Raw genomic sequence first — 53,931 nt, forward strand, 5'->3', positions numbered from 1 at the left:
CAGGCATGTTCCCGACGTCCATCCGCCACAACGGTTCCACGCTGACGATCGAGTTCCCCAAGCGCTAGTCGGCACGGACCGCGCAAAGCCAGAAGAGGCCTTCACCGGCAGGGGGTGAGGGCCTCTTCGCCTGTCCGCGGCGGGAAGCCCGGTCAAAAGACGCCGGGGAGCAGCCGGACGGAGCCGACCCGGCGACCGCCGCCCAGGATGGGCTCCTCGGCCAGCGCGTTCAGCGCCTCGGACTCCACCCCCAGCGAGCGCAGCGCGCCGACGATCACCGGCAGCCGCGCCCGCTGCGCGCCGTCGGCGATCTTCAGCGCCACCGCCCGCCCGTCCGGCAGCGCGGCGGCGTGCACGCCCTCCGCGCCCGCCTTGCACAGCAGGCCGGGCACCGCGTCCATCAACAGCGTGTCCTCGCGCCCCGTGCCCGCGACGAGGTACGGGTGGGCGCGCATGGCGTCGGCGACCCGGCGCATGTCCGTGCCGGGCTTCGCCTGCGCGAGCTTGCCGAACGCCCTGGCCAGCCCGTAGAGCGAGACCGAGAACAGCGGCGCTCCGCAGCCGTCGACCGCGGTGTGCGCGATCGGCTCCTCTGCCAGCTCGGCGAGGGTGTCCCTGACCGTCACCTGGAGCGGGTGTGACGGATCCGTGTACGAGGTCGTCGGCCAGCCCCGCTGCACGCACGTCGCCAACATGCCCGAGTGCTTGCCGGAGCAGTTCATGCTGGTCCGGTTCGCCGTCCCGCCCGCGGCGACCAGAGCGTTCCTGCTGGCCTCGTGCACCGGGTAGTCCGGCGGGCACAGCAGGGCGTCCGGGGTGAGGCCGTGCTTGTCCAGGATCGCCGTGACCCGCTCGATGTGCTCCGGCTCGCCGTTGTGCGAGGCGCAGATCAACGCCAGGTCGGCGTCGTCGGGCACCTCCAGGCCGCAGCGGAGCATGCCCAGCGCCTGCATCGGCTTGTTCGACGAGCGCGGCATGATCGGCCTGCGGGTGTCACCGTGCACGGTGACCACCTCACCGGCCGGGCCGAGCACGATCACGGAGCCGTGGTGCACGCACTCCCGCACACCGGAGCGGACCACCTCGACCAGTTCGCTGGCGATGGCTAGTCCTCCTTGGCGTCGTCGGCGCCGTCCTGCTGGCGGAGCCTGGCCGCCAACAGGTCGTCCACCGACGCCCGGCCTTCCCGGTACCTGCGAGCGATCTCCTCGTTGAGCCGGTCCATCACGACCTGGACCTCGCGCCGCCGCCCGGAGACCGACGCCTCCTCGGCGCGGTAGGCCCGCAGCGCGTGCGCGATCTGCTCCTCGGTCAGCGAGGTGACGTTGGACAGGTCGACGTCGGAGACCAGCGCCTCGACGTGCCTGCGGTGCGCCTCGGCCCGCGAGGGCTCCGGCATCTGGGCCCGGCCGAGACCGCCGGTGGGGCGCACCGCGTTCTCCGAGAGGATGCCGACGAGCTGCTCCACGACGGAGGTCGGACCGCCCTCGGAGCGCCTGCGCTGCTCGGCGAGCACGATGTCGATCCTGGCGTGCAGCAGCCTGCGCACGTAGGACAGGTCGGTCTCTTCCTGCGCAGCTTCGTCCCGCAGCTCCCGCACCTCGTTGAGGGGGCGCTGCTCGACACCCTCGGTGTAGTCCGGGGCCAGCACGCGGTCGATTCTCCGGCGCCCGCCTGGACGTACCTCGATCACGTGCCCATCCTGCGGGACATTCCGGTCAGCCGCCAACACCCGCTCTACTCCCAACAGGTACAGATTCCGATATTCACCTGGTTTGTTGCACTCCGAGCATGCCCCGGGCCTGTTCCGCGGACAACGGAGGCCGTTGCGCGATCCTGGACAACGCCGCCGCTCGGGCCGCGAGTTGGGCGTTGTCGCGCACGCGCTCGCCCTTGGCGTAGGAGAGGGTGTCCTCCATGCCGACCCGGAGATGACCGCCGGATGCCAGTGAGGCCAACATCACCGGAAGCGTGGTCCTGCCGACACCGGTCGCGGAGAAGCTGGCCCCCTCGGGCAGCAGCCGCAGCGCCGAGGTCAGCATCTCCGCCGTGCCGGGCATCCCGCCGGGGACGCCCATCACGAGGTCGACGTGCACGTGGCCGCCCGCGGGCGCGCCGTGCTCGTCCAGCAGCCGGTTCAGCGAGGCGAGCTGACCGATGTCGAAGATCTCGTACTCCGGCACGATCCGCCGCTCCTGCATCCGCTTGTGCAGCTCGACGATGAACTCCCAGCGGTTCATGAACACCGCGTCACCGAAGTTCACCGTGCCCATGGTGCAGGAGGCCGAGTCCGGCATCGCGTCCAGCACGGCGAGCCGGTCCTCCTCGGGATCGGTCACCGCGCCACCGGTGGACAGCTGCACGATGAGGCCCGTCTCCGCGCGCAGCGCGGCCACGGTCTCCTTGAGCAGGCCCTGGTCCAGGCTCGGCCTGGCCTCGGCGTCCCGGATGTGGACGTGGATCATGCTCGCGCCGACCCGCTCGCAGTCCTGGCCCGTCCGGACCAGCTCCTCCAGCGTGACCGGGAGGTTCGGGACCTCGGCCTTGCTGTGCTCCGCCCCGGTGGGGGCGACTGTGACCAGGGTGCCTGACGACGCTGTCATGTCGCCGATCCTGCCAGGCACCCGCCGCGTGAGATAGCCCCGAAGACGGTGCTCAGCCCCGCAACCTGCGCAGCGCCGCGCGTCCGGGCTGTTCACCGGTGTCCGGTGGCACCGAGTCGGGGTCGACCGCGGCGCTCACCACGTCCTCGCCCTCACCCGCCGTGAGCTCGCTTTCGACCGGGACCGAACGCTTGAGCAGCGCCAGCGCGATCGGGCCGAGCTCGTGGTGCAGCACGGCCGTGCCGACGCGGCCGACGACCTTGCCGCCCGCCGTCACCGGCGAGCCGGGCGGTGGCAGCACCTCCTGCGAGCCGTCCAGGTGCAGCAGCAGCATCCTGCGCGGCGGCTTGCCCAGGTTGTGCACCCGCGCGACGGTCTCCTGGCCGCGGTAGCACCCCTTCTCCAGGTGCACGGCGCGGCCGATCCACGCGACCTCGTGCGGAATCGTGCGCTCGTCGGTGTCCATGCCCAGGCGCGGCCGCAGCGACTCCACCCGCAGCGCCTCGTAGGTCCAGCTGCCTGCTGGCCGGGCCCCGGCGTCGGTCAGCCGTGTCCACCACGCGTCCAGCTCCGCGCGCGGCACCAGCAGGTCCACCGAGTCCGGCGCGCTCATCCGCCTGGCGAAGCCGCCGCCCGGCAGCGCGAGGACCTCGCCGGGCGTGGTCGGCGCGGTGACGCCCGCGGCGCCGAGCACATCGGTCGCGGTCGGCCCGAGCACGGTCAGCACGGCGAGCTCGTCGGTCGCGTCCCGAGGCTCGACCTTCGACCAGAACACCATCTTCGTGAGGTAGTCCAGCAGCGGCGCGACCCGCTCCCGCTCGGTGTCCAGCCACACCGTCCCGTCGAGCTCGGCGACGACCGCGTGGTGCTCGACCCGGCCCTGCACGTCCAGGACCAGCAGCTCGGTCCCGGTGCCGTCGCCGAGCTCGGTCATGTGCTGGCTGGTCAGCGAGTGCAGCCAGGTGAGCCGGTCCTCGCCGGGCACCGCGATCACGCCGCGGTGCGAGCGGTCGACCACCACGGCCGAGCGGGCCGCCGTCCGCTGCTCGGCGAGCGGGTCGCCGAAGTGCCACGGCACCCCGGGATCCGCCGAGTCCTCCGGCGGCGCGATCGCGCCTGGCTGGCCTAGCGTCACGTCAGCTCCTGATCTCCACTGGCGCAGCCCGCGCACACGCCGGACAACGCGAGGTGGCTGGCATCCAGTTCGAAACCCCGCGCGGCGCGGAGTTGTTCCCCGAGCGCGGCCAGCGCCTCGCACGGGACCTCGTCCAGCTCGCCGCAGCGGTGGCAGACGAGGTGGACGTGCTCGTGGGCGTTCACCGAGTACGTCGGCGCGCCGTGGCCGAGGTGCGTGTGCCGCACCAGGCCGAGCTCCTCCAGCAGGTCGAGCGTGCGGTAGACGGTGGTGATGTTGACCGTCGGGGTGAGCCGCCGGATCCGCTGGCAGATCTGCTCCGGCGTGGCGTGCCCCAGTTCGGTGACCGCGTCCAGCACCAGCTGGCGCTGCGGCGTCATCCGCAGCCCGCGCTGGCGCAGGGTGCGGCGGAGTATCTCCGGCGCGCTGTCCACGACCCCAATCGTAGGCTGAGCCCATGCGCGTAGTGGCACAGCTCGACGGGACCCTCGTCGACCCCGAAGCCCCACTCCTCCGACCGGACGACTACAGCGTCCAGCGCGGCGACGGCGTGTTCGAAACGATCTTCGTGGTGAACCGCAGGACCCGTGAGCTCGGCCCGCACCTGGCCAGGTTGGCCCGCTCGGCGCAGCTGCTCGGCATGCCGCCGGTGGACATCCCGGCGTGGGAGCGCGTCGGCCAGGTCGTCATCGACGCGTGGCCGTGGGACACCCACCCCGAGATGGGTCTGAAGCTGATCTACACCAGGGGAGCGGAGTACGGCGACGGCTCGCCGACCGGCTTCGCCATGGGCATCCCCATCCCGGACAGCACCATCGACAAGCGCCGCAACGGCGTCGCCGCGCTCACCCTGGACCGGGGCTACGGCACCGACCTCACCGAGCGCGCGCCGTGGCTGCTGCTGGGCGCGAAGACCCTGAGCTACGCGGTGAACATGGCCGCGACCCGCTACGCCCAGGAGCACGGCGCGGAGGAAGTGATCTTCACCGCCTCCGACGGCACGGTGCTGGAGGGCCCGACCTCCACGGTGGTCATCGCCAAGGACCGCACGCTGGTCACCACCCCGCCCCCGCTGGGCATCCTGGAGGGCACCACCCAGGCGGCCCTGTTCCGCGCGGCGGAGGCGGCGGGCTGGAAGACCAAGGTCGAGCCGATCACGGTCCCGGAGCTGTCCGAAGCGGACGGCCTCTGGTGCGTCTCCAGCGTCCGCCTCATCACCAGGGTGCACACCCTCAACGGCGAGCCCCTGCGCGACTTCTCCGACCTCCACAAGGAGGTCACCTCGCTCTACGAGGCCGTCTACGCCTGACCCCGAACAGCCATTCGCGGGCTTATGGACGCTTCGCGAGACGCGAAAAGGTCCATAAGCCCGCGAATGGCCGGGAGTGGGTCAGCCGACCACGCGGGTGAGGCGGGCGGAGGTGTGCGGCTGCATGGGCTGGCCGGCCATCGCGCGCTCCTCGACGTAGGCCAGGTCGCCCTCGACGATGCCGTAGAGGCGGGAGGCCGCGTTGACCTCCTTGGCCGTCGCCGTGCGCATCACGATGTCCGTGCCGAACTCCCAGGCCGTCTGGCTCAGCGGCTTGCCGTAGTAGATCTCGACGATGCCCGAGGAGTGCGTGAGCAGCACCTCGATCGTCTCGTCGGCCTGCGGGCGCCAGAAGCCGGTCTCGCGGGCCGCGGGGCGGATCACGTTGCCCGCCTCGTCCAGCAGCCAGGACCGCGCCTCGTAGTAGACGAACGGCCGTCCGTCGTGGGCGAAGGTCACCTGCTGGCCGAAGCGGTACGGGCCCTCGATCGTCGGGTAGACGACCTCGCCCTCACCGCGCCACACGCCGATCAGCGGCAGCAGGTCCAGGCAGTCGTCGTGCAGGTTCGGTCCCATGCGCAGGTTCGCGGTGTCGCCCTCGACGGGCATGTCGTCGAACTGCGGCAGGTTGCGGTCCCGCGTGCTCTCGGCGCGCTCGGCGGCCGCGCGCAGGGCGGCGTCGCCACTGCCGGGCACCGCGCCCGGCGTCGGCTCTGGGGGTGTCTGCGTCATGTCCCTGATTCGCTCGTCAGCGCTGGTCTGCGTACAGCCGGTAGACGACGTAACCGGCGAACCACAACGTCAGCAGCGCGGCCAGCACGATCAGCCCGGCAAAGAACCATTCCACCCGCCGAGGATAACGCCGGGGGTGGGACGACCGTCCCACCCCACCCCCGCGCAGTGACCGGATCAACAACCCCACTGGCCGCTGACCGAGATCGCCCGGTGCAGCGCGGAGCACGTCAGCGCGCCCACGACGCCGCTGTCCTTGATGCCAACGTCGCGCTGGAACGCGCGCACCGTCGCCTGCCACCGCTCGTCGTAGCGCCCGTCGGAGCCGTTCGGGACGTCGATCTCCAGCCGCGGCAGCGCGTCGGCGAGGCGGTCGATCAAGCGCGCCGGGCTGGAGACCGCGCTCCGGCAGCGGTGGCGCGCTCGTCCGGCCGGGCGGCAGGACGCCGACGAGCGCCTGCCAGGTCGGCTGGTCCACCACGCCGTCGTCGGTGATTCCGTTGTGGCGCTGGAAATCCCGCACCGCCGCGAGGGTGTTGACCGCGTAGAGCCCGGTCCCGCTCAGCTCGTACCCGTGGAGCCACCGTGCCCGCTGCAAGCCGAGCACGTCCACTCCGCGCTGTCCCGGCTCCACCCGGGTCAATGTCGCGGCGAACTCCCGCAGTGGTCCTCCCCTTGTCGGCTGCTTTCGCGGGAGGGATGTGGTTGCCCTGGAAGGAGAAAGCGTTCGGCCCCGCTCCGGTGCGTGCGGAGCGGGGCCGAACCTCGCAGCGTTCAGGCGACCGCGACCTCAAGGGTGTGCAGGCCGGGACCGTCGGCGCTCACCACGACCTCGCCGTTGCCCGAGCGGTGCAGCGCGCGCACCGTCCACGAGCCGGGCGCGGCGAAGAACCGGAAGTCGCCTCCGTCGGAGGAGACGACCTCGGCGGTGAACTCGCCGGACGAGTCGAGCAGGCGCACGAACGCGCCGCCGACCGGGGAACCGGCGGAGAGCACGCGCCCGGAGAGCACGACCTCCTTGCCGGGGTCGACGTTGGCGGGCAACGTCGCCGTCTGTGCTGGGGCTCCGCAGCTGCTCATGTTCTCCGCTCCCTCACTTGCCCGAGCCGAGCTCGATCGGCACGCCGACCAGCGAGCCGTACTCGGTCCACGAGCCGTCGTAGTTCTTCACGTCGGAGTAGCCGAGCAGCTCCCGCAGCACGAACCAGGTGTGCGAGGACCGCTCGCCGATGCGGCAGTACGCGATGGTCGGCTTGGACTCGTCCAGGCCCTCCGCCTTGTACAGCTCGCGCAGGTCGTCGTCCTTCTTGAAGGTGCCGTCCTCGTTGGCGGTCTTGCTCCACGGCACGTTGAGCGCGCCGGGGATGTGACCGGGCCGCTGCGCCTGCTCCTGCGGGAGGTGCGCGGGGGCGGCGAGCTTGCCGGAGAACTCGTCAGGGGAGCGCACGTCGACGTAGTTCTTCTTGCCGATCGAGTCCTCGACCTCGCGGCGGAACGCGCGGATGGACGTGTCCGGCTCCGAAGCGGAGTAGGCGGTCTCCGCCCGCTGCACGTCCTGCTTGTCCAGCGGACGGCCGTCGAGCTCCCACTTCTTGCGGCCACCGTCGAGCAGCTTCACGTCGGCGTGCCCGTAGAGCTTGAAGTACCAGTACGCGTACGCGGCGAACCAGTTGTTGTTGCCGCCGTAGAGGATCACCGTATTGTCGTTGGCGATTCCCTTGGCGGACAAGAGCTTCTGGAAGCCCTCGCGGTCGACGAAGTCACGGCGCACCGGGTCCTGGAGGTCGGACTTCCAGTCCAGCTTCACCGCTCCGGGGATGTGTCCGGTCTCGTAGGCGGCGGTGTCCTCGTCGACCTCGACGAACACCACCCCTTCGGCGTCGAGGTTCTGCTCGGCCCATTCGGCCGAGACCAGGACGTTCTCACGGCTCATCGAGCGCTCCTCATGACACTGTTTCGTCCACTGTGGACACTGCGGGAAGGGGAGGTCTTACGCGGTGCGGAACCGGCGCAGCACCAGGTACATCTCGCACCCGAGGCACAGGCCGAACGCCGCGTTGAGCAGGGCGGCGACCAGGGCGCCCGAGGTCGCGACGACACCGAGGGTGGTCAGGCCGGAGGCGTAGCCGACCGTGCCCACCAGGGTGAAGACGAAGCCGACGCCCTGGGCGAACCGCAGCGGGGCGGAGTCCTCGCGCTCGGTCGTCGGCTTCAGGCGGGGCTGCACGGCCTTGCGGTAGAGCTGGCCGTAGGGGTTCAGGCGCAGGCTGACGAACGCGCACATCGCGAAGATCACCGCCTGCGCGGCCAGCAGCTGCCACACCCCGGTGAGCAGCACCAGCACCAGGACCAGGCTGGTGATCCACGCCGAGAAGCGCGGGCCACGGGGATCGACTGGTGGGTCTACGGACACGACTTGCCTCCTGACTCGACCACGGAAAGAGTCCGTCAGGGGCGGTGGACGGCGCGCGCGGGCGCGGCCGGGATCACCGCCCGGTCAGAGGCGACACAGGCTGCTACGCACGCGGCAGTGGTCCACCACGCGTCGTTTCGTCAGCCACACGTACATGGCGGCGAGGCTACTCCGTTCGCCCGCGCTTCGGGAGGGGCGTCCACTCCATGGGACTAGGGCAGGTGCGGGCGCAGCGCGGTGACCAGCGCGTCCCGCTTCGGCAGCCCGCTGACCCGCAGGAGCTCCCGCCCGTCGGGAGCGAGGGCGAGCGTGGTCGGGGTGCGCAGCACCCGCAGTTCCTCGGCCACTTCGGGGTGCGCGGTGAGGTCGAACTCGACGTGCCGCACCCCCTCGGTGCGCCCGGCGAGGTCGGTGAGCAGCACCCGCGCGTGGCGGCAGGGCGCGCAGAAGGTGGTGGAGAGCTGGAGCAGGGTCACCGGGGACCCGCTGTCCGGCGCGGCGTCGAGCGCGGTGCGCACCGGGGCGGGCAGCGAGACCTCCACCGGCTCCCCCCGTTCCCGCACCCGGCCGTTGAACACGCGGTACAGCAGGCCGATCGCGACCGTCACGGCGATCGCGACCAGCACCACGAGCAATCCCGTCATCGACACCTGCCGAGGATCTACCGGTTCACTGGCCCATGCGGCCGGTGAGGGTGCGCAGCTGCACGTCCTTGGCAAGAGCCTCCATCACCAGCTGGTCCCGTTCAACCCTGACCGCGGTCGGCACGACCGTGAAGGGCAGCCCGCCGAGGTTCACCCTGGTGGTGAACGCGGCCCGCGCGGCGCGCTCGACCACGGGCGGCAGCGCGATGTCGCCGCCGGACTTGGAGTTGCCGAGCTTGAGGGTGTTGGGCTTGATCTCGACCTGGCCCTCGACGATCTGGATCACGCCGAGCACGGTCACCTCGGTCTTGGTCCCGGCGATGGTGGTGCTGCCGGTCAGCCGGACCATGGCCTTGCGCTTCTCCTCGTCCTGCACGGTCCCGGCCAGCGGCGGCTTCGGCGGCTCCTCCTGCTCCTTGACGCGGTTGACGTCGTTCTGCAGGTTGTTGAGCTCCTCCTGGCTGGCGTTCTCGATCTTCAGGTCCGGGATGCCGATCATCTTGCCGACGTCGCTCGCGGTGACCTTGACCGCGCCGAGCACCTCGTCGACGCGCATGTCCTGGGTGTTGCCGGCGATCAGGTCCGACAGCGAGGCGCGGGCGTGCCGCAGCCGGACCTCGCCCTCCACCTTGACCTTGCCGTCCTTGGTCAGCGGCACGCCGACCGCGCGGATCTCGACGTTGGGGTAGTCGCCGGTGAGCGCCTGGTAGATGAACGGGAAGCCGTTGATCCGGACGTCCGGGTCCTCGGTGATGTTGAGCTGGGTCCGCATCCGCTGCGACAACTGGTACTCCGCGGTCGCGGCGATGGCGTAGTCGGCGACCACGAACAAGCCCAGAACGACGACCAGGCTGATGACCAGCTTCTTCACGTGGTTTCTCCGTCCAATCCTTGCTTCGGCCCGCAACTGGAGGACCGCGGTACCGATAGGGGGACGTGGCGCACACCGTCGGCGTTGCCTCGGGTGCGCTCGTCCAGCCAGCGCGCCATGCGGTCCACCAGCTGTGGAGTCAGCGCACTTTCAGCGTGCCTCATGCCCGGTTCGAGCCACATGTCGGCCTCCCCGCCGGTCGCCCGGTGCAACGCCGAGGCGTGCTCCGGCGGGAAGTACTGGTCGTCGGCACCGTGCACGATCAGCAGCTTCTCCGGCGGGATCCGGCCTGCCACCTCCACCGGGGAGGCCGGGATCTCGCCCCACGGCAGGCCCAGCCGCACCCCGAGCAGCCGCGCGGCCATCCGGCCTTGCGGCTGCTCCAGCATCCAGTGCACCCGGCGCATGGCGGCCGTCTCGCGCACCCACCACCGGGCCGGGCAGCTCACCGCGACCACGGCGTCCGGCGTGTCGATCAGCGCGGCGTGCCGCAGCACCACCGACGCGCCGAGGGAGACACCGAGCGTGGCGACCTTCGGATACCGCTCGCGGAGGTAGCGCACAGCGGCGTCCACGTCGTGGATCTCGGCATCGCCGACCGTGGACACCCCGCCGGAGCGACCGTGGCCGCGGAGGTCGAAACCGAGCACGGTGTGCCGCGACGCGAGCCTGCTCAGCAGTCGCCGGACGTTCGGCTGACCGATGTGGTGTGTTACGCCGTGCGCAACAACCACGGCCAGATCCGACCGGCCTACTGAATCGTGCAAGCGGGCGTGTAGGCGAACGTTGTCCGAGGTCATCAGTGTGACGACGGTTTCCCGGCCTAGGCTTGTGCGCGGCACGACGGGTATCCTCCCCGACATCCACCGGCAACGGCGCCGACCCACTCTCGGGACCATCACCGCCCCGGCGACCGGAGTCGCCGCGTGAGAGGAGCGCCCCATGTCGAGCATTGACCTGCTCCTGCTGACCACGGACCGCGATCCGGAGTCCGTGCTCCCGGCGCTCTCCCTGCTGCCGCACCAGGTCCGCCCGCTCGCCCCGGACGTCTCCGCGCTGCTGGAGGCCGGTCCGCACGAGGCGGTCATCGTGGACGCCCGCACCGACCTGGTCGGCGCGCGCAGCCTGTGCCGCCTGCTCGCGGGCAGCGGCATCGACGTGCCGGTGATCGCCGTGGTGACCGAGGCCAGCCTGGTCGCGCTCAACGCGGACTGGGGCATCGACGAGATCCTGCTCCCGGACGCCGGTCCCGCCGAGGTGGACGCCCGCCTGCGGCTGGTCCGCGGTCGGCGAGCCGCCGCGCACCGGGGCGGCGACGGTGCGCTCCAGGTCGGCGAGCTGGTGATCGACGAGGCCACCTACTCCGCACGCCTGCGCGGCCGCGCACTCGAACTGACCTACAAGGAGTTCGAGCTGCTGAAGTACCTCGCGCAGCACGCGGGCCGGGTCTTCACCCGCGCGCAGCTGCTCCAGGAGGTCTGGGGCTACGACTTCTTCGGCGGCACCCGCACGGTGGACGTGCACGTCCGCCGCCTGCGCGCCAAGCTCGGCCTTGAGCACGAGACGTTGATCGGCACCGTCCGCAACGTGGGCTACAAGTTCGTCCGCCCCGCGACCCGGTCCGGTGGCGCGCGCACCTCGGCTCCCGCCACTCCCACGCCTCGGATCCCGACTCCGCTCTGAGCCCCAACGGGTTAACGTCGGCACCGTGGATGTCATCTGGCAGGAGCGGTTGTCCGGCGCGCGGGCCGAGCAGGTTCGCGACCTCGTCGCGGCCGCGGCGGAGGTCGACGGCAGGGCGCCCATCGGCGAGCACGTGATGATGAACCTCGGCAACGGCGAGGGGAACCACCTCGTCGCGACCGAGCGGCCCGGCGGCCCGGTCGTCGGTTACGCGTACCTCGACCTCACCGGGGACAACGACGGCAATGTCGTCGCCGAGCTCGCCGTGCACCCGTCGCACCGCCGCCAGGGCACCGGCTCCGCCCTGGTCGAAGGGCTGCTCGCCAAGGCACCGGACCCTGCCGCGCTGCGGATCTGGGCGCACGGCGAGACACCGGCGGCGACGCGGCTCGCCGAGAAGTTCGGGTTGCGGCGCGCCCGCGAGCTCTGGCGGATGCGGCGCCCGCTCTCCGACGCCGAGCCCCTGCCGACCCGCGCGACGCCGGAAGGCGTTGTGCTGCGGACGTTCCGGCCAGGTGCGGACGAGGCGGCGATGGTCGCGGTCAACAACCGCGCGTTCTCCTGGCACCCCGAGCAGGGCGGCTGGACCGAGGAGGACGTCCGCGCCCGCGAGGCCGAGGACTGGTTCGACGCCGACGGGTTCTTCCTCGCGGAGCGGGACGGCCGGGTCATCGGGTTCCACTGGACGAAGGTGCACCCGGCGTCGCCGGGCACCGGGGGCGAGCCGATCGGTGAGGTCTACGTCGTCGGCATCGACCCCGACGCGCAGGGTGGCGGTCTCGGCTCGGTGCTGACCCTGGCGGGGCTGCACCACCTGCGCTCGCTCGGACTGCCCGCCGTGATGCTCTACGTCGAGTCCGACAACACGTCGGCCATTCGCGTTTACCAGAAGCTCGGTTTCGACAAGTGGGACGCGGACGTGCAGTTCGCCGGGAAATGACCGTTCTGTCACTCGTGAGCACCGAATCTCGCCGAAGGGTCTCGACAGCAACGCCGAATGCGGTATTTTCACCCGCTCGTTGACTGCTCTCGACGTATCCGGAAGTGAGTTCAGCATGTCCATGCCTTACCCGCCGCAGCAGCCCGGTCCCGGGGGCTACCCCGCGCAGCCGCAGAACGGACTGGGCACCGCCGGCTTCGTCGTCGGGCTCATCGGACTGGTCTTCAGCTTCATCCCGTTCATCGGTGTTGTCGCGTGGCCGCTGGTGATCATCGGCGCCGTGCTCTCCGGTGTCGGCCTGAGCAAGGCGACGAGCGGGGCCGCGAGCAACAAGGGGCTGGCGATCGCCGGACTCGTGTGCTCGATCGTCGGCCTTCTCATGTGCTTCGCCTGGGTCGGCGCTTTCTGACACTTTCCGACGCGGAAAGCATTCGAGGTCGCTGTTTCCGCGCGGGGCTTTTGCCCGATTTTCGCCTCGGACGGGGGCCGTGCTCGATCGAGCACGGCCCCCGTCGCTGTGTCGCGAGGTCGCCGGAGGCGTCGCAGACTGGGAGTCCTACGGCACGGAGGATGACGGGGCAGTCACGGCATGCGTACGCGCTGGTCACGCGGGGGACACGGAATGGCGCCGATGGGGTGGGGATGGTCACTCCGCGTGGCTTGTTCACCCGGCGTTCATCTGCTGACTGGGGCTTGTCAACCCTGGCTCCTTACCGTCCGGGTCGTACGGCGGGAACCTCGCCGACACACCCTTTTCCCAGCTGGAGGAGTTCAGGTGAAGATCAAGCAGAGTGGCGCCGCGATCGGTCTGGTGGCCGTGGGCGCACTCCTGCTGTCCGCCTGCGGCAGCGACAACAACACCGGTGCTCAGGGCACGTCCAGCGCCGTCGCCAACCTGAACGTGGAATGCGGCGGCAAGGCGAACCTGTCGGCCGAGGGCTCCTCGGCGCAGAAGAACGCCATGGACATCTTCGCCAAGGACTACCAGGCGAAGTGCCAGGGCCAGAAGATCGCCTACACCAAGTCCGGCTCCGGCAAGGGCATCAGCCAGTTCACCGCCAAGCAGATCGACTTCGGCGGCACCGACTCCCCGCTGAACAAGGAGAAGGGCGAGGTCGACAAGGCCGCAGAGCGCTGCTCCGGCAACCCGGCGTGGAACCTTCCGCTGGTGTTCGGCCCGGTCGCGCTGGCCTACAACCTGCAGGGCGTGAACGGCGTCGTGCTCAACGGCGAGGTCGCCGCGAAGATCTTCAGCGGCCAGATCACCAAGTGGAACGACCAGGCCATCGCCGCGCTGAACTCCGGCTCCTCGCTGCCGGACAAGAAGATCGTGGTGATCTACCGCTCCGACGAGTCGGGCACCACCGAGAACTTCCAGACCTACCTCAAGACCGCGGCCCCGCAGGCGTGGACCAAGGGCGGTGGCAAGAAGTTCACCGGCGGCGTCGGTGAGGGCAAGGAGTCCTCCGACGGCGTCGCCAGCGCCACCAAGAGCACCGACGGCGCCATCACCTACGTCGAGTGGTCCTTCGCCAAGAACGCCAAGCTGGGCATCGCCAAGATCGACACCGGCTCCGGTCCGGTCGAGCTGACCTCGACCAGCGCCGCCAAGGCCATCGACGGCGCGCAGATCAAGGGCGAGGGCAACGACCTGGTGCTCGACCTGAACTCGATCTACGGCACCAAGGCCGCTGGCGCCTACCCGCTGCTGCTGGCCACCTACGAGGTGGTCTGCTCCAAGGGCTACGACGCCGACACCGCCAAGGCGCTCCGTGCCTTCCTGACCGTCGCGGCGAACGCCTCCGCCGGTGAGCTGGAGGCGGCGGGCTACGTCGCGCTGCCCGAGGCGTTCAAGAAGAAGCTGACAACGGCCGTCGCGGCGATCGCCTGACGGAACTCTCTCGATCGGGTGGATGGCCGGGACGCGACGCGCGTTCCGGCTTTCCGCTTGACCGGACTACCCGGAGGCTGTCATCTCCAGCGCTGAGAAGTCGACCGTGGTCAGGCCAGGTGACCGGATCTTCCGGGGCCTGACCTCCGGTGCCGGCGTGTTCATCGTCGTCCTGATCGCCGCGATCGGGATCTTCCTGCTGCTGCGGGCCGTTCCCTCGCTGCAGCGGGACAACGTCAACTTCCTGCTGAGCCGCGAGTGGGTCACCAACGACCCGGCGAACCTGCGCTTCGGCATCATCGACCTGCTGTGGGTGACCGTCGCGACCTCGATCGTCGCGCTCGTGCTCGCCACCCCGGTCGCGCTGGGCATCGCGTTGTTCCTCACCCAGTACGCCCCGCGCAGGCTGGCCAGGCCCTTCGCCTACGTCGTCGACCTGCTGGCCGCGGTGCCCTCGATCATCTTCGGCCTGTGGGGCATCCAGGTGCTCGCGCCGCAGCTGCTGCCCTTCGCGCACTGGCTCAACGAGAACCTCGGCTGGATCCCGATCTTCGCCATGGGCAACGTCTCCACCAGCGGGGGCGGCAACGTCTTCATCTCCGGAGTGGTGCTCGCGGTGATGATCCTGCCGATCATCACCGCGGTCAGCAGGGAGATCTTCGCGCGCACCCCCACCCCGCACATCGAGGGCGCGCTCGCCCTCGGCGCCACCAAGTGGGAGGTCGTGCGCACCACGGTCCTGCCCTTCGGCAAGGCGGGCTTCATCAGCGCCGCGATGCTCGGCCTCGGGCGCGCGCTCGGCGAGACCATCGCGCTGACCACGATCCTCAGCGCCACCGACGCCAAGCCGAACTACACGATCTTCGACGGCGGCGCGACCTTCGCCTCCCGGATCGCGCTGGGCTCCGCCGAGTTCAACGACAACCTCACGGTCGGCGCGTACATCGCGGCAGGCCTGGTGCTGTTCCTGATCACCTTCGCGGTCAACGCGCTCGCGCGGACCATCGTGGCCGGGAAGAAGGAGTACGCATGAGCACCTCGACCGACCTCGACCGGCCGGCGAGCCCACCCGCGTTCCGGCCGATCGGCACGGCGCGCAGGACCAAGAACGTCATCGCCACCGCGCTCGTCGGGCTCTCCTTCGCCATCGCCGTTGTCCCACTGGTGTGGGTGCTCTACACGGTGCTGGAGAAGGGACTCGGCCCGCTCCTGAGCGCCGACTGGTGGTTCAAGTCGCTCAACGGCCTGACCGCCACCCAGTTCGGCGGCGGCGCGTACCACGCGATCTACGGAACCCTGGTGCAGGGCCTGGTCTGCGCGCTGATCTCGGTGCCGATCGGCGTCTTCGTGGCGATCTACCTCGTCGAGTACGGCGCGCGCTCGAAGCTGGCGCGGACAACGACCTTCATGGTGGACATCCTCACCGGTGTTCCGTCCATTGTGGCCGGTCTGTTCGTCTACGCGCTGTGGATCACCACGTTCGGCTTCACGCGCAGCGCCTTCGCGGTGTCGCTCTCCCTCGTGCTGCTCATGGTTCCGGTCGTCATCCGGACCACGGAGGAGATGCTGCGGATCGTGCCGATGGAGCTGCGCGAGGCCTCCTACGCGCTCGGCGTTCCCAAGTGGAAGACCATCGTCAAGATCGTCATCCCGACGGCGCTGTCCGGCATCGTCACCGGGGTCATGCTCGGCCTGGCCAGGGTGATGGGCGAGACCGCGCCCCTGCTGATCCTGGTGGGCTACGCGCCGTTCATCAACTTCAACATCTTCTCCGGGGAGATGGCCTCGCTGCCGCTGTTGATGAACACCGAGCGCGCCACCGGAACCGAGGCGGGCGACATGCGCGTGTGGGGCGCGGCACTGACCCTGGTTGTGATCATCATGCTGTTCAACCTCGTGGCCGCGGTCGTCTCGCGGCTCTCGGCGATCAAGACGAAGTGAGCGGGCGGTAAAACAGCGATGGCCAAGCGCATCGACGTCAAGGACCTCAACATCTACTACGGCAAGTTCCAGGCCGTCGACGGGGTCACCTTGTCCGTGCCGCCGCGCAGCGTCACGGCGTTCATCGGACCGTCCGGCTGCGGCAAGTCCACGGTGCTGCGGTCGCTGAACCGCATGCACGAGGTGACACCGGGAGCCAGTGTCGACGGCAAGGTGCTGCTCGACGGCGAGGACATCTACGCGTCCACAGTGGACCCGGTGTCCGTGCGCCGCACGATCGGCATGGTCTTCCAGCGCCCCAACCCGTTCCCGACGATGTCCATCAAGGACAACGTGGTCGCGGGGCTGCGGCTGGCCGGGGTGAAGAACAAGAAGGAGCTCGCCGAGGTCGCCGAGCGCTCCCTGCGCGGCGCGAACCTGTGGGCCGAGGTCAAGGACCGCCTCGACAAGCCTGGCGGTGGTCTCTCCGGCGGTCAGCAGCAGCGGCTGTGCATCGCACGCGCGATCGCGGTCCAGCCGGACGTGCTGCTGATGGACGAGCCGTGCTCCGCGCTGGACCCGATCTCCACACTGGCGATCGAGGACCTGATCACCGAGCTCAAGCAGCAGTACACGATCGTCATCGTCACCCACAACATGCAGCAGGCGGCGCGGGTCAGCGACCAGACCGCGTTCTTCAACCTGGCGGGCGTCGGCCAGCCCGGTCGCCTTGTCGAGGTGGACGCCACGGAGAAGATCTTCTCCAACCCCACGCAGAAGGCCACCGAGGACTACATCTCCGGCCGTTTCGGCTGACCACTGGGGGGACATGATCGGCCGAGTGCGCCTGGCGCACTCGGCCGATTCTCTTTTCCCCCAACAGAGTGCACGTTTGCGGACGTGGCAAGCCCGTGTCCCTCGCGGCGGGGAGAGGGCACTGGTGCCACGCTCGGCGGCAGACGTGAGGAGAAGCGGTGACGACACCTCCCCGGCCCGACCGACTGCTGACCATCGACCAGTACGCCGCGCTAGGCGAGACCGAGTACGGGTACGCCGAACTGCAGGAAGGCCGCCTCGTCAGGTCCCCGAGCCCGACACCGGACCACAACGTGGTCGTCGGCGGCCTCAGGGACTGCCTGAGGCCCGGAGTGCCGGACGGCCACGAGCTCATCCAGGACGTCCACGTCGACCTCGAACTGGCCCCCGCCGGTCGGCCCGGCTCCGTGCGGCGGCCGGACCTGGTCGTGGTCGACCGTGCGGCGCGCAGGCGGGTCCGCTCGTCGGGCGGCATGATCCGCGCCTCGGAGATCATCCTCGTAGTCGAGGTCCTGTCCCCGGACTCACACCGCACCGACAGCGTCTTCAAACGCCACGACTACGCCGACGCGGGCATCCCGCACTACTGGATCGTCGACCTCCAGGACCGGCTCTCCCTGGTCGCGTACTCCTTGACCATGCCGTCCGGCTACCTCGAAACAGCGCCGGTGCGCGGCGAGTTCACCGCCACGGAGCCGTTTCCGGTCCGGATCGACCTGGACTGGCTGCTGGGTGACGAGGACGTCTAGGGCCCAACCCAGCACCACTCCGCGGTGCGCGCGCCGACCTCGCCTGGCGCGCCCAGGTTCTCGCGTTTTGTCACCTTAATGCGCAAAAGAGCGCTCCCAAATCGCGTTAAGGCTACATAACGCGAAATGAGGGGCACGCAGTTGAGGGTGCCAGGGGGGCGGCCGGTGGGATTGCCGGATCGGTTTGGTGTCCCGGAGGACCTGCCGGACGGGCTAGCGCCTGTGCGGCAAGACGTCCGATGCCCCAAGGTGTCGCCGCCCCCGTACCCCGGTGCGCGCGAGGGCTGGCGTGGTCGATGTTTTCGCTTTATGGAGCCATATTGCGCAAGAGAGCGCTCCCCAATCGCGTTAAGGCTCCACAACGCGACAAGGGGGTGCCGCTCGCACGGAACTAGTCGTCGCCGGGCATCTTGCCGGTGACGATGAAGACCACCCTGCGTGCCAGCGCGACGGCGTGGTCGGCGAAGCGCTCGTAGAAGCGGCCCAGCAGCGTGATGTCCACCGCGGGCGCGACGCCGTGCGGCCACTCCGGGCTCATCATCACCGCGAACAGGTGGCGGTGCAGGTCGTCCATCTCGTCGTCGTCCTGCTCCAGCTCCATCGCGAGCTCGAGGTCGCGGGTGCGGATGACGCGCTCGGCCTTCCTGCTGAGCTCGACGGCGACGCGGCCCATCTCCGAGAAGTCCTCGCGGACCTGCTCCGGCAGCACCGGCTGCGGGTGCCTGCGGCGGGTCGTCTTCGCCACGTGCAGCGCGAGCTTGCCCATGCGCTCCAGGTCCTCGGCGGCGTGGATGGCCGAGACCACGACGCGCAGGTCCGTCGCGACCGGTGACTGGAGCGCGAGCAGGGCGAACGCCTGCTCCTCCGCGGCCTTGCGGGCCTCACCGATCCGGGTGTCCTCGTCGATCACCTGCTCGGCGAGCGACAGGTCCGCGTTCAGCAGTGCCGCGGTGGCCCGCTGCATGGCTTCGCTGACCGCTCCGCACATGTCACCGAGGTGGTTGGCGAAGTGGTCGAGCTGCTCTTGGTAGGCCTCGCGCATGCGGACAAGACTACGTCGCTTAGGACTCCGTGACCGCATACCTCGGTGAACCGAGCGTTAATGGAGCGCAAACACCCAGCGCCGCGCCTACTTGCAGATCTCGTCCGCCGCGTTCACTGTGGACAGATCCTTCGGCAGCGCGGGCTGCTGCGACGTGCCGGGCTGCTGCTGGTTCTGGCCGCCGCCGGACGGGCTCTTCCACTCGAACTCCGGTCCCAGCAACAGCTGCACGGCACCGCCCATGTTCGGCACCTCTTCGAGCACGGCCCCGCTCACGGTGTTCTGCAGCACCTTCGCGTGCAGCGCCCGCTCCGCCGAGAAGCGGATCACCGTGCGCGCGACCTGTTCTCCGCCACCGACGTTGACGACCTCGAAGCCCGCCTTGCGCAGCGACTCCGCGGTGTTCTCCGCCAGCCGCGGCTTGGAGCTGCCGTTGAGCACCTGGACCTTGACCTCGTTGGGGTTCGGCGGCGGACCGGTCGGACCACCGGCCTGCGGGTTGGGACTGCCGTTGCTGGACGGCTTCTCACCGGGCAGCGGGGTCTTGTCGATGATCGCGGTGAACAGCGCCCTGGTGGCCTCGACGCGCAGGTCCTCGCGGAACTTGTTGTCCTCCAGCTTGGTCGTCGTCGTCGGCACGGTGGTGAAGGTGACCCGCCCCGCCTCAAGCCCGTTCAGGGACTGGCCGAGCGTCAGCAGCTGGCTCACGCCGATGTTCTCGCCGTAGGTGGCCCTCGCGAACGCGCTCACGAAGTCCTGCATCCGGCCGGGGTTGCTCAGCACCTGACCCGACATCGCCTTGCGCAGCAAGGAGGACAGGAACGCCTGCTGCCGCTTGATGCGGCCGTAGTCGCCGGTCGGGTCGCCTTCGACCTTGCGGGCCCTGACGAAGCTCAGCGCGGCGTCGCCGTTGATGGTCTGCTTGCCGGGATCGGGGATCACCACACCGATCTCGGCGTCCTTCATCGGGCGGCTTACGCAGATCTCCACGCCCTTCACCGCGTCGACCATCGCCTTGAAGCCCTGGAAGTCGATCGCGACGAAGTGGTTGATGTGCAAGCCGGACAGGTTCTGCACGAGCTTGGTCAGGCACTTCGGCCCGCCGATCGCGTAGGCCGCGTTCAACCGCTGCCGCGAGCTCGGAACCTTCTTGCTGGTCGTCTTGCCCGTCTTGGGGTCCCAGGAGTTGCAGTCGGGGATCTGGGTGTTGAGGTCGCGGGGGAAGGACACCATCACGACGCGTTTCCGGTCCGCTGGAACGTGCGCGATCATCACGGTGTCCGAACGAGCGCCCTCGGAGACGGCCTCGTTGCCGACGCCGTCCTCCGCCTTGGCGCCCGCCCTGCTGTCCGAGCCGACCAGCAGGAAGTTCTCCGCGCCGTACTGCTTGTCCTTGTCCTTGATCGCCGACGAGTCCTGGTCGAGTGCCTCGACCTCGCGGAACTGGCCGTCCACCCAGACCTTGGCGACCCAGCCGGTCCCGAGCACGACGAACACGAGCGTCGCGGCGGCCACCGCCAAACCCTTGAGCACCAACATGGTTCGGTGGCTCGGACGGCGCCGTGGAGCCGATGGGCCGTCGTCAGAGCCGTCACCGCCATCGCCGCCGCCACGCTCGTCGTCGTCATCATCAGCGACGTCGTCGTAGCGGTCGCGGTCGTCGTGGTGGTCCTGTTCGAGGTGAGCGGCGTAGCCGACGTCACCACCAGCGCCAGCGTCCTCGCTGTCGGCGTCGAGGTCGTTGTGACTGTCCCGTTCGGCGTGATCCGGAGCTGCCTGGTGCATCGTGGCGTGCAGCTGCCGGATCGGCACTTTTGGGCTTCGTACGGCCTGTGTCTCGGCGTCTATCTTGGCTCTGAGCTGGGCGCCGAACTCCGGTCCGAGCTCCGCGCTCTCCTCGATCCGGATGAGCCGGGTGAGCTTGCTGCGCCGCTGTTTCTCGGCCTGCTCGATCTCGGCCATCTCGTCGTGCACCGCGGAGAACCTGGCGAGCGTGGCGTCGATCTTGCGGCGGCGCTCGTCGAGCTCGGGTTCCGGCTCTGGGGACGCGGGCGGCTGACCCGCCAGCGGTGCGGGCGGCCGGGCGGGCGGGGGCTGCTGCGGCCCAGACGGGGGCGGCACCGGCGTGCCGGGACCGCGCTGCGGCCCGCCGTGCTGGTCCCGGGGGAAGCGCTGAGCGGACGGCTGGTCCAGCGGTGGCCGCTGCTGCCTGCCGGTGTTGGGCGCGGGGGCGCCTGGGTGCATCGGCGGGTTGCCGGGCGGGAACCGCCGACCGGGCTGGGGCTCGGCGGCGCGCCGCCCGCGCGGCGCCTCCGGCGGCACACCCGGGGGCTGCTGCGGCGGCATGGGCTGCTGCGGGTGCTGGACCGGAGGCTCGGGCAACGCGCGCCGACCGGTGGGCTGCTGGTCGAACTGCGGCTCGACGGGCCGCCCGGCGGGAGGCTCGGGCAGCGCTCTGCGACCGGTGGGCTGCGGCGGCTCCTGCCGGTCGGGTTGGGCCAGCCTGCGCGCGGACGGCTGCTCCAGCGGCGGCCGGGGTGGCTGCTGCTGCGGCTGTCCGTGCTGGGCCGGCGGCGGGGGCGGGGCCGAGGGCGGCGGGACCAGCGGCCGCTGCGGAGCCAGGCGCCGACCCGTCTGCTGGTCGAACTGGGGCTCGACCGGCGGGCGCGGCGGCTCCATCGGCATGCGCTGCGGACCCGAGGGCTGCTCGGGCGCGCGCCTGCGGCCGGTCGGCACGTCGGCCGGTGGGCGTTGTGCCGCTCCGGAGTCAGCCGGCCACTGTCCGGAGCGCTGAGAGCGCTGGGGTACCGGCGGCGGCGAAACGGGCAACGGGGGCTGCTGCGGCGGTCCTGGGGGCCGTTGCGGCGGCTGTTGGGGCGGCTGCTGCGCGGCCTGCCACTGCGGTGCCTGCGGTTCGACGGGCTCCTGGGGCGGCAGCTGCTTGCCGCCGTGCTTGGCGAGCAGGTCCGATACCGAGGTGCCGCCCTCTTCGTCGAGGGAACGCCGGCGACGGCCGGTCGGCTGCTCCAGCGGCCGGTACTCGTCCTGGGGATCGTGCTCGGAGCCCCGGGAACCGAAGCCGTGGCGCGAGTCCTCCGACACCCGGCCTCCTTTCCCTTGGTCGTAGTCGCTCGTCCCCCGTCACAGACGCAAACTAACCCGTCTGGGTTGTGTCGCCGTGTGCACGGCGTCACACCTCGTCACGCTCTGTCGGACGAAGATCGCTCCGAGGCCCCACCCGATAGTACGGATCACGGTCCGAACTCACGAAGGTAACCGAACGAACAGTGATCGCGGATCGACCGGACCGCCGTTACGCCGTTGCTCCGTACGGGTGGCGGTTAGTAGTACCCGACAACGCGCGGTTCGGCTACTGCCCGGCGCCCGGCAGCCGCTCCTGCGAGGCGAACCCGCCCGCCCTCGCGGTAGGCAACGGCGTTGCGGCCGGACTGCTTGGCCACGTAGAGCAGGCTGTCCGCGCGGAGCAGCTGCGCCTGCGGGTCGACCGAGAGCGGCGCGCCCGCCTGCTCCGGGGCGGGTTCGTGGGCGAGCCCGATGCTCACCGTGACCCTGAGCCCGGAGGCCAGCTGCTGCCAGGAGAACCGTTCGGCCCGTGCGCGGGCCGCCTCGCACACCGCGACCGCGGTCTGGGCGTCGATGTCCGGGAGGACCAGGACGAACTCCTCGCCGCCGTACCGCGCGCAGAACGCGCCCTCCGGCAGCCCGTCCTGCAGCAGCTCGACGACGCGTTGCAGCACCCGGTCGCCGATCAGGTGCCCGTAGGTGTCGTTGACCTGCTTGAACCAGTCGAGGTCGACCAGGGCGACGGCGAGGCCGCCGGTGGTCCTGCGCTCCTGATCGGTGAGCAGGTCGACCAGCCGCTGGTCGAGGTAGCGCCGGTTGTAGGACGCGGTGAGGCTGTCCCGGAGGCTTTGTTCCCGCGCTTCCGCGTGCTCCCTGCGCAGCCGGTCGACCTCGTTGCGCAGTTGTTCCGGAACGTGCGGCGGTTCGATTTGCTCCGAGGAGAGCAGATCGAGCGCGGAACGCAGATGGTGATAAGCCTGCCGCCACTGCCCGCGCGACGCGAACAACGCGGCAATGGATTCGTGCAGCTGGACAAGGCCCGCGTTCGGCTGCTGCGAACTCGAATTGTGCGGAGTGCCGTTCGCCGGGGTGGTCCGGTGCGGTGAGGGCGGCGGCGGTGCGGGCACGCCTCGTCCCGCGCCGTCACGCGCAGGGTCCGACTCGGCAACGCCGGGCCGCAGTACGGTCACCGCACTCACCTCCTTACGACCGTGGTGTCGTCGCTTGCGCCGGAGCCCTTGAGACACCGGCCCCGGCCCGTCCCGTAATTCGCTCGACTGGCTGATAGAGGGTTGCTCCGAACTGGTGACTCTGAGTGATCCACCTCCCATGGCGTTGTGTACCCGCTCCCACCCCTCGTACGGAGCCGGCCGAGTGCGAGCCACCCGCATGGACCAGCGGAAAAGCCCCAGGCTGTTCCGGGGTGCCGAGGCGGGGAGGTCCGCGGTCAGTTCATGCAGGGCGCGAACCCATACGCCATTCCATTCAGCACGACAACATGTTGGGAGCCGATTTGGTTGCCCACAGTGGTCTGTGCGCGTCGGGCTGAGACCGAAACCGCGATGGCGTACACATTTCCGCGCGGTGGATTCGCGTTTCCGTCAGGTGTCCATTTCGGGTCTGGTCGTAACGTCGACCAGATCGGGTCCACCACCACGGTCACACCGTCGAGTTGGCACATGCCTGATGAGAAATCCGGGTGCTGGGTTCTGCGGAACAGCTCCTGCTGGACCGAGCTGCCCTTGGCCGCCGCCGCGTTGCCGTCCGCGAAGTAGCGGACCACCAGGGCCCGGTCGGCGTCGCTGACCCCGACCGGGACCGCCTCGCCCGCGACCGCGCCGCCGCAGCCCGCGACGGCGAGCAGGACCAGCGGGACGAGCCGGGTGGCGGTGCGGCGCGCGTTCAGGGGCCTAGCCCCCTGAGTGCATCAGCTCGGCCCCGGCGGGCACCGTGGTGTCCTCGGGGTCGTCGAGCCAGCCAGCGGGCAGCGCGACCTTGCCCGGCGAGCCCTGCCTGCCCCGCGGTCCCTCCGCGTCCTCGGGGAAGGGGGCGGCGTGGTCGAGCCGGGTGATCAGGTCCTCCAGCTCCGCGACCGTGCTGACCAGGCTGAACTGGCGGCGCAGGTCCGAGCCGATCGGGAAGCCCTTGAGGTACCAGGACATGTGCTTGCGCAGGTCGCGCACGCCGGTGTCCGCGCCGAGGTGGTCGACGAGCAGCAGGGCGTGCCGGTGCAGGATCTCGGCGACCTTGCCGAGCGTCGGGCCGACGGGCAGCGGTTCGCCGCGGAAGGCCGCCTGGAGCTCGGCGAACAGCCATGGCCGCCCGAGGCAGCCCCGGCCGACGACCACCCCGTCGCAGCCGGTCTCGGCCATCATCCGCACGGCGTCCGTCGCGGAGAAGATGTCGCCGTTGCCGAGCACCGGGACGCTGGTCACCGCCTCCTTCAGCCGGGCGATCGCCGACCAGTCCGCCTCGCCGGAGTACCGCTGGGCCGCGGTGCGGGCGTGCAGCGCGACGGCCTTGGCGCCCTCGGCCTCGGCGATCCGGCCCGCGTCGAGGTAGGTGATGTGCTCGTCGTTGATGCCGATGCGGAACTTGACCGTCACGGGCACGTTCGCCGGCTCGGCGGCCTTCACCGCGGCGGCGACGATCTCGCCGAACAGCCGCCGCTTGTACGGCAGCGCCGCGCCACCGCCGTTGCGGGTGACCTTGGGGACGGGGCAGCCGAAGTTCATGTCGACGTGGTCCGCGAGCCCCTCGCCCACGACGATCTTGGTGGCTTCGGCCACGTTGACCGGGTCGACGCCGTAGAGCTGCATGGAGCGGGGGTGCTCGCCCTCGCCGAAGGCGATCATCCGCATGGTTTTGGCGTCGCGCTCGACGATGGCCCGTGCGGTGATCATCTCGCAGACGTAGAGCGAGGTGGGGCTGCCGAACTCCCGGCAGAGCTGCCGAAAGGCCACGTTGGTGATCCCGGCCATCGGTGCGAGCACGACAGCGGGATCGACCAGGTACTGGCCGATCTTCAACGCGGAACCGGGGCTGGACACCCGTCCATTGTCGCTGATCGGCGCTGTCGTGAACGACACCCTCCGATGAAACAGTGGGTATTGCCCATATACCCACACGGCGCTACGGTTGTTGTCGACGGGAGGTGGATGCCATGACCACGCTCGAAGGGTTCCGGGCTGTCGCCGAGGTGACGGCGGATGAGCGCGCCCGCGTCGCGATTAGCAAGGCCGGGGCGCACAAGAACGACCGCTATGCCGTGTCAGTGAACGACGAGGGAGCCATCCTGCTCATCCCGCTGGCGAGCATCCCCAAGCGGGAGCTGCTCGTGTGGGAGAACGACGAACTGCGAGCCTCCCTGTTCCGTGGGCTCGCCGATGCCGCAGAGGGCAAGGCGCGGTCGCTGGCTTGGGTGACGGCCGACGACGATGAGGATTCCGACAAGCTGTGAGTGCTCCACCGTTCGACCTGCTGTACACCCGCGAAGCCGAGCGAGTTCTCGGCGATCTGCGGTCGAAGAAGCAGTACGAGCCAAAGCTGAAGAAGGTGCGCAAGGCACTTCGATTGCTTGAGCAGGTAGGACCACGTCATCCCGGCTTGCACTCGCACGACTACCAGTCGGTTCCTGGACCAGGTGGTGTCACGCTTTGGGAGTCTTATGTGGAGAACAAGACTCCCTCGGCGTGGCGCATCTGGTGGGTCTACGGACCTGAGGATGGCCAGATCACCGTCGTGACGATCGGTCCGCATCCCTGACCGGCGTCCGCGTAGCAACTCATCGCCGCATGCATGCGGCTGCCGGCCGGGGGGACGGTAAGTGGACCTTGCGAATGTGATCGTCCTGGTTGTGATCGTGCTGCTCGTCGCTTGGCTGGCGACAAGGCGGCAGGCCAGGCGTGACGCACTGATGAACAGTCGCTGGCAAGCGATGTGCGCCAGGCAAATGGCGGAGCCAGGGCTTCACGTTGTTCGGATGGCCAGCGTCTACCAACGGGCACGACGCGGTAGCAAGGCGGTGATCGTTTGGGGGACTGGCTACCAGCAAGACACATGGTTTGCGGGTAACTGGCCGGTACCGGGCAGCATCCTCATGATCCGGGGAACGGTCGGTTGGGGGCCGCACAACAACAACCCCAACGTCTTCTACGTGGAACCCGATCAGGTCATCTGTGCGCTGCCGCCCGGAACTGAGCGGGCTGTTGCTCGTCACCAGGAACGGCAGGCAAGGTCGATCACCCGCTGATGGGCGAGTCGGCCAGGTGTGAACCTGTTGACTTCGGGCAGCCGAAGTTCATGTCGACGTGGTCCGCGAGCCCCTCGCCGAAGGCGATCATCCGCATGGTTTTGGCGTCGCGCTCGACGATGGCCCGTGCGGTGATCATCTCGCAGACGTAGAGCGAGGTGGGGCTGCCGAACTCCCGGCAGAGCTGCCGAAAGGCCACGTTGGTGATCCCGGCCATCGGTGCGAGCACGACGGCGGGATCGACCAGGTACTGGCCGATCTTCAACGAGGGAGTTCCAGCGGTCACGCCGTCCAGCGTAACCGGGCACGTCAGGCGGGTTCTTCGGAGCGGAACCGGGACAGCAGCTCCTGGGCCTGGGCGCTCCGCGCGTCGAAGCCGTGGATCGTCCGCTGGTCCTCGGCGACGACCGGTCCGCTCAGCTTCGCCCCGTCGCACCGGAAGCAGAACTCGATCTCGAACAGCGGCCCGGCGGCGCCGTGCGCCCGGATCGTCCAGCCCGGGACGAAACAGCGCTTGATCTCCTCGTGCGGCACGCTCGCGATCAGGTCGAGCGCGCTCCGGGCGCGGTCTGCCTCCCAGATCGCCACCAGCAGGCCGTCGTCGCTGCCGCCGAGGCGGATGACCTCGACCAGCTCGGCGCGCTCGCTCTCGGCGGGGAGGAACATCAAGTCAACGTGGCTGCCGTGCTCCGGACGGCGGATGGCTCCGGCCGGGGCGTCGCTGGCAAGCTGGACTGGTCCGAGGTCGTCTGTTCCTGACTCGGTGGCCGAAACGGGGGGGCGGCTGGCCGTGGAGGTGCAGGCGTTCCTTCTTCTGCACGGCGAAGGAGGGCGCGTGTCCAACGCGACGGGCGTTTCTCCTCGTCCACCGAGGGAGAACGCCCCATGTCAACAGCTGTCCAGGTGCTGCTCAGCGCACCGGTGCCGATCGCGGCCGTTGCGCTCTCGCTCCGCTACGGGCCGTCCGCGCTGGTGTTCCTGATCGCGGGGATCGTCGCGGTGCTCGCTCCGGGCAAGCGGGGCGACCGCGCCCTCGCCGTCCTCCGGCTCGTGCGGTCCTCCGCCCCACGGCGCGGGAAGCGGACCTGATCAGCGCGCGACGCCGCAGGCCACCGCTGTCTCGTGCGCGAGCAGCCTGGTCAGCTCCCTGACGAAGAAGTACGGCAGGTCCGGCCAGCCGTGGAACTCGATGCCGAGGTTGCCGTAGGCCCAGTCGCCGTCCCACTCGGTGATCGGCTGGGTGAGGTAGCAGTCCGGGCAGCTCACCGGGCCCGCGTTGCCGCCGGCCTGCCAGTCGGCGAGGGCGTCGATGGCGTCCTCCTCGTCCGGCTCGAAGGTGTAGCGGCACACCGGGCAGAACAGGAAGTGGCCCGCGGTGGAGGAGAAGGCGGTGCGGCCGGTCACGATCCGCACGCCGCGCAGCATGTCCGGGCTCGGGCCGAGCAGGCGCTTGACGTTCGAGCCTGGGCGGTAGGCCCACAGCGGGTCGCCCTCGAAGATCTCGAACTGCTCCCCGCTGATCACCTGCCGCATCAGCAGCCAGCTCCGAACCTCGTCAGCGAGCTTCGGAGCTTCCTCGGCAGACACCTCGCGATCGACGACCGCCGCGTACATCTCCACCCGCCGGACGATAGTGCGGACCTATCGCGGCACTTCAAAGCACCCTGCTTCCCTGGAAGCGAACGCGGATTGCTAAGTAGTCCACAGTGGACGGTTCTGGCCGCCGGGTTCCCGGCCCGGCGCGGCCGTCGATCAGGGCCCCGCGGGGAATGCGGGCCGGGTGGCGGCGGGTTGTCGAGGGGAGGAACTCGACCCCGGAGGTGAGCGGTGCGTGATCGCACCTGGTTGGTGGCCTGCGCCGCGGCGTTGTGGGGCACTGACGGACTGCTGCGCAAACCGCTCGCCGACGCGCTGCCCCCGGCGACCGTGGTGTTCTGGGAGCACCTGATCGTCGTGCTCCTCCTGCTGCCCTGGTTGCCCGCCGCGCTCAGGGCGTTCGCGGCGAGCACCGGCAAGCAGAAGGCGGCGCTGGTCGCGATCGGAGTCGGAGCCTCGGCCGTGGCGACTGCGCTGTTCACCGCGGCTTTCAAGCTCGGCGACCCGGTGACGCCGCTGGTCCTGCAGAAGCTCCAGCCGGTGTTCGCGGTGCTGGCGGCCTACTTCCTGCTGCGCGAGCGCGTGCGGTGGACCTACGCCGCCTTCGCGGTGCCCGCGCTGCTCGGGGCGTGGCTGCTGAGCTTCCCCGACCCGACCCAGTTCCGCGTGGCCGCGTTGTCGTCTGCGCTGCTCGCGCTGGGGGCGGCGGCGCTGTGGGCGGGTGGCACGGTGCTCGGCAGGTTGGTCAGCACGGAGATGGCGCCCATGCACGTGACCACGCTGCGCTTCGCGATCGGTCTCCCGGCGTCCGCTGTCGTGGTCGGCGTGCAGGGTGCTCCCGTCCTGGTCGGTGTGGACAACGCGCTCGGCCTGGTGCTGCTCGCGGTGGTCCCGGGTCTGCTCGCGTTGCGGCTGTACTACCTGGGGCTGCAGGCGACTCCGGTTGCCAGGGCGACCCTTGCCGAGCTGGCGTTCCCCGCGACCGCCGCGCTGATCGGCGTGGGCCTGCTCGGCACGACGCTGACCGCGACGCAGTGGGTCGGCTTCGCCGTGATCCTCGGTTCGGTGACACTGCTCAGCTGGCACGAGCGCGTCCGCAAGGCGCCCGCGGTGGTGGCCTACACGCCGACATCGCGGGCGAGCAGGTCCTGAGCGGTCTCACCGCGCACAAGCAGCCTCGGTGCCCCGTCGCGCACGGCGACGACGGGCGGGCGGCCGACCATGTTGTAGTTCGAGGCGAGCGAGTGGTGATAGGCGCCCGTGCACGGCACCGCGAGCAGGTCCCCGGCGTGGATGTCTGCGGGTAACGGCACGTCCTGTGCGATGACGTCCCCTGCCTCGCAGTGCCTGCCGACCACGGTCACCGGGGCGTCCGGTGCCTGGCTTGCGCGACCAGCAAGGCGCACCGCGTATCGGGCTCCGTACAGCGCGGGGCGGGCGTTGTCGCTCATCCCGCCGTCGACCGCGACGAACGTCCGGTTGGTTCCGTGCTTGACGGTCACGACGCGGTAGAGCGTGATCCCGGCACGCGCGACGAGCGAGCGGCCGGGCTCGATGGTCAGCCTCGGCGCAGGCAGACCGCGCCGCGAGCACTCGTAGTGCACCGCGCCGCGGATCCGGTCCGCGAAGCCGGAGAGGTCGAAGCCCTCATCGCCCGCGAGGTAGGGCACGACGTGCCCGCCGCCCAGGTTCAGCTGCGGCAGCGCGATCCCGTGCTCGTCCCGGACGAGGTCGAGCAGGCCGACCATCCGGCGCGCGGCGAGCTCGAAGTCGGCGACGCGAGCGACCTGGGAGCCGATGTGGCAGTGCAGGCCGACCAGCCGCAGGCTCGGCTCCGCGAGCACTCGGCGCACGGCCTCCGCCGCTGCCCCGCTCGCGAGGGAGAACCCGAACTTCTGGTCCTCGACCCCGGTGGCGACGGCGGTGTGGGTGTGGCCGTCGACGCCCGGCGTGACCCGGACCAGCACCGGCTGGGCGGTGGCCAGCGCGCCGAGCTGGCCGACCTCGTCGAGCGAGTCGACCACCACCCGCCCCACTCCTGCCCGCATCGCCGCCTTGAGGTCGTCGGGGGACTTGGCGTTGCCGTGCAGGATGATCCGCTCGGCCGGGTAGCCGGCGGCCATCGCCACCGCGAGCTCGCCCGCGGAGCAGACGTCCAGCGACAAACCCTCCTCAGCGATCCAGCCGACCACAGCGCGGGTCAGAAACGCCTTGCCCGCGTAGGCGATCTCCACGTCGGGCAGGGCGTGACGGTAGGCGCGGCAGTTCGCCCGGATCTGCGTCTCGTCGACGACATAGGTCGGCGTGCCGAAGCGTCCGGCGAGCTCGGAGAGCGCGACCCCGCCGACGGTGAGGTCGCCCGAGCGGGTCAGCCGGGTGGTGCTCGGCCAGATCTCCGGGGTGGGCAGGCGGTCGATCGAGGTGCGCAGGGAGGGGATCAGATCAGCCAGGGTCACCGTGGACTCCCGTGGGTGGTGACTGGCGGTCGCGGTCGCGGCCGCCGAAGTCCACGACACTCCCGCGACGGCCGGTCCGCGAGGCCCCATACGCCGTCCTGACGCCGAGGGCGGAGGTGTTGGCGCGGTGCTGACGTCCTGGGTGGAACCCGGATCGGCATTCGGCGGAACCAAATCGTGACCTGGTGGACCAACCCCGCGCCGCAGCGTGTCCACAGAGGACCGATCAGGTTGTCCTACCAGGTGACTCCCGTAATTTCGCGTAGTCAATGCAGGGCGGCGCATGCCACGAACTCGCACTCCTTACACGTAAGTGTGACGCAGGTCATAGATGCCGACGTCAACGCACGACGTGCTCAGGGCGTCAAGGTGATTGCGTTCATGGCTTGCGGGAAGGGACACGATGGTGGGGGACAAGGGTCGTTCCGGGCGTCGTTGGGTGCTGGTCGCGCTGGGGTGCGCCGCGCTCGCGTTGACTCCGGCGCTCAGCGCGTGCACCGGCGGGGGAGGCACGGGGCCGGGCAGCGTCTCGGAGGCGAGTGAAGCGCCCAAGGTGCCCGCGAAGGTCGCGATCGCGCCCTCCGACGGCGCCAAGGACGTGCCGCCGGGCCAGGAGGTCAAGGTCGCGGTCACCGACGGCACGCTGACCGACGTGAAGCTGTCCAACGGTGAGGGCAAGGAGGTCGCGGGCAAGCTCTCCGACGACAAGAAGAGCTGGCAGCCTGCCGAGGACCTCGGCTTCAGCAAGACCTACACCTGGGCGGGCAGCGCGACCGGGTCGGACGGCAAGCCCGTCGCCCTCTCGGGCTCCTTCAGCACCGCCAAGGCCGGCCGCATGATCAACATCTCGCCGAACGTGAACGAGGGCGGCACCTACGGCATCGCCATGCCGATCGGCCTGGTCTTCGGACAGGACGTCAAGGACAAGGCGTCGGTGGAGAAGGCGCTGAAGGTCACCACCGAGCCCGCCACCGAGGGCTCCTGGGCGTGGACCGCCAACGACCAGGTCTACTGGCGCCCCGCGGAGTACTGGAAGCCGAACACCAAGGTCACCCTGAACGCGAAGCTCTACGGCGTCTCCTTCGGTGGCACCTCCTTCGGCAAGGAGAGCATCACCAGGAACTTCACCATCGGCCGCTCCCGCATCACCTACGCCGACAACCAGACCCACCACGTGATCGTCAAGGAGAACGGCGAGCAGGTCGCGGACTACCCGGCCAGCCTCGGCAAGGAGTACGACCGCAAGCTCGTCACCCGCAACGGCAAGTACTGGGCGATGGAGAAGCACCGCCTGAAGCTGATGACCAACCCGGCCTACGACTACGAGAACTACCCGGCCCCGTGGGCGGTCCGGATGTCGTGGAACGGCGAGTTCATCCACGCCAACGACAGCACCGCGGGCTCGCACGGCAAGGCCAACGTCTCGCACGGGTGCATCAACCTGACCTCCAAGCGGGCGAAGGAGTTCCACGACGCCACCCTCATCGGCGACCCGATCGAGGTGACCGGCGCCAAGATCGACATCCCGACGAACGGCAGCGACATCTGGGGCGCCCCGTACGACAAGTGGAAGAGCCTCTCCGCGCTCGCCAAGGGCTGAGGCACCGGGGCGGTCCCCGATGGCCGGCCGCCCCGCTCACCAGCGATGATCGAGAACGTTGCCGCCACGATGCCCGGTTCGGACCCGTCACGCCCCGCAGTCGGCTAGCCTTGTCGGCGGGCCGCTAGCTCAATTGGCAGAGCAGCGGACTTTTAATCCGCGGGTTGTGGGTTCGAGTCCCACGCGGCCCACGCGACTGGAAGGCGAGTGCTCTCCCCGAGCACTCGCCTTCGTCGTGCGGTCACGCCTGTCGACGGTTTCGCGGTGGGCGGGTGGGATCGCGCATTGGCCCACTCGTGCTGGGATCAGTTGACCTGAGACCGAGGTGCCAGAGATGTCGGACATCGTGCGCAGCGCGTGGGTTCACGCCGTCACGAGGCGTGGCGGTCAGATCGAGAAAGCCGTGTCATCGGCGGACGACCTGCTTGAGCAATACGCGGAACCGCATCGCCGCTACCACACGGAACAGCACATCCGGGCGGTGCTCGCCGACTCGGCTCTGCTGGCCGAGGAACTCGATCTTGAGATCGCCGAACGCGAGGTGCTCGACCTGGCCGTCTGCGCTCATGACGTCATTTACAACGGTCAAGCGGGAGAGGACGAGCGGGCGAGTGCCGCCTGGGCGCGGACCCACCTCATCGACGCCGCGCTCTCCGAAGACGATGCGGCTCGCGTTGAGATGCTCATCCTCGCCACGACCAACCACGAGGCAACTGGTGCGGATCTGCTGGCGGAGGTCCTGCTCGACGCTGACCTCGCCATCCTCGGCGCGGATGAGGAGAGGTACGACGGGTACGTGCGGGCGGTCCGGGCGGAGTACGCACACGTTCCCGATGAGCTCTGGCGGGTGGGCCGCGGCGATGTCCTACGCGGATTCGTCGATCGAGACGTCATTTACCGGACTTCCGGTGCGCGACGACGATGGGAGGCCGCCGCGCGCAACAATCTGCTGCGCGAGATGAGCACGCTCGGCGGGGCCCGCTGACCCAAGGGTGCAATTCTCCTCGGCGTATCAAGGCTTCCGTCCCGGATTTGCTTGAGTGGCACGAACTGTTACGGTGGGGCACATAAGCCGCACTCTCAACTTCAAGAGTTGTGGGCGTAGTCACCGGTAAAAATGAGCACCCAAAGTGAAACGACATCATGTTCGATGTCGGTTTTCGTGCTGCTCGTGTCGTGTTCATCCCAGAACCGAGGGAGTTAGTTCCATGCGCAAGGCGACGAGGATCTTGGCTGCGGCTGTGCTGGCCGCTGGCGTAGTGGGTGTCACCGCCGGTTCCGCTTCGGCCGAGGGCGCGACGATGCACAGGGGCAAGAGCGGCTGCTTCACCTATTCGTACAAGCAGGGTGGCGTTCAGATGAACACCACCGTGTACTACCACAACACGTGCAAGGGCGACGCAAAGATTCGGATCGTCCCGAACAAGTCCGGGCTGATCTGCTCTCCCGAGGTCATCAAGGTCAAGGGCGGTGACTACGGCGACTACACCATGTGGTGCGACTCCGTTCGTCGGGTTGAAGACGCTTCGGTCTAAGAGATATGCCGGGACAGCAGGTGGTCCGGCCGATCGCCCGTCGTCGTTTTCGGGGATGGGCCCCGGGCCCCCGGTGCGACCTCCTGCTGAACCAGGACATCGTTTCTGCGCCCAAGAAGTGATTCGTGCGCTTCTGAGAAGGATCTACTACCGGCTTCTGTGCGGCTAGCACGCTTCTCAGCCAGTGTCGTCGCGGCGTTGGAGAGACCTGTGGACGAAGCTGAATGCCTGGTCGAGCAGGTCGCCGAAAGCGGCGGGAGTGGTGATGTCGCCGCCGTCGAGGGCCACGAGCTCGTGTATCTGGAAGTCGATCGCTGTGACGTCTGCCCAGCCGCCCGTGAACAGCACGATCTCCAGGGCCGGGCCGCCGTCGTGGTCGAGGCGGATGCCGACGGAGTCGGGGTCCTCGACGGCTGCGCGATCCGTGTGGAGCGTCTGGGGCCACGGGGCGGTGAAGTCGTGCCATGTCTTCTGGCCGACGGTGAAGCCCGCCTGCTCCCAGGTCGTTCGCCGCGACTCGATCTCTTGTGCCGCCGCGTCGAGGTCAACCAGTCGATCCACGTCTTCGACGTTAGGTCATGAGCTGCTCGTCCTAAACGGACTTGTTCCGCTGTGAGCGCTTGGCCCACTCTTCTGCCTGACTGATGTCGCGGTTGACCCAGTACAGCGCTTCGTTGGTAGTAGTCCAGCCACTCGTGAGCGCGAGTGGCTGAGGTGTCGCACGGTTTCGGGCGTCTCTCAAGTTCTGCCCGGAATGCTCGCGCGAGGGAACTGGACTACCGGGTTCTCCCCCAGGTGGCGAGCTCGCCACCCGGTGTGCAGACCACGCGCAGCTCTCCCGGTCCGGTCGCCGACCACGCTTCGAAACGCGGGTCGGGTTCGACCGTCAGGTGGTAGCCGTTGTCGAAGCCCAGGTGCAGCGCACCGTGCCGGAAGATGATCTCCCAGGTCAGCTTCGCGCCGAACAGGGCGAGGGCCGGGGCGACCTTCTGCCGGTCGGGCAGCAGCCGCACCGGGCCGTCCGGAGTGGACAGTTCCGCCGCCGACTCGACGGTGATCAGGGCACCGCCCGAGAGCAGGAGGGTCAGCGCGTTGTCGACGCGGACCTGCGTCACCTCCATGCCCCGGTACGGCAGCACCCAGCGGTCGTCGAGCTGGATCAGGTCGCCCATTCGCACAGCGTGCCCGACCCCCGCCATGCGCGCAGAGGATCACGGCCCCGATCAGCGGAGCGCCGCCGTGACCCGCTTGGCCATGTCTTCCGCCGCGGGGAACGCGAAGTCAAGTGCGGAGTCGGTGAACTCGAAGCGGAACACCCACTGCGGGACCGAAGCCCTGCCCAGCGGAACCGCCGAGATTCTCGCGACGGCGCTGAGCGGTAGCTCCCACAGCGTGATCATGAATGGCTCGGCGGGCTCGGTCGCGTCGCCGATGCGGTTGTTGTCGATGAGAACACCGAGACGCCGGTCCGACAGGACGAGCCAGGTGTCGTCGTGTCCCGAAGCCAGGTGGTCGACGATCCTGATGGCCTGTGCATCGGGCAATGAGGCGTAGGCCCACGCCGCGAGCGACGGATCGTGCACCCACTCGTCGCCGACGAACCGGCCTTCGCTCACCGGCGCGGTAGGCAGGGGCGCGGTGAGGACCCTGGGGCGCATCGAGTGCACCTCACCATATGGCTGGTGCGGCACCCGGTGCGCGTTACCGACCGTCGAGCCGATGTGTCCGTGACAGCCGAAGATGGCAATTGGTTTCTCGCCCGGCTCGATCCACGTTCGATGGGCGAGTTCCGCCGCCTCTCCGTACAGCGCGACGTTGTTGTGCTTGCCGTAGTCGTACTCGCGGTTCTGGTTTGTGAGCACTATGTCCTCGGTGATGCAATCAGCATGTCCGCGTCCACGCCGAACTTCGTGTTGAAATCCAGTGCGGAGCCGTCGTGGAACACGATGCGGACATAAGTCGGTTTTCGGTCCGAGTAGTCCCTTGAGAGTTTCCGGGAGATGGTCTGGACCTGGTGGATGTCTTCTGGTCGAATCTCCAGGTGGCCTTCGACGTCTTTCGTCTTGATCGCCTGACCTGGTGCGTATTTTGGAGGCGGCGGGGTGTCGCGAATAATTTCAGCTATGTCCTTCGCGAAACTGAGGAAGGCCTTGCCGATATTGGCTACGGTGCCGAGTGTGGATTCCTTTTCGGGTTCCTCGGGCTTGGGTTCGACTGGTTTCGGTTCTCCGATCTCGATGACCCAGCCGATTCGTGCCGGGGTGAACACCCACCAGCCCGCACAGCGAAGCTCGTGAAGTCTGTCCAGGATCCTCCGAGCTTGGCACTCCGGACTCGAACCGACTACGTAAAGCGCGGGTGAAGACTGCCTACTGGCGCGCGCGTTGTCGTCGTCGTTGTTGTCGCCGTCGCCCGGCAGCGCGAGTAGCGCACCGATGACCAGCGCGCCCACCGCGCCCCGTTTCGCCTTCTCCCCGAGGCTCCTGGCGGGTGCGGCTTCGGGAAGCTGACTGTGATCGGGGGCATGGCTCTGATCGGGGGCGTCGATTGCCACATGCCCCCAAGGTGACATGGGAAAACACCGCAGGATGGGCTCGCCTGGCCGGCACCAGTGTTCGCGGATCGCCAGGACGCCACCGAGTTTTTCGGTCACGCGTTTCCTCCGTGGAGGGGGTCGGTCGAGAAGCCGCGTACCTGGTCCGCGCGGCGTTGCTCCTTCGGTGCGACCGGGTCGGTGGCCTTGTCGTAGACGGCTTCTGCGCCTTTCTCGATCACCACGTCCGTCCCGACCGCGATGCCCGCGTTCATCCCTGCCTTCCACACGTTGGTGGAGCCACCGACCATCGATGTCAGGATGCGTTCACTGATGTTCGCCGCGAGTGCCGTCGAGCCCGTGGTCTCGCGGAGGAAGCGGTTCGCGGTCGTCGAAGCGCGCGAGCCGGGCAGGTGCTCCCACACCTTCGGCATATCCTGCAGCTCTTTCAGCGGCTTGTCGCGCAGTTCGGCTGGCAGCTTGTGCCGCAGCGGTGCGAACGCTTCCTCCGTCAGCTCCTGGAACTGCTTCTCCGGCATCACCATCTCGGCCCGGCTGAAGATGCGGCCGACGTGGCTTTGCTTGTCCACCGCGTTGACGAGCTGCTTGCCGAAGAATCCGCCATTGCGCTTCCGCTCCATCTGCGTCAGCACCTGCCGAATCCCCGACTGGCCGCGCAGCTTCGTCAGCAATCCCTCAAGGCGGGCGAGCTCCGATCCCAACTTCCGTTGCAGGGACGAGACCTCCTTCGCCACGGACGAGGCGGTCTTCCCGATGCGTGCGCTCGTCATGGCCATCGAGGCGCTGACGCTGGTTCCACAGGTTGCCCAGGACGCGGCGAGCGCGGCCAACCACTGCACGATCAAGCCGATGACCAACTCGGTGATCGCCTCGATCGCGAACTCGACGAACATGTCGAAGAGGTCGGCGATCGTGTCGAGGATGTCCTTCAGCTCGCGCACGTCGTCGGCCAACGCCTTGACGGCGTCGGCGAAGTCTGTCATCTGCGCCCGGAAGGCGGTGGCCGCTTGGCCCTGCCAGATCTCCTCCGTCGCGGCCGCCCGGCGGCGCTCGGCTTCGGCGACCTGGTCCAGCCAGCCGCCCACCTTTGCCCAGCCCTCACCGGTCGCGCGCATCTGCTCGGGGTCGCCAATCGCCCGCTCCGCGAGGTAGACGGGAAAGGCCATCACCATGGAGACCAGGAAGCCGAGACCGTTGTCCGCGAGGGCTTTGCACGGGCTGGCAAGGGTTTGCAGAAGCTCTGCCCGAGCGGAGACCGTGGCGATTCCGATTTCCGGTGGGGAGGTGGCGTCGGCGAGGTCCTGTGCCGCGCCGATCCAGGAGCTGCCCTGTCCCGCTGCCTTCTCGAACCAGTTCTTCTGGTTGCCCGCCGAGTTCAGCTCGGCGAAGGTGCCCGGACCGGTCATGCCCGCTCACCGTCCGCGCCCTTGCCGAGGGCGTCGAAACCCTGCGACAGCCCCGTTTCCGTGCCCTTGTAGATCGCGTGAGTCTGGTGCAGGCCCGCCGCGGTGTGCCTGAGATAGCCACCCGCGCCCTTCGTCAGCTCCTTGCACTCGTCGAGCAGCTTGAAGTAGCTGTGGCTGATGCCGAGCGCGTCGCCGAGCGGGCCGAAGCACTGGTCGTCCACCTTGGCCTGGTGCAGCAGCCGTTCCAGCTGGTCGAACTTGTCGGCGAGGCTCTCGCTGCCGTCCGCGTAGCCCAACAGCGAGTCCGGTTTCACCTGGTACCCGTCCACGTGCTCGCTCCTAACGCCGGTCGTCGGCAGGGAGCACGGCGTTCATGGCCTGTTTCGCCTGCTCCAGCTGGTCGCCGAGGATCGGTTCGAGCTCGGTGTCCATCCGCTGCGCCGCGTTCGCCGTCGCGAGCCTGATCGTCTTGAGGATGTCCTGCTGCAGAGCGGTGTTGGAGCGCTTCATCGCGTCGGGGCTCAACCGCAGGTCGAGCACGGCGCCCGCGGGGTTGACCGTCACCGTGACCGCCCCGTCCGAGCTCCGGGCCGTGCCGTGCATGTCGCTCAGCTTGTGCTGCGCCTTGCTGATCTGGTTCACGCGGTCCTCGAACAACCGCAGCATCTGCTGGACGCGTTCCTGATGACCCGCCATGGTCCCTCCCCGTTCGGCGGATTTGCTACTGCAAGGACCCTAGCGGTGGCGGAACCGGCCTGTGGACGGTTCGGCCGCAAATGCCCAACGCCTGAAGGTGTGGTTCTCAGGTGGTGCCGATGCGCGGGAACGGGGAGGTCGAGAAGACGACCTCCACCGGGACCTCGAAGTACTCGGCGATCTTCAGTGCGAGGTACAGGCTCGGGCTGTACTCACCGCGTTCCAGGTAGCCGACGGTCTGGTAGTGCACGCCCAGTGCCTCGGCCAGCTGACGACGGGAGATACCGCGTTCCACGCGCAGCACCGCGATGCGGTTGTGGACGTCCTCGCTCATCGCCGTTCATCTTAGTTTCAGCGCACTTTGCTGAGCTTCAAGCGTGTCGCGGCGCCGTTCAGCGTGCCGTCGATCGTCATGGTCGAACCCTCGCGGTGGACAGTGCCGGTGAAGATCTGCCGGCCCTTGCTCAACCAGGTCTCCCACATCGCCAGGCCGTCGGCCGGACCCACCTCGAAATGGTGCTGCTCCCACTGGTCCCCTTTGCGGAACACCACCATGTGCGCCCGGTTGTACTCGAAGTAGACGCGGTCGAACGGCCGGTCCTCGCCGACCACCTGCCACCCGCCGTCGATCGCGGTGGGCGTGCGGTTGTTGTGGTTGGCGATCCAGTACGTGAAGCCGCCAAGTGCCGCGAGGACCACTGCGATCACGCCCGCTTTGACTGCGGAGCGGCGGGCGGAGTCCGTCGGACGGCTCGTCCAGAACAGCGTGCGCAGCTCGCCGAAGCGCTCCCCGACGACCGCGAGCAGCAGGACCAAGGCCAGCAGCGCCATGAAGGTGCCGCTCGGGTCGACGCCGTAGAAGAGGTCGATCAGCCAGATCGTGCTCATCACGCCGACACCGGCCACCGCCGCGATGAGGGAGGTCTTCCGCCAGCACAGCATGATCGCCAGCGCGATCTGACCGAGGGCGATCAGCGTGCCGAACACCGGCGAGTAGCTGAAGTAGTGCCAGGTCAGCCAGAACCCGGAGACGTCGCCCATCGGCTTGTCGAGCTCCGATGTCAGCACCGTGAACTGCGAGCCCATCAGTTTCGCCATGCCGTAGAAGGCAAGGATCAGTGCCGCCGTGTACCGGCAGAAGACGAACAAGAAAGCCCCCTGATCATGTCCTCCGGGGCGGCAGCAGCTCCTTCGCGGTCACACGGAGCGCATCGAGGTCGCCGATGACCTCCTCGACCCGGTTGCGGTCGGAGTACATGCTGTAGTGCCGGGCCGCGATCGCGTCGGGGTCTGCTTCACCGTCACCCTTCTGGACACGGACGCACACAGTGAGCGTGCCCGCGTAGATCCCGCTCGGCGCCAGCTCCGCGTTGAGCGTGTGCACCCAGTTGCGCAGGCCCGACATGGCGATGCCCAGGTTGGCCAGCATGGGGATGGGCTCGACGGCGGAGGCGCCCGTGCTGAACAGCAGTGCTCCGTCGCCCCGCTCCAGCATGCCCGGCAGCACCTGGCGGACGGCGGTGATCGCGCCGTGGACGTAGATGTCGAGCTGCTGCTGGACGGAGTCCACGGTCAGCTCGGTGGGGAACTGCAGCTCGGCCGGGTCGACCAGGTTCGGGCCGAACACCAGCACGTCGATCTCGCCGACCGCGTCGAGCGCCGCGCTGAGCTGCGCGCGGTCGGCGATGTCCGCCGGGTGGGCCTCCGCGTCGATGCCCTCGGCGCGCAGCTCCTCGGCGTAGCCACGGAGTCTCGACTCCGTCCTGGAGACCAGGCCGACCCGGAAACCCTTGCTGCCGAACAGCCTGGCGGTCGAGAGCCCGACACCCGGGCCGGCTCCGACGACGGCGACGGTCTTCGTCACGTGGTCCTCCAATAGTTACTAGTTGTGCGTAGGTGCATCATCAGTAAGCATTGGATCGCCGCACAAGAAGGCACATCAATGTGCGCTACGAACACGGGAGTGCGTAATGACCGAGCTGGGGTCCGCGTGGACCGTTCTCGCCGCACGCGATGGCGCTGATGAGGAGACTTGTCGCAAGGTGCTCCAGGTGCTCTCGCGGATCGGCGACAAGTGGAGCCTGTTGGTCATCGGGACGCTGCGCGACGGCACGATGCGTTTCGGCCAGCTGCACCGCGAGGTCACCGGGATCTCGCAGCGGATGCTGACGCTGACCCTGCGGCAGCTCGAACGCGACGGCCTGGTCAGCCGCACGGTCCACCCGTCAGTGCCGCCCAAGGTCGAGTACGCCCTCACCGAGCTGGGGAGCACGCTGCTCGGCACGGTGCTCCAGCTGGCCGGGTGGGCGGCGGACCACGTCGAGGAGATCGACGAGAACCGCCGCCGCTACGACGCCGGGCTCAACCGAGCAGGCGAGTGACCCGCCGCACGACCTCGCCCGCGCCGTCCTCCGCCCGGACGAGCTCGGACAGCTCCCGCGTGCGCTCGGTGTGTTCGGGCGCGCGCCTGATCAGCTCCGCCAGGCGCTCCGCGCTCAGCTCGCCGAAGGGGACCCAACCCGGGCTCGCGCCGATGCGCTCCAGCTGCTTCGCCCAGAACGGCTGGTCGGTGATGGCCGGGACGCCCACCGCAGGCACACCCGCGCGCAGTCCCGCTCCCGTCGTGCCTGCTCCGCAGTGGTGCACCACCGCCGCCATGCGCGGGAACAACCACTCGTGCGGGGCCTCGCCGATGGTCAGCACGTCGTCGCTGGTGACGTCGAGCCCCGCCCAGCCCGTCTGGACAACGGCGCGCACGCCCGCCAGCTTCACCGCGTTGGCCACCAGGTCGTTCAGCCGGTCGCGGTCGGAGAACTCGCGGCTGCCGAAGCCGATGTAGACCGGCGGCGGGCCCGCGGCGAGGAAGTCGGCCAGCTCCGTCGACGGTTGCCAGTCCGGCCGGCTCACGGGCCACCAGAAGCCGACCCCGTTCTCCTCGGCGGTCCAGTCGCTCGGTTTGGGCACGACGACGGGGCTGTAGCCGTTGATCACCGGCAGCTCCCGCCGGATGACCGACGTGGTGAGCGCGCCGAGCCCGGACTTGGGCAGGCCGAGCCGCTTGCGTCCGGCGAGAACTCCCTTGCGCATCAGCTGTTCGCCCATGAGTAGCGAGATGCGGCCGACGGTCTGGTTGCCCCATGCGCCGATCGAGCGCGAGACCAGCATGTCCGGTGGGAAGTCCGCGGTGGGCATCCAGGGCTGCAACGGGGTCGCGAACAGAGGGACGCGCAGTGCCTCGGCGACGTGGTACGCGGTGAAGACCGCCATGCTGTTGGCCAGCACCAGATCCGCGCCCCGCGCGCCCACCTCGATGATGCCTTCGCTCAGCTCGGTGAGGTGCGAGCGGAACGCCTTCATCATCAGCAACGTGCCGCGTGGCCCACCCCCGCCCTCTTGCCAGCGCTGGCCCTCCGCGGTCGCGCCGATGCCGCGTGGGTCGCCAGGGATCCCGCGGAACTCCAGCCCGGCGTCGCGGACGAGATCGCCGAACGCCTCATAGGTCGCGACCGCGACTTCGTAGCCAGCCTCGCGCAGGCGCGTGCCGAGCCCGGTGAACGGTGCGATGTCGCCGCGTGAGCCCGGTGCGTAGATCAGAATCCCCATGTCGCGAAACTACCTCGCGCTGTTCGGCCCAGGCTGAAGACCGCAGACCGCGAGGGATCGCCGCCCCTAGCTTCAGACCTCCCGTACGAGGGAGGCCGATGTGAGGACCAGGATGGTTGCGGCCGCCGTCGCGTTGTCGACGGTGCTGAGTCCGTGCGCGAATGCCGCACCCGCGGTGGAGATCCCGCCGGGGGTGACGACGGGGTTCATGGTGTTCGACCGGCAGTCCGGGCAGGCCACCGTGGAGCACGAGGCCACGAAGCAGTTCCGGTCGGCCTCGATCGTGAAGATCCTGATCGCGCTGGACTACTTGCAGGGCAGGGGAGTCGGCACTCCGGTGCCCGACATCGACCTCGCGCTGCTGGAGCCGATGCTGCGCTCCAGTGATGACAACGCCGCATCGATCCTGTGGGACCGCGCGGGCGCCACCGCGATCGTGCGGCGGATGGCTGATCTGATCGGGCTCACCGAGACGCAACCGCCCGCGGACCCGAACTTCTGGGGCTACACGGCCGTCAGTGCCTCCGACGTCGTCAAGATCTACCGGTACCTCCTGGAGCGCGCGCCGGGGAGCTTCCGCGACTTCGTGCTCGGAAACCTCCGCAAGGCAACACAATGCGCGACCGACGAGCGCGACCAGTACTTCGGCATCCCGCGCGCGTTGCCGAGGCCGTGGGCGGTGAAGCAGGGCTGGTCCGGTTACCCGGATCCGCCGCGTGGGGAGAAGTGCGTCGTCACCGGAGAAGGCGGCACGGCGAACGAGATCGACCTGCGCAGCCCGGCCCTGCACACCTCCGGCCTTGTGGGAGAAGGGGATCGGAAGATCGTCGTCGTGCTGACGTTGCACCCGCAGGGCACGCCGTGGGCGACGGCGGCCAGCAGGATCACCGCCCTCACCAGGTCGGTGCTCGCGGCTAGCGACCGGCGGGCTGCTCGGTGACCTGACGGGCGTTCACGGTTCCGTCCTCGGCCCGTTCCCCCTGCACCGCAACGGTGTCACCGGGAGCGAGGTCGCGGGCGGAGCCGCGCTGCGTGACCAGGACCGAGGTCTGCTCGGACAGCACCACCTTGACCTCCTGACCGTCACGGCCCTTGAGGTAGATCGTGTTGCCTTCGACGCGGTCCACCGTTCCCGCGGTGCCGCGCGCCTGCTGGTTGGGCTGCTGCGCCTGGATTGGCCGGGTGGACTCCGGCCGCGTTGTCGAGCGGCCCCCGAGGGCCGAGTGCATCGCGACACCGCCGAGGAAGGACACCACGGCCAGCGCGGCGGCGGCCAGCACGAGCGTCAGCCTGCTGGTCCCGCGTCCGGCCGAGGCCAGCCGCTCGGTGAGGTCGTCGCTGTCGATCTCGGTGGTGAGCAGCTTCTCGGGGTCGCTGGACATGCCTTCTCCCTGTAGGTCATTCATGGCGCAACGCCTCGATCGGCCGCAGTCGCGCCGCCCGGCTCGCCGGGTAGCTTCCGAAGAACAGTCCAATGAGGACGGACACACCGAAGGCGAGCGCGACCGAGGACGGCAGCACCTCCGGCTGGATGCCGGAGAAGCTGAACCGGCTGCCCAACCAGCCGACGAGCACGCCCATCGCCCCGCCGACCATGCTCAGCAACGTGGCCTCGGCGAGGAACTGCCCGGAGATCGCCCCGCGCGGCGCGCCGATGGCCTTGCGGATGCCGATCTCCCTGATCCGCTCGGTGACCGTGACCAGCATGATGTTGGTGATGCCGATCCCGCCGACCAGCAGGGAGATCCCGGCGACGGCCGCGAGCAGCGTGGTGAACACCTCCACCGCCTGGGTGCGCGCGCTGAGCAGCTGCTGCTGGTTCTGCACCCGGAAGTCCGACGTCGCCGAACCGGTGATCCCGTGCCGCTGGTTGAGCACGGCGGTGATCTGGTTCTGCGCCGCCGTGATCACCTCGGCGGACTCGGCCTGCACGATCACCTGGCTGAGGCTGCCGGTCCCGGTCAACGCGTACTGCAATGTGGTCAGCGGGGCCACCACGGTGTCGTCGGCGTTCTGCAGGCCGCTGGAACCCTTCTGCGCGAGCACTCCCGCGACGGTGAAGGGGATGTTGTTCAGCTGGATCTGCTTGCCGAGCGGGTCGTCCCCCGCGAAGAGCTCCTGCGCGACGGTCTGCCCGATCACCACGACCTTGCGCGCCTCGGTGACGTCGCTGTCGGAGAACGCCGCGCCGGAGCCGACGGGGCTGCTGGTCGCGTCGAAGTAGCTCGGCCGGGTTCCGACGACCTGACCGACGCTGTGGCTGGTGCCCCGGTAGGTCGCGGTCGCCTGTGCGGCGACGACGGGTGAGACGCTCTTGATGTCCGGCGCGATCCGCTTGTCCGCCAAGGCTTCCGCGTCGGTGGTGGAGAGCGGCCGTGGCGCGGTGGCGGCTCCGGCCCGCATCGGCGAGACGGTGAGCAGGTTCGTGCCCAGCCCGGCGATGCTGTTCTCGATCGCCTTGGACGCTCCGTTGCCGACCGCGGTCAGCAGGATCACGGCCGCGACTCCGATGCTGATCCCGAGCGTGGTCAGCACCGACCGCATCTTGTTCGCCAGCAGCCCCTTCACCGCGAACCGCAGCACTTCGAACACGCTCACCGCGTCCCCCCTCGGCCATTCGCGGGCTTATGGACCTTTTTGGCGCTCCGCACACGTCCATAAGCCCGCGAATGGCGGGTTGGGGTGCGGGGGGAGGGGTCAAGCACAGGGGGCCTGCCGGTGGTCGGAGACGATCTCGCCGTCCACCAGGCGGACCACGCGGCGGGCGTGGGCGGCGACGTCGTTCTCGTGGGTGATCATCACGATCGTCCTGCCCAGTGCGTTGAGCCTGCCCAGCACGCCGAGGAGGTCGTTGCTGCTCTTGCTGTCCAGGTTGCCGGTCGGCTCGTCGGCCAGCAGCAGCGCGGGCGCGTTGACCAGCGCTCGCGCCACCGCCACCCGTTGCTGCTGGCCGCCGGAGAGCTCGTTGGGCATGTGCTGGGCGCGGTCGCTGAGACCGACCAGCTCCAGCGCGGCCTCCGCTCGTTCGCGCCGCTGTCTGCGGCCGAGCCCGGCGTAGGTCATCGGAAGCTCCACGTTGCCCAGCGCCGAGACCCTGGGGATCAGGTTGAACGACTGGAAGACGAAACCCAGCTTCCTGTTGCGCAGCAACGACAACTGGGTCTCGTTGAAGCGGCCGATGTCGATGCCGTCGAGCTTGTAGCGCCCACCGCTGGGCACGTCCAGGCAACCGAGGATGTTCAGCATGGTCGACTTGCCGGAGCCCGAAGCACCCATGATCGCCACGTAGTCACCGCGGTGCACGGTGAGATCGACCCCGCGCAGCGCGTGCACAGCGGTGTCACCGCTGCCGTAGGTCTTGCGCAGGCCCTTGATCTCGATGACCGGTGTCGTCATCGGTTGCCGCCCGGTCCTCCGCCGCCGACGAAGCCGCCGCCACCCCCGCCGCCGAAGGTGGCACGCCCGCCACCGCCGCCCGGCTGCTGCTGTTGCTGGGTGGTGCCGGTCGCGGTGGGGATCACGACCTGATCGCCCTCGGCCAGGCCGGAGGTGATCTGCGTTGCCTGCTCGCCCTTCACGCCGACCTGCACCGTGCGCACCGCCTGCTGGCCGTTGCTCCACACGGTCACCCGGTGCGTGCCGCCGGTGGACTGCACGGCGAAGCTCGGCACGGTCAACGCGTTGTCGACCTTGGCGACCACGACCTGCACGCTGGCGGACTGGCCGGGCTTGAGTCCCTCAGGCAGCTGGTTCAGGGTCAGGGTCACGCCGTACTGCACGACGTTCCCGCTGGTCGTCGGGGTGAGGTCGATCTGGTTGACCTTCGCGGGGAACTGCTGGTCCGGCAGCGCGTTGACGGTGACCGTGGCGGCCTGGTCCACCTTCAGCCGGGAGATGTCGATCTCCGCGATGTTCGCCTTCACCTGGAAGTTGACCAGGTCGGACAACACGATGAAGCCGCTGGTCGTGGACTGCGACGAGGACGAGGACGAAGACGAGGAGCCGCCGGAGGAACCGCCGCCGACCGAGCCGGAGCCGCCCGAGGAGCCACCGGACCCGGCCGGGTTGCCGACCGAGCCGGAGATGGACACGACCGTGCCTTCGGCCGGAGCCTTGAGCACCGCGGCCGACAGGTTCGCGCGCGCCTCGGTCAGCGTGGCCTTGGCCTGCGCGACCTGGCTCTTGCGCTGGGCCACCGTGGCCGCGTCGTTGGCCTGCGGCCCGGTCTGCGCCGCCGTCAGGCTCGCGTTGGCCGCGTCCAGGCTCGCGGCGGCCTGGTCGACCTTGCTCTGCAACGCCGTCGCGTCCAGCCTGGCGAGCTCCTGGCCCGCGGAGACCTTGTCGCCGACCTTCACGGAGATCTTCTTGACCGTCCCGCTGGTCGCGAAGTTCACGCCGACCGTGGACGCGCTCTGCACGGTTCCCGCCGCCGAGACGGTCGCGCTGACCGAGCCCTTGGTGACGGCGACCGTGCGCGGGGTCGCGCCCTGAGCGGTGGAGCCGGGGAACAGCAGGCGGAACGCGAAGAAGCCCGCTACCAGCACGATCACGACCAGACCGATGTTGATCAGCAGCGCCCGCTGTCGCACAGGACGTCTCATGCGCGGCAGTTTGTGTGTGTCAGCTGGGTATTCCCTGTATGCGCGGTAACGGATCGGTCGCGGTCACAGCCAGCCCAGCTCCCATGCGCGCTGAGCAGCCTCGTAGCGGGTCTCGGCGTCCAGCTTCGCCATCGCCGTTGACAGGTAGTTGCGCACGGTGCCCTGCCTCAGGTGCAGCCGCTTCGCGATCACCTGAACCGTCGCGCCCTCCTTGCTCTCCCGCAGCACGTCCAGCTCGCGCGGCGTCAACGGGCAGGGCCCTGCCAGCAGCGCCTGCGTCGCCAGGTCCGGGTCGATGCAGCGCTGTCCCGCGTACGCCTTGCGCACGACGTCGGCGAGGGACTGGGCCTGCGCGGTCTTGGGCACGAACGCCAGCACTCCGGCGTTGAGCGCGCGGTGCAGCACACCCGGCCGCGCGTGCCTGGTGACGATCGCGACCCGGACCGCGGGCAGCTCGTCGCGCAGCGCCTCGGCGAGCTCGAGCCCGTCCATGCCCGGCATCTCCAGGTCCACCATGGCCACATCGGGCAGCAGCCGCTTGGCCGCCGCGAGCGCGGACGGACCGTCGGCGACCTCGGCGACCACCTCGATGTCGGACTCCAACGCGAGCAACGCCGCGACCGCACCCCTGATCAGGTGCTCGTCGTCGGCCAGCAACAGCCTGATCATGGCTTGTCCTCCGGAATCGCCGCGCTCACCCGGAACGTCCCGCCCGGTTCGCTCCCCGCGGTGAACTGGCCGCCCACCGCGTGCACCCTGGCCGCGAGGCCGGTCAGCCCCGTGCCGGAGCCGTCCTGCTGCGTGTCGGCGACGCCGTCGTTGACCACGGTCACCCGCAACCCGTCGAAGGTGATCTCGCACCGTGTCGCCGCCGCGTGCCGCAGCACGTTGGTCACCGCCTCGCGCAGCACCGCGCCGAACAGCGGCTGCTCCGCCGAAGGCAGCGAACCCGCGATGACGCACGTGATCCCCGCCGCTTCGAGCAGGGAACGGATGCCGCCGAGCTCGGTGGGCAGATCGACCCGCCGGTAGCCGCGCACCACGTCCCTGACCTCGCTCAGCGCGTCGTGCGCGGTCTGGCGGACCTCGGCCATGGCGGCGCGGGCCCGCTCGCCGTCGGGCAGTCGCACCGCGAGCTCGGCCTTCATCGCGATCACTTCGAGGCTGTGCCCGAGCACGTCGTGCAGGTCGGCGGCGAAGCGCAGCCGCTCGTTGGCGACGGCGAGCTCTGCCTCGGTGGCACGAGCCACGTTGACCTGTTCTGTCACGTCCCACAGCCATGCCTGGGTCACCGTGAGTACTGCCACGGCCGCCACGATCACGCCGGCGAACATCCCGTAGCCCCCCGGCGGGTACAGGTTCAAGAACGCGGTCAGCAAGGCCATGATCGCGGTCTGCACCCAGCGGACACGCGGCGGGAGCAGGGTGGCGGCAGCGCTCGCCGCAGCTGCCGGGCTGAACAAGGCCCACGCGGCGACCGAGGAATCGTTGTCCTGCACCAGGATGGCGCACGAGACCAACGACAGCACGAGCGTGGCCAGCAGCTGCGGGTCGGTCCAGCGGACGCAGCCGTACTCGTGCATGCAGCGCAGCGTCAGCCGTCCGACGAACACCATGAACACGAGCTGCACGGGGACCGCGACCGAGGTCCACGGCGTCAGACCCGCGACGGCAATGGCGACAAGCGGGAACGCCGCGAAGACCTGCACGCTCAGCAGCAGTGACCACTTCGTGTAGGTCCGCACGGCGCGCAGCCGCTTCTCCAAAGCCGGTTCCGAGGGGGGCACGGGGCAACGCTACTGCCGATGACATATGTCAGTACTGCGGCAACGCGCGTCGCCACTCCGAGTGATGACCGCGCGCACTACTGGCCGCGCCCGCAACCGAGCAGGCTCTGTCCCGTGAACGAATACGCGATCGACGCCGTCGGCCTTCGCTGCGCCTACGGCTCGTTCGAGGCGGTGCGGGGGATCGACCTGCAAGTCCGTCCGGGCGAGCTGTACGCGCTGCTCGGCACGAACGGCGCGGGGAAGACAACGGCCGTCGAAACCCTTGAAGGACATCGTCGGGCGTCCGGAGGCTCCGTGCGAGTGCTCGGGCTCGACCCCTTCGCCGACCGTGCCCGGCTGCGCCCGCGCACGGGAATCATGTTGCAGGAGAGCGGTTTCGCCGGGGATCTGACCGTCGCCGAGACCCTGGAGCTGTGGGGCAGGATCAGCACGCCGGCGAGGGGGCGGCTCGACGTGCTGGAACTGCTCGACCTGGGTCACCGCGCGCAGGTCGCGGTGAAGCAGCTCTCCGGCGGAGAGCGCAGGCGGCTCGACCTCGCGCTGGCCGTGCTCAACATCCCGGAGGTGCTCTTCCTCGACGAGCCGACGACGGGCCTGGACCCGGAGTCGCGCAAGCGCACGTGGGAGGTCGTGCGCGGGCTGCTCGACGAGGGCACGACAGTGCTGCTGACAACGCACTACCTGGAAGAGGCCGAGACGATGGCAACCCGTCTGTCCATTATGGACAAAGGGGTGGTCAGTGTGCACGGCACGCTGGCCGAGGTGCTCGCCGCGCACCCCTCCCGGATCGCGTTCGACCTGCCGCACGGGATGTCCATCACGGAGCTGCCTGCGCTTCCCGCGATGTCGAACCTCGTCAACCGCGCGGGCCGGGTCGAGATGAGCTCCGCCGACCTGCAACGGGATCTCGGCGTGCTGCTCGGCTGGGCGACGCGGCGCTCGGTCGAGCTCGGGCGGCTGCGGGCGCACCACGCCTCGCTTGAGGACGTCTTCCACCAGGTCGCTGACAGGATCGGAGCGGCGGCATGAGAGTGCTCGCACTCGGCGGTACCGAGTTGAAGCTGTTGTGGCGCAACAGGTCTGTGATGATCATGGCCATCGCGTTCCCGTTGGCCCTCGGCATCTACATGGCCTACCAGGGCACGTCCTTCGGCGGGGGTGGCTGGGGCGTGGTGATCACGATCCAGATCATGCTCGTGCTGTTGATGACGGTCTACGTCACCATCACCACCACGCTCACCGCGCGCAGGCAGGACCTGTTCCTCAAGCGCCTGCGCAGCGGTGAGCTGTCCGACTTCGGCGTGCTCGCGGGCACCGTCGGCCCCGTGCTGCTGCTGGGCTTCGCCCAGTCGCTGGTGCTCGCCGTCATCGCGATCTCGGCGGGCGCGCCACTGGCGGTGAACCCGCTCGTCGTGCTGGCCGGGCTGCTGCTCGGGCTGGCGTTGTTCGCGGCGGCGGGCATGGCGTCGACGGTGTTCACCAAGACACCGGAGAACGCCCAGATCACCACTCTGCCGATCTTCCTGGTCGCGGCGGGCGCGGGGGCCAGCTTGCTGTTGGCCGACAACGAGACCGTGCACTGGGTATCGCTCGTCCTGCCCGGCGGCGGGATCACCGAGCTGGTGCGCACCGGTTGGCTCGGCGTCACCTGGGACGGCAGGCAGGTCGACTTCGTCGGTCAGCTGGTCTCGGTCGCGCCCGCCGCCCTCGCGTCGGTGTTCTGGACGGCGATCTCCGTCACCGCCGCGCTGAAGTGGTTCCGCTGGGAACCGCGGTCGTGACGGCATCGGCCGCGGCCCGCTCCCGCGCCAGGGACCGGGTCGCGGCCAGCGCCGCCGGTGCGATCAGCGCGGTGATCAGGCCGACCGCGACGAAGGACACCGACAGCGAGGTCAGCTGCGCGATGCCGCCGATCACCGGTGGCCCGAAGAGGAAACCGCTGTAGGCGAGCGCGGAGACGAACGCGATCTCGCGCTCACCGCCGCTGCCGTCCGGACGCCGACCGGCTTCCCCCGCCAGCCCGAGCGCGATCGGGAACGCCGCCGCCAGCCCCGTCCCGGCGAGCACGAAACCGAGGTACCCGCTGACCGTCCCGGGGACCAACGCGGCCGTGAGCAACCCGGCCGAGGCCAGTGCCGCTCCACTGGCGAGGGTTCTCGCGGCGCCGAAGCGGTTCTGCGTCCAGGCTCCCGCGAACCGGGTCACGGCCATCGCCAGGGAGAACGCCGCGTAGCCGAGCGCCGCAGCGCCCTGGCTCATCCCGTGCTCGGTCACCAGCAGCAGCGCCGACCAGTCCGCGCTGCCACCCTCGGCGACGGCCGAGCACAACGCGATGCTGGCCAGCAGCCACAGCACCGGCCGCCGCGCGAGGCTGCCTCCCTTGGTGGGCTCGGACTTCGTTGTCGCGCTGACCGTCGAGGGTACCGCCCGGACGACGGCGGCGAGCACGAGCGCCGTGGCCACCGCGACACCGGTCAGGTGCTCGGCGACCGGCCACCCTCTGCTCGCGGCGAGCGCGGCGACACCCGCGCCGAGCATCGCGCCGACGCTGAAGCCCGCGTGGAAGACCGGCATGATCGCCTTGCCGCTCTCGCGCTCCACCGCGACGGCGGCCACGTTCATCGCGACGTCGACGACGCCGGTCGCCGCGCCCAGCAGAAGCAGTACAGCGGCCAGCATCGCGATCGAGTCGACCAGTCCGATGAGCGGCAGTGCGGCGGCCCCGGCAAGCAACGGCACCGCGATGCCCAGCCGAGCGCCGAACCGTGCGACCGCGCCACCGCAGAACGAGGCCGCGAGCACCATGCCGACGCTCGCCCCGAGCAGCGCGAGCCCGAGAGTGCCCGGCTCCGCGTGGAGGCTCTCGGCGAGCGCGGGCATCCGCGGTGCCCACGACCCGAAGGCCGCGCCGTTGAGCGCGAACACCACGAACACAGCCAGTCGCGCGCCGACCACGTATCACTCCCGTCCCGAGTTCCTTGCCCCACAGTGACTTAAGCGCTTCAGTAAGTCCAGTGGTTTGTCGTCGTCCTAGACTGGGATGGTGAACGTCACACGCCGCCGACGCCCGACGCTGGACGATGTCGCCGCGGCGGTCGGCGTCTCAAGGGCGACGGTCTCCAACGCCTACAACCGGCCGGACCAGCTCTCGGCGGACCTCCGCGAGCGGGTGCTCGAAGCGGCGAAGCGGCTCGGCTACGCGGGGCCGAACCCGGTGGCGCGCAGCCTCGCCCGCAGCGAGTCCGGAGCCATCGCCTTCATGCTCGACGCGAACCTGTCGATCGCGTTCTCCGACCCGGCGCTGTCGATCACCCTCGACGCGTTCGCCACGGCGATCGCACCGGGCGACCACGCGCTCGTGCTGCTGCCAGGAGGAGACGACGGCGGCCCCAGGGCCGAGCGGGTGATGCGGGCGCAGGCCGACCTCATGGTCGCGTACTCGTTGTCCGACAAGGCGTCCGGCCTGCAAGCCGTGCGCGACCGCGGCCTCCCGCTCGTGGTGATCGACGAGCCGCACCTGCCGGGAGCCGCCCTCGTCGGCATCGACGACCGGGGCGGTGCTGCCGCCGCCGCCCAGCACCTGGTCGACCTCGGCCACCGGCGCGTCGGCATCCTCGCCCAGGTCTGCATGTTCGGCTTCCCCGGTGGACGCCGCACCAGGGCCGAGGCGGAGTGCAGCCCGCTCCGAATCAACCGCGAACGCCTCGCGGGCTATCTCGACACGCTCGCGGCGGCGGGCGTCGATCCGGACTCCGTGCCGATCTGGGAGTTCACCGGGATGGACCGGGAGAAGGCGCTGGCCGGTGCGCACAGCGCCCTCACCGAGGAGCCCGGCCTGACGGCGCTGCTGTGCATGTCCGACGAGCTGGCCGCGGCGGCCGTGGTCGCGGCGAGGCAGCTCGGCCTGCGCGTGCCGGACGACCTGTCGGTGGTTGGCTTCGACGACACACCCACCGCTCGCCTGGCCGAGCCGCCGCTGACCACGGTCCGCCAGGACCTGGTGGCCAAGGGGCGCGTCGCGGGCGAGCTGGCGCTCCGGCTGTTGTCCGGCCGCGACGCCCCCAAGCCGACGAAGCTCCCGACCGAGCTCGTGGTCAGGAGCTCGACGGCGCCGGTCAGCGCAGGTGGGAAGCGCCGTTGAGGTCGACGACGGTGCCCGAGGCCCACGTCGCCTCCGGCGAGGCCAGCCACAACACCGCCGAGGCGATCTCCTCCGGCTCGGCGACCCGCCCGAAGGGGCTCTGAGCCCGGATCCGCTCCCCGGACTCCCCGGTGAGCCGGTCGGCGACCCGGTCCGTGGTGACGAAACCGGGAGCCACCGACGTCACCGCGATCCCGTGCGGCGCGAGGGCCACCGCGAGCGACTGCCCGAGCGCGTGCAGTCCGGCCTTGCTCGCGCCGTACGCGGGATGGTCCGGCTCACCCCGGAAAGCGCCACGCGAGCCGATGTTGATCACGCGCCCACCGCTGCCCTGCCGGATCATCACCTGGGCCGCGCAGTAGCTCAGGTTGGCCGCGCCCACGAGGTTCACGTCGACCACGTGCCGCCAGGCCGCCGTCCAGTCCGCATAGGACGTCGTGGCGATCGGATGCGCCGTGTTGGCGGCGGCGTTGTTGACCAGCACGTCCAGCCCGCCGAGCCCTTCCGCCGCCTCCGCGACGACGCGCTCGGCCGTCTCCGGGTCGGCCACGTCGCCGCCGACGAGCACGTGCCCGCCGCCGTCCAGCCCGGCCAGCGTCCGCTCCGCCTCGGCGCGGCGGGTGGAGTAGTGGACCGCGACCCGCTTCCCCCGTGCGGCGAAGGCCGTGGCGACCGCCCGCCCGATGCCGCCGGAGGCTCCGGTGACGAGGACCCGGTTCACTTCGCGAATACCTGGGAGTCGTCGGCGAACGCCTTGAACTCCAACGCGTTTCCGGCCGGATCGCGGAAGAACATCGTCCACTGCTCTCCGGGCTGTCCCTCGAAGCGCAGGTAGGGCTCGATCACGAACCGCACCCCGGCGTCGCGGACCCGCTTCGCCAGCGCGTGGAAGTCCTCGACGGTCAGCAGCAGGCCGAAGTGCGGGACCGGGACGTGGTGCCCGTCGACGGGGTTCGTTGCCACCTCTCCTCCGTCCACTTCGGACAGATGGGTGACGAACTGGTGGCCGTAGAAGTTCCAGTCGACCCACCGCTCGGCGGAGCGCCCCTCGGCCAGCCCGAGCACGCCGCCGTAGAACGACCGCGCCGCGTCGATGTCGTTGACCGGGACAGCGAGGTGGAACCTGGGTAGAGCGCTCATGGCGACCTCCTAATGTCAACATTCGGACAATGAATGGGCCCGTATTCGCAGGCTAGTCGCGTATGAGCGTCATCGCTAGGATGAGAAAATGAAGAAGGTCGAACGCCGCGGGCTCTCCGGCGACGCGGCGGACCGCATCCGCGACGCGATCCTCGACGGCACGTTCCTGCCGGGAACCGCGCTGCGCGAGGTCGAGCTGGCGGCGACCCTCGGCGTCAGCAGGGGAGCGGTCCGCGAAGCACTGGCGCTGCTGGAGCACGAGGGGCTGGTGCAGAGCGAATGGCACCGGGGCGCCCGTGTCACCGACGTCACGCCGGAGGTGGCCGAGGAGGTCTACACCCTGCGCGCCACGCTCGAACGCCTCGCCAGCACCCTCGCGGCCCAGCGGGCGACCCCCGAAGAGCTGGCGGAGCTGGACGGCGTCGTCGACCGCATGGCGGCGGCGGTGGAGTCCGGGGCGGGGGCGGTCGAGCTGCTCGCGCTGGACATCGAGTTCCACGACCGGGTCTACCGGGCCGCCCGCCACGCGCGGCTGCACGAAGCCTGGCGGTCGGTGCGCTCCTCGGTCCGCCTCTGCCAGCTCACCCGCATCCGCCTCGGCCGGGCGGGTTATCGCGGCCTGGTGGTCGACGAACACCGGGAACTGGTCGGGCTCCTGCGCGGCACCGCGGAGAAGCGCCTGGCCAGAGTGGCGGAGGAGCACGTCCTCGGTGCGATGACCGCACTCAC

General features: G+C 69.5%; 65 protein-coding genes, 1 tRNA gene and 2 pseudogenes (2 of these 68 running past the window's edge). 25 read left to right on the forward strand and 43 right to left on the reverse strand.

All coding sequences use genetic code 11. The features are described from left to right. Positions 1–68, forward strand: the 3' portion of a protein-coding gene (locus ACFFQA_RS14030) for an AMIN-like domain-containing (lipo)protein (protein WP_377852342.1). 433 nt of this gene lie to the left of the window's left edge; only the last 68 of its 501 coding nucleotides appear in the window; its start codon lies beyond the left edge, outside the window; the stop codon is at positions 66–68. A gap of 84 nt (positions 69–152) precedes the next feature. Here the strand turns inward: ACFFQA_RS14030 and ACFFQA_RS14035 are convergent, their stop codons facing one another. The 5 genes from ACFFQA_RS14035 to ACFFQA_RS14055 form a co-directional block, all read right to left on the reverse strand. Further along, positions 153–1,091 (reverse strand): asparaginase, encoded by a 939-nt coding sequence (locus ACFFQA_RS14035; protein ID WP_377852635.1) that lies wholly within the window; start codon positions 1,089–1,091, stop codon positions 153–155. 14 nt (positions 1,092–1,105) lie between these two features. Further along, positions 1,106–1,693: an RsiG family protein gene (locus ACFFQA_RS14040; protein WP_377852343.1), complete on the reverse strand. Its 588-nt coding sequence runs from the start codon at positions 1,691–1,693 to the stop codon at positions 1,106–1,108. A 73-nt stretch (positions 1,694–1,766) separates the two neighbouring features. Beyond that, positions 1,767–2,603, reverse strand: a complete 837-nt coding sequence (locus ACFFQA_RS14045; RefSeq protein ID WP_377852344.1) for a beta-keto acid cleavage family enzyme — start codon at positions 2,601–2,603, stop codon at positions 1,767–1,769. 52 nt (positions 2,604–2,655) lie between these two features. Next, positions 2,656–3,738: a CAF17-like 4Fe-4S cluster assembly/insertion protein YgfZ gene (gene ygfZ, locus ACFFQA_RS14050; RefSeq protein ID WP_377852345.1), complete on the reverse strand. Its 1,083-nt coding sequence runs from the start codon at positions 3,736–3,738 to the stop codon at positions 2,656–2,658. Further along, positions 3,735–4,118: a Fur family transcriptional regulator gene (locus tag ACFFQA_RS14055; RefSeq protein ID WP_377852636.1), complete on the reverse strand. Its 384-nt coding sequence runs from the start codon at positions 4,116–4,118 to the stop codon at positions 3,735–3,737. Before ACFFQA_RS14055 ends, ygfZ begins: the two co-directional genes overlap by 4 nt. Before the next feature lie 77 nt (positions 4,119–4,195). Here ACFFQA_RS14055 and ACFFQA_RS14060 point away from each other — a divergent pair, with 77 nt between their 5' ends. Beyond that, positions 4,196–5,047, forward strand: coding sequence for an aminodeoxychorismate lyase (locus ACFFQA_RS14060; RefSeq protein WP_377852346.1), 852 nt, complete (start codon positions 4,196–4,198; stop codon positions 5,045–5,047). Positions 5,048–5,128: 81 nt separating this feature from the next. Here ACFFQA_RS14060 and ACFFQA_RS14065 read toward each other — a convergent pair whose 3' ends face one another. The 9 genes and pseudogenes from ACFFQA_RS14065 to ACFFQA_RS14105 all read right to left on the reverse strand — a co-directional run bounded on the left by ACFFQA_RS14065 (position 5,129) and on the right by ACFFQA_RS14105 (position 10,441). Further along, the gene (locus ACFFQA_RS14065; RefSeq protein WP_377852637.1) at positions 5,129–5,743 is read right to left on the reverse strand and encodes a heme-binding beta-barrel domain-containing protein; all 615 of its coding nucleotides are present in this window, start codon (positions 5,741–5,743) and stop codon (positions 5,129–5,131) included. Between the two features lie 213 nt (positions 5,744–5,956). Next, the gene (locus tag ACFFQA_RS14070) at positions 5,957–6,160 is read right to left on the reverse strand and encodes a peptidoglycan-binding domain-containing protein (RefSeq protein WP_377852347.1); all 204 of its coding nucleotides are present in this window, start codon (positions 6,158–6,160) and stop codon (positions 5,957–5,959) included. An 82-nt stretch (positions 6,161–6,242) separates the two neighbouring features. Continuing rightward, a pseudogene (locus tag ACFFQA_RS14075) lies at positions 6,243–6,413 on the reverse strand (peptidoglycan-binding domain-containing protein); the annotation flags it as partial. 140 nt (positions 6,414–6,553) lie between these two features. Further along, the gene (locus tag ACFFQA_RS14080; protein WP_377852348.1) at positions 6,554–6,859 is read right to left on the reverse strand and encodes a DUF1416 domain-containing protein; all 306 of its coding nucleotides are present in this window, start codon (positions 6,857–6,859) and stop codon (positions 6,554–6,556) included. A gap of 13 nt (positions 6,860–6,872) precedes the next feature. Then, a complete protein-coding gene (locus ACFFQA_RS14085; protein WP_377852349.1) occupies positions 6,873–7,712 on the reverse strand; it encodes a sulfurtransferase in 840 nt (279 codons plus the stop codon). Between the two features lie 57 nt (positions 7,713–7,769). Next, entirely contained in the window at positions 7,770–8,192 is a 423-nt protein-coding gene (locus ACFFQA_RS14090) for a DUF4395 domain-containing protein (RefSeq protein WP_377852350.1), read from the reverse strand. Positions 8,193–8,404: 212 nt separating this feature from the next. Further along, positions 8,405–8,836 (reverse strand): TlpA family protein disulfide reductase, encoded by a 432-nt coding sequence (locus tag ACFFQA_RS14095; protein WP_377852638.1) that lies wholly within the window; start codon positions 8,834–8,836, stop codon positions 8,405–8,407. 25 nt (positions 8,837–8,861) lie between these two features. Continuing rightward, positions 8,862–9,707 (reverse strand): LmeA family phospholipid-binding protein, encoded by an 846-nt coding sequence (locus tag ACFFQA_RS14100; RefSeq protein WP_377852351.1) that lies wholly within the window; start codon positions 9,705–9,707, stop codon positions 8,862–8,864. After that, positions 9,704–10,441, reverse strand: a complete 738-nt coding sequence (locus ACFFQA_RS14105) for an alpha/beta hydrolase (RefSeq protein WP_377852352.1) — start codon at positions 10,439–10,441, stop codon at positions 9,704–9,706. The genes ACFFQA_RS14100 and ACFFQA_RS14105 overlap by 4 nt, the downstream gene beginning before the upstream one ends. A 208-nt stretch (positions 10,442–10,649) precedes the next feature. Here ACFFQA_RS14105 and ACFFQA_RS14110 point away from each other — a divergent pair, with 208 nt between their 5' ends. From ACFFQA_RS14110 to ACFFQA_RS14145, 8 genes are all read left to right on the forward strand, one after another. Then, positions 10,650–11,390: a winged helix-turn-helix transcriptional regulator gene (locus tag ACFFQA_RS14110; RefSeq protein WP_377852353.1), complete on the forward strand. Its 741-nt coding sequence runs from the start codon at positions 10,650–10,652 to the stop codon at positions 11,388–11,390. 25 nt (positions 11,391–11,415) lie between these two features. Next, a complete protein-coding gene (gene mshD / locus ACFFQA_RS14115; protein ID WP_377852354.1) occupies positions 11,416–12,330 on the forward strand; it encodes a mycothiol synthase in 915 nt (304 codons plus the stop codon). 115 nt (positions 12,331–12,445) lie between these two features. Beyond that, on the forward strand, positions 12,446–12,739 hold the full coding sequence (locus ACFFQA_RS14120) for a hypothetical protein (protein WP_377852355.1): 294 nt from the start codon (positions 12,446–12,448) through the stop codon (positions 12,737–12,739). A 366-nt stretch (positions 12,740–13,105) separates the two neighbouring features. Then, positions 13,106–14,221: a phosphate ABC transporter substrate-binding protein PstS gene (gene pstS / locus ACFFQA_RS14125; RefSeq protein WP_377852356.1), complete on the forward strand. Its 1,116-nt coding sequence runs from the start codon at positions 13,106–13,108 to the stop codon at positions 14,219–14,221. 106 nt (positions 14,222–14,327) lie between these two features. Further along, positions 14,328–15,254: a phosphate ABC transporter permease subunit PstC gene (gene pstC / locus ACFFQA_RS14130; RefSeq protein WP_377852357.1), complete on the forward strand. Its 927-nt coding sequence runs from the start codon at positions 14,328–14,330 to the stop codon at positions 15,252–15,254. Continuing rightward, the gene (gene pstA, locus ACFFQA_RS14135) at positions 15,251–16,162 is read left to right on the forward strand and encodes a phosphate ABC transporter permease PstA (RefSeq protein ID WP_377852358.1); all 912 of its coding nucleotides are present in this window, start codon (positions 15,251–15,253) and stop codon (positions 16,160–16,162) included. Before pstC ends, pstA begins: the two co-directional genes overlap by 4 nt. 18 nt (positions 16,163–16,180) lie before the next feature. Further along, a complete protein-coding gene (pstB, locus tag ACFFQA_RS14140) occupies positions 16,181–16,957 on the forward strand; it encodes a phosphate ABC transporter ATP-binding protein PstB (RefSeq protein ID WP_377852359.1) in 777 nt (258 codons plus the stop codon). A gap of 158 nt (positions 16,958–17,115) precedes the next feature. Beyond that, the gene (locus tag ACFFQA_RS14145; RefSeq protein WP_377852360.1) at positions 17,116–17,706 is read left to right on the forward strand and encodes a Uma2 family endonuclease; all 591 of its coding nucleotides are present in this window, start codon (positions 17,116–17,118) and stop codon (positions 17,704–17,706) included. A 391-nt stretch (positions 17,707–18,097) separates the two neighbouring features. Here ACFFQA_RS14145 and phoU read toward each other — a convergent pair whose 3' ends face one another. The 5 genes from phoU to dusB form a co-directional block, all read right to left on the reverse strand. Then, on the reverse strand, positions 18,098–18,748 hold the full coding sequence (gene phoU / locus ACFFQA_RS14150) for a phosphate signaling complex protein PhoU (RefSeq protein ID WP_377852361.1): 651 nt from the start codon (positions 18,746–18,748) through the stop codon (positions 18,098–18,100). Between the two features lie 87 nt (positions 18,749–18,835). After that, on the reverse strand, positions 18,836–21,850 hold the full coding sequence (locus tag ACFFQA_RS14155) for an LCP family protein (protein WP_377852362.1): 3,015 nt from the start codon (positions 21,848–21,850) through the stop codon (positions 18,836–18,838). 239 nt (positions 21,851–22,089) lie between these two features. Next, on the reverse strand, positions 22,090–23,022 hold the full coding sequence (locus ACFFQA_RS14160; protein ID WP_377852363.1) for a GGDEF domain-containing protein: 933 nt from the start codon (positions 23,020–23,022) through the stop codon (positions 22,090–22,092). Positions 23,023–23,279: 257 nt separating this feature from the next. Further along, positions 23,280–23,615, reverse strand: a complete 336-nt coding sequence (locus ACFFQA_RS14165) for a hypothetical protein (protein ID WP_377852364.1) — start codon at positions 23,613–23,615, stop codon at positions 23,280–23,282. Between the two features lie 127 nt (positions 23,616–23,742). Then, the gene (dusB, locus tag ACFFQA_RS14170; protein ID WP_377852365.1) at positions 23,743–24,921 is read right to left on the reverse strand and encodes a tRNA dihydrouridine synthase DusB; all 1,179 of its coding nucleotides are present in this window, start codon (positions 24,919–24,921) and stop codon (positions 23,743–23,745) included. 74 nt (positions 24,922–24,995) lie between these two features. Here dusB and ACFFQA_RS14175 point away from each other — a divergent pair, with 74 nt between their 5' ends. The 3 genes from ACFFQA_RS14175 (at position 24,996) to ACFFQA_RS14185 (ending at position 26,084) form a co-directional block, all read left to right on the forward strand. After that, on the forward strand, positions 24,996–25,292 hold the full coding sequence (locus tag ACFFQA_RS14175) for a hypothetical protein (protein WP_377852366.1): 297 nt from the start codon (positions 24,996–24,998) through the stop codon (positions 25,290–25,292). After that, positions 25,289–25,597 carry a hypothetical protein gene (locus tag ACFFQA_RS14180; protein WP_377852367.1) on the forward strand — a complete coding sequence of 103 codons (309 nt, stop codon included), beginning with the start codon at positions 25,289–25,291 and terminating at the stop codon, positions 25,595–25,597. Before ACFFQA_RS14175 ends, ACFFQA_RS14180 begins: the two co-directional genes overlap by 4 nt. Before the next feature lie 76 nt (positions 25,598–25,673). Continuing rightward, positions 25,674–26,084, forward strand: a complete 411-nt coding sequence (locus ACFFQA_RS14185) for a hypothetical protein (protein ID WP_377852368.1) — start codon at positions 25,674–25,676, stop codon at positions 26,082–26,084. A gap of 34 nt (positions 26,085–26,118) precedes the next feature. Here ACFFQA_RS14185 and ACFFQA_RS14190 read toward each other — a convergent pair. After that, positions 26,119–26,379, reverse strand: a pseudogene (locus tag ACFFQA_RS14190) (tRNA-dihydrouridine synthase); the annotation flags it as partial. 14 nt (positions 26,380–26,393) lie between these two features. Next, positions 26,394–26,750 carry a hypothetical protein gene (locus tag ACFFQA_RS14195; protein WP_377852369.1) on the reverse strand — a complete coding sequence of 119 codons (357 nt, stop codon included), beginning with the start codon at positions 26,748–26,750 and terminating at the stop codon, positions 26,394–26,396. A 219-nt stretch (positions 26,751–26,969) separates the two neighbouring features. Between ACFFQA_RS14195 and ACFFQA_RS14200 the strand changes: the two genes are divergently transcribed. Beyond that, a complete protein-coding gene (locus ACFFQA_RS14200; protein WP_377852370.1) occupies positions 26,970–27,173 on the forward strand; it encodes a hypothetical protein in 204 nt (67 codons plus the stop codon). On the opposite strand, the gene ACFFQA_RS14205 is transcribed toward ACFFQA_RS14200, so the two are convergent. Further along, a complete protein-coding gene (locus ACFFQA_RS14205; RefSeq protein WP_377852371.1) occupies positions 27,174–27,704 on the reverse strand; it encodes a hypothetical protein in 531 nt (176 codons plus the stop codon). Positions 27,705–27,911: 207 nt separating this feature from the next. Between ACFFQA_RS14205 and ACFFQA_RS14210 the strand changes: the two genes are divergently transcribed. Beyond that, the gene (locus ACFFQA_RS14210) at positions 27,912–28,832 is read left to right on the forward strand and encodes a DMT family transporter (RefSeq protein ID WP_377852372.1); all 921 of its coding nucleotides are present in this window, start codon (positions 27,912–27,914) and stop codon (positions 28,830–28,832) included. Here ACFFQA_RS14210 and lysA read toward each other — a convergent pair. After that, complete coding sequence (lysA, locus tag ACFFQA_RS14215; protein ID WP_377852373.1) at positions 28,799–30,136, reverse strand: diaminopimelate decarboxylase; 1,338 nt, start codon at positions 30,134–30,136, stop codon at positions 28,799–28,801. The two genes, ACFFQA_RS14210 and lysA, sit on opposite strands and share 34 nt — an antisense overlap. Before the next feature lie 403 nt (positions 30,137–30,539). Here lysA and ACFFQA_RS14220 point away from each other — a divergent pair, with 403 nt between their 5' ends. The 4 genes from ACFFQA_RS14220 (at position 30,540) to ACFFQA_RS14235 (ending at position 33,271) form a co-directional block, all read left to right on the forward strand. After that, positions 30,540–31,736, forward strand: coding sequence for a L,D-transpeptidase (locus tag ACFFQA_RS14220; protein ID WP_377852374.1), 1,197 nt, complete (start codon positions 30,540–30,542; stop codon positions 31,734–31,736). 118 nt (positions 31,737–31,854) lie between these two features. Next, positions 31,855–31,927: transfer RNA gene (locus tag ACFFQA_RS14225), tRNA-Lys, on the forward strand. 143 nt (positions 31,928–32,070) lie between these two features. Continuing rightward, positions 32,071–32,721 carry an HD domain-containing protein gene (locus ACFFQA_RS14230; protein ID WP_377852375.1) on the forward strand — a complete coding sequence of 217 codons (651 nt, stop codon included), beginning with the start codon at positions 32,071–32,073 and terminating at the stop codon, positions 32,719–32,721. A gap of 223 nt (positions 32,722–32,944) precedes the next feature. Continuing rightward, on the forward strand, positions 32,945–33,271 hold the full coding sequence (locus tag ACFFQA_RS14235; RefSeq protein WP_377852376.1) for a hypothetical protein: 327 nt from the start codon (positions 32,945–32,947) through the stop codon (positions 33,269–33,271). Between the two features lie 177 nt (positions 33,272–33,448). Here the strand turns inward: ACFFQA_RS14235 and ACFFQA_RS14240 are convergent, their stop codons facing one another. The 10 genes from ACFFQA_RS14240 to ACFFQA_RS14285 form a co-directional block, all read right to left on the reverse strand. After that, positions 33,449–33,832 (reverse strand): hypothetical protein, encoded by a 384-nt coding sequence (locus tag ACFFQA_RS14240; protein WP_377852377.1) that lies wholly within the window; start codon positions 33,830–33,832, stop codon positions 33,449–33,451. A 215-nt stretch (positions 33,833–34,047) separates the two neighbouring features. Beyond that, on the reverse strand, positions 34,048–34,443 hold the full coding sequence (locus ACFFQA_RS14245; protein ID WP_377852378.1) for a DUF6188 family protein: 396 nt from the start codon (positions 34,441–34,443) through the stop codon (positions 34,048–34,050). A 51-nt stretch (positions 34,444–34,494) separates the two neighbouring features. Further along, a complete protein-coding gene (locus ACFFQA_RS14250) occupies positions 34,495–35,133 on the reverse strand; it encodes a hypothetical protein (RefSeq protein WP_377852379.1) in 639 nt (212 codons plus the stop codon). Then, a complete protein-coding gene (locus tag ACFFQA_RS14255) occupies positions 35,133–35,924 on the reverse strand; it encodes a hypothetical protein (RefSeq protein ID WP_377852380.1) in 792 nt (263 codons plus the stop codon). Before ACFFQA_RS14255 ends, ACFFQA_RS14250 begins: the two co-directional genes overlap by 1 nt. Next, entirely contained in the window at positions 35,921–37,231 is a 1,311-nt protein-coding gene (locus ACFFQA_RS14260; protein ID WP_377852381.1) for a WXG100 family type VII secretion target, read from the reverse strand. The genes ACFFQA_RS14255 and ACFFQA_RS14260 overlap by 4 nt, the downstream gene beginning before the upstream one ends. Then, positions 37,228–37,560, reverse strand: a complete 333-nt coding sequence (locus ACFFQA_RS14265) for a hypothetical protein (RefSeq protein ID WP_377852382.1) — start codon at positions 37,558–37,560, stop codon at positions 37,228–37,230. Before ACFFQA_RS14265 ends, ACFFQA_RS14260 begins: the two co-directional genes overlap by 4 nt. Positions 37,561–37,570: 10 nt before the next feature. Next, positions 37,571–37,927, reverse strand: a complete 357-nt coding sequence (locus ACFFQA_RS14270; protein WP_377852383.1) for a YbaB/EbfC family nucleoid-associated protein — start codon at positions 37,925–37,927, stop codon at positions 37,571–37,573. A gap of 106 nt (positions 37,928–38,033) precedes the next feature. Beyond that, positions 38,034–38,261, reverse strand: coding sequence for a helix-turn-helix transcriptional regulator (locus ACFFQA_RS14275; protein WP_377852384.1), 228 nt, complete (start codon positions 38,259–38,261; stop codon positions 38,034–38,036). 17 nt (positions 38,262–38,278) lie between these two features. Beyond that, on the reverse strand, positions 38,279–39,076 hold the full coding sequence (locus ACFFQA_RS14280) for a hypothetical protein (protein WP_377852385.1): 798 nt from the start codon (positions 39,074–39,076) through the stop codon (positions 38,279–38,281). A gap of 13 nt (positions 39,077–39,089) precedes the next feature. After that, positions 39,090–39,791 carry an SDR family NAD(P)-dependent oxidoreductase gene (locus ACFFQA_RS14285; protein WP_377852386.1) on the reverse strand — a complete coding sequence of 234 codons (702 nt, stop codon included), beginning with the start codon at positions 39,789–39,791 and terminating at the stop codon, positions 39,090–39,092. 106 nt (positions 39,792–39,897) lie between these two features. Between ACFFQA_RS14285 and ACFFQA_RS14290 the strand changes: the two genes are divergently transcribed. After that, positions 39,898–40,308 carry a winged helix-turn-helix transcriptional regulator gene (locus ACFFQA_RS14290; protein WP_377852387.1) on the forward strand — a complete coding sequence of 137 codons (411 nt, stop codon included), beginning with the start codon at positions 39,898–39,900 and terminating at the stop codon, positions 40,306–40,308. On the opposite strand, the gene ACFFQA_RS14295 is transcribed toward ACFFQA_RS14290, so the two are convergent. After that, positions 40,289–41,530 carry a glycosyltransferase gene (locus ACFFQA_RS14295; RefSeq protein WP_377852388.1) on the reverse strand — a complete coding sequence of 414 codons (1,242 nt, stop codon included), beginning with the start codon at positions 41,528–41,530 and terminating at the stop codon, positions 40,289–40,291. The genes ACFFQA_RS14290 and ACFFQA_RS14295 overlap by 20 nt on opposite strands. Positions 41,531–41,630: 100 nt before the next feature. Between ACFFQA_RS14295 and ACFFQA_RS14300 the strand changes: the two genes are divergently transcribed. Then, positions 41,631–42,470: a serine hydrolase gene (locus tag ACFFQA_RS14300; protein WP_377852389.1), complete on the forward strand. Its 840-nt coding sequence runs from the start codon at positions 41,631–41,633 to the stop codon at positions 42,468–42,470. On the opposite strand, the gene ACFFQA_RS14305 is transcribed toward ACFFQA_RS14300, so the two are convergent. The 6 genes from ACFFQA_RS14305 to ACFFQA_RS14330 form a co-directional block, all read right to left on the reverse strand. Then, positions 42,445–42,912, reverse strand: a complete 468-nt coding sequence (locus tag ACFFQA_RS14305) for a DUF5666 domain-containing protein (RefSeq protein WP_377852390.1) — start codon at positions 42,910–42,912, stop codon at positions 42,445–42,447. The two genes, ACFFQA_RS14300 and ACFFQA_RS14305, sit on opposite strands and share 26 nt — an antisense overlap. Before the next feature lie 16 nt (positions 42,913–42,928). After that, positions 42,929–44,128: an ABC transporter permease gene (locus ACFFQA_RS14310; protein WP_377852391.1), complete on the reverse strand. Its 1,200-nt coding sequence runs from the start codon at positions 44,126–44,128 to the stop codon at positions 42,929–42,931. A 99-nt stretch (positions 44,129–44,227) separates the two neighbouring features. Continuing rightward, entirely contained in the window at positions 44,228–44,926 is a 699-nt protein-coding gene (locus tag ACFFQA_RS14315; RefSeq protein ID WP_377852392.1) for an ABC transporter ATP-binding protein, read from the reverse strand. Further along, positions 44,923–46,131 carry an efflux RND transporter periplasmic adaptor subunit gene (locus ACFFQA_RS14320; RefSeq protein ID WP_377852393.1) on the reverse strand — a complete coding sequence of 403 codons (1,209 nt, stop codon included), beginning with the start codon at positions 46,129–46,131 and terminating at the stop codon, positions 44,923–44,925. Before ACFFQA_RS14320 ends, ACFFQA_RS14315 begins: the two co-directional genes overlap by 4 nt. Before the next feature lie 63 nt (positions 46,132–46,194). Continuing rightward, positions 46,195–46,800 (reverse strand): response regulator transcription factor, encoded by a 606-nt coding sequence (locus tag ACFFQA_RS14325; protein WP_377852394.1) that lies wholly within the window; start codon positions 46,798–46,800, stop codon positions 46,195–46,197. Further along, positions 46,797–47,918, reverse strand: coding sequence for a sensor histidine kinase (locus ACFFQA_RS14330; RefSeq protein WP_377852395.1), 1,122 nt, complete (start codon positions 47,916–47,918; stop codon positions 46,797–46,799). The genes ACFFQA_RS14325 and ACFFQA_RS14330 overlap by 4 nt, the downstream gene beginning before the upstream one ends. Before the next feature lie 114 nt (positions 47,919–48,032). On the opposite strand from ACFFQA_RS14330, the gene ACFFQA_RS14335 reads away from it, so the two are divergent. Together ACFFQA_RS14335 and ACFFQA_RS14340 are read left to right on the forward strand one after the other, a co-directional pair. After that, complete coding sequence (locus ACFFQA_RS14335; protein ID WP_377852396.1) at positions 48,033–48,950, forward strand: ABC transporter ATP-binding protein; 918 nt, start codon at positions 48,033–48,035, stop codon at positions 48,948–48,950. Beyond that, positions 48,947–49,702: an ABC transporter permease gene (locus ACFFQA_RS14340; protein ID WP_377852397.1), complete on the forward strand. Its 756-nt coding sequence runs from the start codon at positions 48,947–48,949 to the stop codon at positions 49,700–49,702. Before ACFFQA_RS14335 ends, ACFFQA_RS14340 begins: the two co-directional genes overlap by 4 nt. Here ACFFQA_RS14340 and ACFFQA_RS14345 read toward each other — a convergent pair. Further along, entirely contained in the window at positions 49,659–50,876 is a 1,218-nt protein-coding gene (locus ACFFQA_RS14345) for an MFS transporter (protein ID WP_377852398.1), read from the reverse strand. The genes ACFFQA_RS14340 and ACFFQA_RS14345 overlap by 44 nt on opposite strands. Positions 50,877–50,964: 88 nt before the next feature. Between ACFFQA_RS14345 and ACFFQA_RS14350 the strand changes: the two genes are divergently transcribed. Continuing rightward, entirely contained in the window at positions 50,965–52,062 is a 1,098-nt protein-coding gene (locus ACFFQA_RS14350; RefSeq protein ID WP_377852399.1) for a LacI family DNA-binding transcriptional regulator, read from the forward strand. On the opposite strand, the gene ACFFQA_RS14355 is transcribed toward ACFFQA_RS14350, so the two are convergent. Next, on the reverse strand, positions 52,037–52,783 hold the full coding sequence (locus tag ACFFQA_RS14355) for an SDR family NAD(P)-dependent oxidoreductase (protein ID WP_377852400.1): 747 nt from the start codon (positions 52,781–52,783) through the stop codon (positions 52,037–52,039). The genes ACFFQA_RS14350 and ACFFQA_RS14355 overlap by 26 nt on opposite strands. Beyond that, a complete protein-coding gene (locus ACFFQA_RS14360) occupies positions 52,780–53,202 on the reverse strand; it encodes a VOC family protein (protein WP_377852401.1) in 423 nt (140 codons plus the stop codon). Before ACFFQA_RS14360 ends, ACFFQA_RS14355 begins: the two co-directional genes overlap by 4 nt. 88 nt (positions 53,203–53,290) lie before the next feature. Here ACFFQA_RS14360 and ACFFQA_RS14365 point away from each other — a divergent pair, with 88 nt between their 5' ends. Then, a protein-coding gene (locus ACFFQA_RS14365; protein WP_377852402.1) for a GntR family transcriptional regulator crosses the window boundary here: on the forward strand, positions 53,291–53,931 show its 5' portion. 28 nt of this gene lie beyond the right edge of the window; the window shows 641 of its 669 coding nt (coding positions 1–641); its start codon is at positions 53,291–53,293; the stop codon falls past the right edge of the window.

The organism is Allokutzneria oryzae (genome assembly GCF_042429765.1).
Taxonomy (GTDB): domain Bacteria; phylum Actinomycetota; class Actinomycetes; order Mycobacteriales; family Pseudonocardiaceae; genus Allokutzneria; species Allokutzneria oryzae.

Bases quoted from the DNA above. Each gene is read 5' to 3' on its own strand.
- ACFFQA_RS14290 (WP_377852387.1), top strand. From the start codon at position 39,898: ATGACCGAGCTGGGGTCCGCGTGGACCGTTCTCGCCGCACGCGATGGC.
- ACFFQA_RS14235 (WP_377852376.1), top strand. From the start codon at position 32,945: ATGCGCAAGGCGACGAGGATCTTGGCTGCGGCTGTGCTGGCCGCTGGC.
- ACFFQA_RS14320 (WP_377852393.1), bottom strand. From the start codon at position 46,131: ATGAGACGTCCTGTGCGACAGCGGGCGCTGCTGATCAACATCGGTCTG.
- ACFFQA_RS14045 (WP_377852344.1), bottom strand. From the start codon at position 2,603: ATGACAGCGTCGTCAGGCACCCTGGTCACAGTCGCCCCCACCGGGGCG.
- ACFFQA_RS14270 (WP_377852383.1), bottom strand. From the start codon at position 37,927: ATGGCGGGTCATCAGGAACGCGTCCAGCAGATGCTGCGGTTGTTCGAG.
- ACFFQA_RS14260 (WP_377852381.1), bottom strand. From the start codon at position 37,231: ATGACCGGTCCGGGCACCTTCGCCGAGCTGAACTCGGCGGGCAACCAG.
- ACFFQA_RS14110 (WP_377852353.1), top strand. From the start codon at position 10,650: ATGTCGAGCATTGACCTGCTCCTGCTGACCACGGACCGCGATCCGGAG.
- phoU (WP_377852361.1), bottom strand. From the start codon at position 18,748: ATGCGCGAGGCCTACCAAGAGCAGCTCGACCACTTCGCCAACCACCTC.
- pstA (WP_377852358.1), top strand. From the start codon at position 15,251: ATGAGCACCTCGACCGACCTCGACCGGCCGGCGAGCCCACCCGCGTTC.
- ACFFQA_RS14325 (WP_377852394.1), bottom strand. From the start codon at position 46,800: ATGATCAGGCTGTTGCTGGCCGACGACGAGCACCTGATCAGGGGTGCG.
- ACFFQA_RS14085 (WP_377852349.1), bottom strand. From the start codon at position 7,712: ATGAGCCGTGAGAACGTCCTGGTCTCGGCCGAATGGGCCGAGCAGAAC.
- pstB (WP_377852359.1), top strand. From the start codon at position 16,181: ATGGCCAAGCGCATCGACGTCAAGGACCTCAACATCTACTACGGCAAG.
- ACFFQA_RS14080 (WP_377852348.1), bottom strand. From the start codon at position 6,859: ATGAGCAGCTGCGGAGCCCCAGCACAGACGGCGACGTTGCCCGCCAAC.
- ACFFQA_RS14120 (WP_377852355.1), top strand. From the start codon at position 12,446: ATGTCCATGCCTTACCCGCCGCAGCAGCCCGGTCCCGGGGGCTACCCC.
- ACFFQA_RS14340 (WP_377852397.1), top strand. From the start codon at position 48,947: ATGAGAGTGCTCGCACTCGGCGGTACCGAGTTGAAGCTGTTGTGGCGC.
- ACFFQA_RS14295 (WP_377852388.1), bottom strand. From the start codon at position 41,530: ATGGGGATTCTGATCTACGCACCGGGCTCACGCGGCGACATCGCACCG.
- ACFFQA_RS14055 (WP_377852636.1), bottom strand. From the start codon at position 4,118: ATGACGCCGCAGCGCCAGCTGGTGCTGGACGCGGTCACCGAACTGGGG.
- ACFFQA_RS14315 (WP_377852392.1), bottom strand. From the start codon at position 44,926: ATGACGACACCGGTCATCGAGATCAAGGGCCTGCGCAAGACCTACGGC.
- ACFFQA_RS14220 (WP_377852374.1), top strand. From the start codon at position 30,540: ATGGTGGGGGACAAGGGTCGTTCCGGGCGTCGTTGGGTGCTGGTCGCG.
- ACFFQA_RS14360 (WP_377852401.1), bottom strand. From the start codon at position 53,202: ATGAGCGCTCTACCCAGGTTCCACCTCGCTGTCCCGGTCAACGACATC.
- ACFFQA_RS14175 (WP_377852366.1), top strand. From the start codon at position 24,996: ATGACCACGCTCGAAGGGTTCCGGGCTGTCGCCGAGGTGACGGCGGAT.
- ACFFQA_RS14195 (WP_377852369.1), bottom strand. From the start codon at position 26,750: ATGTTCCTCCCCGCCGAGAGCGAGCGCGCCGAGCTGGTCGAGGTCATC.
- ACFFQA_RS14305 (WP_377852390.1), bottom strand. From the start codon at position 42,912: ATGTCCAGCGACCCCGAGAAGCTGCTCACCACCGAGATCGACAGCGAC.
- ACFFQA_RS14245 (WP_377852378.1), bottom strand. From the start codon at position 34,443: ATGGGCGACCTGATCCAGCTCGACGACCGCTGGGTGCTGCCGTACCGG.
- ACFFQA_RS14060 (WP_377852346.1), top strand. From the start codon at position 4,196: ATGCGCGTAGTGGCACAGCTCGACGGGACCCTCGTCGACCCCGAAGCC.
- ACFFQA_RS14230 (WP_377852375.1), top strand. From the start codon at position 32,071: ATGTCGGACATCGTGCGCAGCGCGTGGGTTCACGCCGTCACGAGGCGT.
- ACFFQA_RS14275 (WP_377852384.1), bottom strand. From the start codon at position 38,261: ATGAGCGAGGACGTCCACAACCGCATCGCGGTGCTGCGCGTGGAACGC.
- ACFFQA_RS14200 (WP_377852370.1), top strand. From the start codon at position 26,970: ATGTCAACAGCTGTCCAGGTGCTGCTCAGCGCACCGGTGCCGATCGCG.
- ACFFQA_RS14095 (WP_377852638.1), bottom strand. From the start codon at position 8,836: ATGACGGGATTGCTCGTGGTGCTGGTCGCGATCGCCGTGACGGTCGCG.